Raw genomic sequence first — 46,249 nt, forward strand, 5'->3', positions numbered from 1 at the left:
TTTCATCGCGCCAATAACCTGCGCCAATTCACCTTTTATTATTTCCGTTCCGTGTTTTATTGCTTCACGCATCGAGCAATTGTTTAATTAATGTAAAGAACAAATAATAAAATTGTTAAATATAAAATCACTGATTCCCTACAGCATGATAACAACGACAGGCTAATGCCATACGCGGGCAACTGTGCCCAGGAGATCCCATGTTGAGCAACGTAAAGAAAAAAGACATGCCGCTGATAGCCATCAGCCTGGTGGCTATTCTTTTCATCGCCGCCACGCTTAGTCTCTTCCCTCAGCAGTCAGCACAAGTCGCAAATACCCTTTTTAACGGCGTTACCCGGATGCTGGGTTCCGCCGTGCAGATCCTCGTTCTGATGGCGATGGGTCTGGTCGTCTGGCTAGCCACCAGCAAATACGGCAACATTCGTCTGGGAGAAGGAAAAGCGGAATACAGCACGCTGTCCTGGCTGTTTATGTTTATTTGTGCCGGACTAGGCTCCTCCACGCTCTACTGGGGCGTTGCTGAGTGGGCCTATTATTACCAGACCCCGGGTCTGAATATTGCACCGCACTCGCAAAAAGCGCTGGAATACAGCTTACCCTACTCCTTTTTCCATTGGGGGATCAGCGCATGGGCAACCTACACTCTTGCTTCATTAACCATGGCCTACCACTTTCATGTGCGGAAAAACAAAGGGCTGAGCCTGTCCGGAATTATCGCAGCTATCACCGGTGTGCATCCGCAGGGCGTCTGGGGCCGCCTGGTTGATTTGATGTTCCTAATCGCCACAGTTGGTGCGTTAACCATCTCTCTGGTTGTCACCGCCGCCACTTTTACCCGCGGTTTGTCTGCCCTCACGGGTTTACCAGATAACTTTACCGTTCAGGCGTTTGTGATCCTGTTCTCTGGCGGTATTTTCTGCCTTAGCTCCTGGATTGGCATCAATAACGGTTTGCAGCGCCTGAGTAAAATGGTCGGTTGGGGGGCATTTTTACTGCCGCTGCTGGTGCTTATCGTTGGCCCGACCGAGTTCATCACCAATAACATCATCAATGCCATTGGCCTGACGACACAAAACTTTTTGCAGATGAGTCTATTCACCGACCCACTTGGCAACGGTGAATTCACCCGTAACTGGACGGTGTTCTACTGGTTATGGTGGATCTCCTACACCCCAGGCGTGGCGATGTTTGTCACTCGCGTGTCCCGTGGTCGCAAAATCAAAGAGGTTATCTGGGCGTTAATCCTCGGCAGTACCGTTGGCTGCTGGTTCTTCTTTGGCGTGATGGAAAGCTACTCCATTCACCAGTTTGTGAACGGTGTAATCGACGTACCACAGGTTATGGCGACATTGGGCGGCGAAACGGCCGTACAGCAAGTGTTGATGTCGTTGCCTGCCGGGAAACTGTTCCTGGTGGCGTATCTGGCGATCATGATTATTTTTCTCGCCTCGCATATGGATGCTGTCGCTTACACCATGGCGGCCACCAGTACGCGCAACCTGCAGGAAGGAGAAGATCCGCAGCGTAGCTTACGTCTGTTCTGGTGTGTGGTCATCACCCTAATCCCATTATCGATTTTGTTCACCGGCGCATCCCTTGAAACCATGAAGACCACGGTGGTTCTGACCGCACTTCCCTTCCTCGCCATTCTGTTGGTGAAGGTCGGCGGTTTTCTTCGCTGGGTACGGCAGGACTATGCCCACGTTCCTGCGCATCAGATTGAAAATCATCTTCCCGAAGCGCCAGTTAACGCCCCCGTAGCGCCACCGGCCGGGGCATTACTCAAAGGCGACAATTAATCGTCAGTACAAAAATCCTCTTACTCACAAATTAAAGGTATTCCAATGAGCAATCTGAGCCCTGAGTTTATTCTGCCGCAAAATTTCTGTGCCAACCCGCAGGACGCCTGGACTATCCCGGCCCGATTCTATACCGACCATCAGGCCTTTGAACACGAACAGGAGAAAGTATTCGCTAAAAGCTGGATTTGCGTCGCCCACAGCAGCGAACTGGCGAAACCCAATGATTATGTTACGCGTGAAGTGATTGGCGAGAACATTGTGCTGGTACGTGGTCGAGATAACGTGCTGCGCGCATTCTACAACGTCTGTCCGCATCGCGGTCATCAGCTGTTGAGCGGCGAAGGGAAAGCGAAAAATGTGATTACCTGCCCTTACCACGCATGGGCGTTCAAACTTGACGGCAATCTGGCGCATGCGCGTAACTGCGAAAACGTCGCCAACTTCGACAGCGAAAAAGCGCACCTTACGCCGGTTCGTCTGGAAGAATATGCCGGATTCGTGTTTATCAACATGGATCCGCACGCGGGCAGTGTAGAAGAACAACTCCCTGGCCTTGCGGACAAAGTTATCGAAGCCTGCCCAGACGTGCATGACCTGAAACTGGCTGCACGCTTTACAACTCGTACCCCAGCCAACTGGAAGAATATTGTTGATAACTATCTGGAGTGCTACCACTGCGGCCCGGCTCACCCAGGTTTTTCCGACTCGGTTCAGGTTGACCGTTACTGGCACACCATGCACGGCAACTGGACGCTGCAATACGGTTTAGCCAAACCCTCAGAGCAGTCATTTAAGTTCGAAGAAGGGGTTGATGCCGCCTTTCACGGTTTCTGGCTGTGGCCGTGCACCATGCTCAACGTAACGCCCATCAAAGGCATGATGACCGTTATCTACGAATTCCCGGTGGATGCGGAAACTACCCTGCAAAACTATGACATCTACTTTACGAATGAAGAACTGACCGAAGAACAGAAACAATTGATCGAATGGTATCGCAACGTCTTTCGTCCTGAAGATTTACGTCTGGTTGAAAGCGTACAAAAAGGATTGAAATCACGCGGGTATCGCGGTCAGGGCCGCATTATGGCGGACACCAGCGGTAGCGGTATCTCCGAACATGGCATTGCTCATTTCCATAATCTGGTCGCCCAGGTGTTTCAGGGATAACCAGGGCTGTAACGACAGGTTCCGGCGCGTCGTTGAACTGCGCCGGACAGGTTTTTTAGGGAGTACCGCAATGTCTGATTATCAAATGCAAGAAGTCCGGGTCAGCCAGATTGAAACGATTACCGCGCAGGTAAAACGCTTCACCTTAACGGCGATCTCAGGCCAGCCGTTGCCCGCGTTTCAGGGTGGCAGTCATATTATCGTGCAGATGCGCAATGGTGAGAATTCGTACAGCAATGCATACTCGTTGATGAGCTCACCACTCGATACAAGCACCTGGCAAATCGCCGTAAGACTGGAGGAGGCGTCCAAAGGCGGCTCACGATATCTGCATCAAAACGTGAAACCCGGTGACACGCTCACGATCTCCACACCAAACAATCTGTTCGCCCTCGCCCCTCAGGCACAGAAACATCTTTTGATTGCTGGAGGTATCGGCATCACACCGTTTTTATCGCAGATCCCGGAACTAGAACACTCTCAGGCTGAGTGGCAACTGCATTATTGCTCTCCCAGCCAGGACGACTGCGCGTTTTATGACGAACTCCTGCAGCACCCCAGCGCCGATCGCATTCATCTGCATCTGTCCAGTGCAGGCACCCGCCTTGATTTATCTCGCCTGATGGCTGATGTTGAACCCGGCACACATATTTACACCTGCGGGCCAGCAGTGCTCAACGATGCCGTCAGAGAAGCGGCTTCCCTCCATGGACTGGACAGCAATACGCTACATTTCGAACAATTTGCGCTGGAAGATAAGAGCGGTGATGCCTTTACCCTGGTTCTGGCGCGTTCCGGACGCGAGTTTGTGGTCCCGGAAGAGATGACCATTTTGCAGGTTATCGAAAATAACAAAGCCGCGCGCGTTGAGTGCCTGTGCCGGGAAGGTGTTTGCGGCACCTGTGAAACGACGATTCTTGAAGGAGAAGCGGATCACCGCGATCAGTATTTCAGCGACGACGAGAAAGCCAGCCAGCAAAGCATGCTCATCTGCTGTTCGCGCGCTAAAGGTAAGCGCCTGGTGCTTGATTTGTAACGTTGCGCAGGCCGGGTCAGCAATGGCGCAACCCGGCGAGCCTGGTGACTTACTGGGGGTATTCCTGCAGCAGTGCGTTGAGGCGATCGGACATCAGTTCGCCACGCCAACCGGAAATCAGTTCCGGCAGAGTCTGCTGCGGCTTTAATTTCCAGTGCCAGTTGAGTAGCTGGTTGATCTGACGACGTGAAGCCAACAGTTCGACGCTAAGATTTTGTTCCGCGCTAACTTCAGCAACCAACGCCTTGATGGCTTTGAACGCCTTGCGATACCCTGGCATATCCATCAAATTTAGCAGCGGCTGCGGCAGCGACTCTTCCGGTAAAGCCTGCGCATTTTCTACCAGAGAAATCAGCGTTTTGCCGTGGAAGCGAATTTCGCTCCCCGAAAGGCCGAGGCTGTCCAGCTCCCCCAGACTACCTGGCATATAACGAGCGACCGACCACAGGTGTTCTTCACGCACCACAAAGTTCACCGCCAGATCACGCTCACGTGCTTTACGCAGTCGCCAGTCAGCAAGCAGTTGCAGACAGGCCAACTGACGGGTACGCAGTTGCCAGGCGTTGGTGATGTCGCGCCAGGCATCCTCAGGTGCCAGGATTTCCTGGCGACGCTGCTGCATTAAGCGGCATTCGTCCAGCGCGGCTGGCAGCCAGCCGCTGACTTCAGTTTCGACCATCAGTTTTGTGGTGATCGGTAACAGATACCAGACATCAGCCGCCGCGTACTCACACTGACGCTCGGTCAGCGGTCTGGCCAGCCAGTCGGTGCGGGATTCGCTTTTGTCCAGCACCACCCCCGTAAACTCTTCCACCATCGCGGCAAAACCCCACGACAGCGGACGGCCGCAAAAAGCAGCCAGAATTTGTGTATCAATCAACGGCTGCGGCAGTTCGCCAAAAGCGTTGAGAAACACTTCCAGATCTTCGCTACCTGCATGCAGGAATTTGGTGATGGCAGTATCACGCAGAATATTGCGCAGCGGCGACCAGTCGGTGATCCCCTGCGGATCAATCAGAGCAACGTGTTTGCCATCAAACAGCTGGATCAGCCCCAACTGCGGATAATAGGTACGCGTGCGAACAAATTCTGTATCCAGGGCTATCGCCGGAAATTCACGGACGGCTTCGCACAGCGTGGCCAACGCGTCGTCCGTGGTGATCATTTGATAATTCAAATCGTGCTCTCTTAGGTTTGCGCCAAAAAAAACGCCGGATTACCCGGCGTTTTCTGCTGGCTGACTTAACGCTCAGCCTTTATTGTCCACTTTGGCGCGCGCTTCGTCACGTAATTCTCGTCGCAAAATTTTACCGACGTTAGATTTCGGCAACTCATCGCGAAACTCCACCAGCTTCGGTACTTTATAGCCCGTCAGGTGACGACGACAAAAAGTGACCAGCGCTTCATCGGTTAACGAGGCATCTTTCTTCACCACGAAAATTTTCACCGCTTCACCGCTGCTACCTGACGGAACACCAACTGCAGCCACTTCCTGCACGCCAGGATGTTGCATAACCACGTCTTCAATTTCGTTCGGATAGACGTTAAAGCCGGACACCAGAATCATGTCCTTCTTGCGATCGACAATACGCAGGAAGCCTTCATCATCCATCACCGCAATATCTCCGGTGTGCAGCCAGCCGTCTTTGACTATTTCGTCAGTGGCGTCTGGTCGCTGCCAGTAGCCCAGCATCACCTGCGGGCCCTTCACGCACAGTTCCCCCGGTTCTCCCGGCGGCACTTCGTTGTCGTCGTCGTCCACCAGCTTGACCTCGGTGGAAGGCACCGGTAACCCGATACTGCCACTGTGATAGTCAATATCATGAGGGTTGACGCTTACCAGCGGCGCGCACTCCGTCAGGCCGTAGCCTTCCAGCAGATACTGACCCGTCAGCTTCACCCAACGTTCAGCTACCGCCTGTTGAACCGGCATTCCGCCGCCTGCCGAGAGGTGCAGTGAAGAGAAATCCAGTTGCTGGAACTCTTTGTTATTCAGCAGCGCGTTAAACAGCGTATTGACGCCGGTCATCGCGGTAAACGGATACTTAGCCAGCTCTTTTACCAGCCCCGGAATATCACGCGGGTTAGTAATCAGCAAGTTTTGACCACCCAGCTCAATAAACAGCAGGCAGTTCATTGTTAACGCAAAAATGTGATACAGCGGTAGGGCCGTCACCACCAGTTCTTTACCCGGATGCAGCAATGGGCCATAGGTGGCATTAACCTGTTCCAGGTTAGCCAGCATATTGCGGTGTGTAAGCATCGCGCCTTTCGCCACGCCAGTTGTCCCGCCCGTATATTGCAGAAACGCCAAATCTTCCGACACCACTTCGGGCTTCACATACTGCATGCGATAACCGTTTTGCAGCGCACTGCGAAACGAGATGGCATCTGGCAGGTGATATTTCGGCACCAGGCGCTTGATATACTTGACGACGAAGTTAACCAGCGTACCTTTGGCGGTCGACAGCTGATCGCCCATACGCGTCAGGATCACGTGTTGCACAGACGTTTTGTCGACTACTTTTTCCAGCGTGTGGGCAAAGTTAGATACGATGACAATCGCCGACGCGCCGCTATCGTTGAGCTGATGTTCCAGCTCACGAGGCGTATACAGCGGGTTCACGTTCACGACGATCATGCCGGCACGTAAAATCCCAAACAGTGCGACCGGATATTGCAGCAGATTCGGCATCATCAGCGCGACGCGATCGCCCTTTTTCAGCCCGAGCCCCTGTTGCAAATAAGCTGCAAACGCACGGCTACGCTCTTCAAGCTTACGGAAGGTCATCACCTCCCCCATGTTTACAAACGCGGGCTGATCGGCATACCGTCTTACTGAGTGTTCAAAGAGTTCCACCAGGGATTGATAACGGTCAGGATTGATCTCCGCAGGAACACCAGCGGGATAACGGTTAAGCCAAACCTTTTTCAATACATCACCTCTAAAATGCGTATTCGTCGTCATCACAACCCCAGATAATAAACAAATTGTTAACATAATATTAACTCAGCGTACCAGTTTGTTTATTACACAACGACAAGGTTGCGAAGCACGTCACTATTTATTTTTCTTATATCCACGTTAATGCAGAAACAGCGGACGAGCCGCTGTTTCTTTTACCAATAAAACAAAGAGTTACTCTGTTACTATGGTCTGAACCTGTGCCGGACCGGGATTGTACCAGCCCCATCCGCCGTAGCCACCGTAGGGCCAGCCACGCGCACCGTAGAACCAGGGGTCGATAGGCTGAGGCGGCATGACAATCTGCTGAGTAATATGCCAGCGTTTATAACCGGTTACCTGCATCAGCATGAATTTATACGGCGTATTACCGATTTTTCCGTCCACTGTACCGCTAATCGGACCGACGACGGTGACCAGTTGCCCGCGAAAGTCCACCGGGTCGAGGAAGCCATTCACATCAGCATAAATCCGCCCACGAGAGGCTTCACCCAGCACAGGACGTGCACCACTATCGAGCGGAACGGTGGCAATTTCCAGACGGGATTTTCCCTGCTGGTTCTGAATATCCACCACTTTGCCACCGAAACGCGCTTCCTGCCCGACATACAGCTGCGGCGCATTCATCACCCGCACCAGATCCTGCTGCGGCATCGGGCTCGAACCTTTAATTGCATCCGGGATGGTGACGCAGCCACTAAGCATTAACGCTAAGGCCCCCGCCAACACACCTTTCAATAACTGCTTTTGCACCGCCATATTGCGACTCCCTTTTCTTAGCTTCTGCCCCGGCCTGTTCACAATGCTGTGCACTGACGTCGATGAAAATTAACCGGGGGATGTACTACTAAGATTCATTCTTTACCGGGAAGTTTCTTCCACGCCACGGTGTTACGTAAATAAACCGGTTCAGCGTGTTCGACCGCTACGGTCTTACCCGCTGCCAGCATTTGCGTGGCGACTGGCAGCATATCTTCAGCCGCAGGAAGCAGCACGTCACCATCGCTAAGCGTCAGACCGCTGTCTTTACCAAGCTCAGGCCAGGCCGGCCACCCCGTCCCGACAGTTACCCACTCGCCAGACAGCTGCAGTAAACGCGCATGCACCTGCTCGGGGGTCAACACCGCTTCGGTTTCTTCACCGTGCCAGTTACCGTTGTCATCACGCTGGTATTCGGCCCAGTAGACTTCGCCCATTCGCGCGTCAATCGCCGCCAGTACGCGAGTCGCGCCCGACTTACGCCAGGCGCCCTGCGCCATGGTCGCCAGGGTGGAGACGCCGATCATCGGTAGGTTTGCGCCTAACGCCAGCCCCTGAGCAATGCCAATACCGATACGCACGCCGGTGAAACTACCGGGACCGCGGCCAAACGCCAGGGCGTCGATATCGGTTAACGTGAGATCGCCAGCGGCCAGGATTTCCTGAACCATCGGTAAAATTCGTTGGGTATGTTCTCGTGGGCAAAGCTCAAAGTGAGCCTTGATAGTACCGTCATTCCACAGGGCAACAGAGCACGCCTCTGTGGCGGTATCGATAGCCAGAATTCGCATGGGTGTTTGTGATCAGATCAATAAATTTGGCGCGCATCTTACCACACTCCGTAACAAATTACTCAGTCGTTGGTATGGCAAGAAAGCGAACCGCGCGAGCAATGTCACGCGTCCGCGGCGCAGGTGGAAGACTCGCCAGGAAAGTGGCGCCGTATGGCCGCATAACCAGACGATTGTCGCAAATCACCAGCACGCCGCGATCGTCAGCATCACGTATCAGACGCCCTACCCCCTGCTTCAGGGTGATTACCGCATCCGGCAACTGGACGTCTTCAAACGGATCGCCGCCGCGCAGTCGACAATCCTCCATTCGGGCTTTTAATAGCGGATCGTCCGGCGAGGTAAACGGCAGTTTATCGATTATCACCAGCGACAGCGTATCGCCGCGCACGTCCACGCCTTCCCAGAAGCTGCTGGTGGCAACCAATAGCGCATTACCTGCGTTGACAAACTGCTGTAGCAGTTGTCCTTTGCTGGTTTCGCCCTGCAGCAGTACGGGAAGCGTCATGGTGGCGCGGAATTGTTCTGCCAGATCGCGCATCATCGCGTGCGAAGTACACAGCATAAAGCAGCGACCGTTGTTCGCTTCGATAATAGGTCGCAGCATAGATGCTAACTGGCGCGCAGCCCCCGGCTGGTTGGTTTGCGGAAGATTACGCGGCACGCACAGCAGCGCCTGGCGCGTGTAATCAAAAGGGCTCGGCAGCAGCATAGACTCGGCATCTTCAATACCCAGTCGCGCGGTGAAATGATGAAGATCGTCGTTTACCGACAGCGTCGCGGAAGTAAAAATCCAGCAGCCCGGCTTTTGTTCCATCACTTCTTTGAATTTATCCGCCACCGTAAGCGGCGTCAGCGCGAGGGTGAAATGGCGGGAGGTGCATTCATACCAGTAGCTGAAGCCTGGCTGGTTGATCTCTTTCAGGCGCTTCAGACGCGCACGATAAAGCGTGGCGCGCTCAAACGCGGCATCCAGCAACGCCGAACGACCAAGAGACAGCTTTGCCACGTCATAACACAGCTCCAGCGTGTCATCGAGCAGCAAAAACGCGCGCTGTACGCGCTGGTCGGCCAGCAGTTCCCGCAGATTTCCGCGATAGCCCGGCTCACCAAGCTGTAAGCGGAAGTCCTGAGCACTTTGCGCAAGACGATCGGCGCACTTTTGCAACTGCTGAGTGTCTTTCAGCTCGGTGCGATAGGCAATGGTGATGTCTTTCGCCAGGTCTAACAGCTGGCGACTGGAGAGCGATTGACCAAAGTACTGGCTGGCGATATCCGGTAACTGATGCGCTTCATCGAAGATCATCACATCAGCTTCCGGGATCAGTTCGCCAAACCCGCTCTCTTTTACCACCATATCGGCGAGAAACAGATGATGGTTAACCACGACAACATCCGCATCCATCGCTTTTTTACGCGCTTTAACGACAAAACACTCTTTATACAGCGGGCAGTCGCTGCCCAGACAGTTGTCATTAGTGCTGGTCACCAGCGGCCAGGCCTGAGAGTCTTCCGCCACGCTGACGCAGGTGCTGATGTCGCCATCAAGGGTTTGATTTGACCATGAGCGCAGAAGGATGACGTCGCTTAAGGTTTGGACCGGCAGGTCGCCGCCTGCCAGTGCCTGTTGTTCAAGACGCTCAAGGCACAGATAGTTTGAACGCCCTTTCAGCAGTGCCAGTTTACCGGTGAATTCCAGCGCTTTCGCCACGGTCGGAAGATCGCGGCTGTAAAGCTGATCCTGCAACGCCTTCGAGCCCGTGGAGACAATGACCTTCTTTCCGGCGCGTAGTGCAGGGGCAAGATAAGCGTAGGTTTTACCCGTTCCGGTTCCGGCTTCTACCACAAGCGGTTGTGATTTTTCGATAGCATGACTGACCGCGAAAGCCATCTGCCGCTGTGGTTCACGCGGTTTAAAACCCGGTATCGCTTTAGCTAACTGACCGTCTGCTGCAAAATCGTCCGTCACACTGCCCCCTGTTCATTTGAACAGGGATTATGTCAGGCCAGCGGGTCTTTCGCCAGTTGAAGAGGTGACGTGGGCACAACATTATGGCAGTCTTGGCGCAACCCAAAGCTATTATGAAAAAACGTAAATGAGGAATGATTTATGACGATTGTGCGTATTGATGCCGAAGCGCGTTGGTCCGACGTAGTTATCCACAACAACACGCTGTATTACACCGGCGTGCCGGAAAATCTGGATGCAGACGCTTTTGAGCAAACGGCAAATACGCTGGCGCAAATTGATGCGGTGCTGGAAAAACAAGGCAGCAACAAGTCACGTATTCTTGATGCCACCCTGTTTTTGGCAGACAAAAACGATTTTGCCGCCATGAACAAAGCCTGGGACGCGTGGGTCGTTGCTGGCCACGCGCCGGTACGTTGTACCGTTCAGGCCGGGTTGATGAACCCCAAATACAAAGTTGAGATTAAGATTATCGCTGCAGTTTAAGCGGCGTTATTCGTCTTCATCTTCAAAACGCGCCACGATCCGCTCGCCGGTATGACTGGCGCGTAACTCTTCAGCAACAAGAGCAATAGCTTGTCCGCTGCTCATCCCCTGCGACATCAGTTCCTGAATACGCTCTACCGCTTTTTGCTGCTGCTCATGACTGAGTGAAGGTAAACCTGCAAACATTGTTAACTCCTGCTAAATTGTCTGCGCTAATTATTTCATGCTACCGGGCAGTTAGCCAGTAGAGTAGCAACGAGTCAGGACTGATGAAGACGTTATCTCCCGCAGTAATCACATTACCCTGGCGTCAGGACACCGCTGAACGCTATTTTTCGACCTTAAGCCATCTACCCTGGGCGATGCTGCTGCATTCGGGTCAAGCCGACCATCCGCATAACCGCTTTGATATTCTGGTGGCGGATCCCGTCACCACGCTGGTTACGCGAGCTACAGAGACCGTAGTGCAGGACGGGCACGCAACCACGCGCACGCTTGATGATCCGATGACGGTATTACATTCCGCGCTAGCTGCACACAAAATTCACCCCGAGTATCACCCCGATCTGCCGTTTCAGGGCGGCGCGTTAGGCCTGTTTGGCTACGACCTGGGCCGACGCTTTGAATCTCTGCCCACTATTGCAGAGCACGATATTACGCTACCGGATATGGCCGTTGGTATTTACGACTGGGCGCTGATTGTCGATCACCAGTTGCAGACCGTATCCCTGCTCAGCCATACCGATGTCGAGGCTCGTCTGAAATGGCTCGACGCGCAACAACCGCCAACGCGTGAGCCGTTTACATTAACCTCGGCGTGGCAGTCCAATATGAGCCGCACCCAGTACGGCGAAAAATTCCGCCAGGTGCAGGGTTATCTGCACAGTGGCGACTGTTACCAGGTCAATCTTGCCCAGCGTTTCCAGGCGCATTACCAGGGCGATGAGTGGCAGGCATTTGTCAAACTCAATCACGCTAACCGCGCCCCGTTCAGCGCGTTTATTCGTCTTGAGGAAGGCGTTATCCTCAGCCTTTCGCCGGAACGTTTTATTCTTCTGGAGAACCAGCACATCCAGACGCGTCCTATTAAAGGCACGTTGCCAAGGCTTGAAGATGATGATGCCGATCGTGAGCAGGCCCGGCGGCTGGCGAATTCGCCGAAGGATCGTGCGGAGAACCTGATGATCGTCGATTTGATGCGTAATGATATTGGCCGCGTTGCCGTACCGGGTTCGGTACAGGTACCGGAGCTGTTTGTCGTCGAACCGTTCCCTGCCGTCCATCATTTGGTCAGCACCATTACCGCGCAATTGCCAGCGTCATTGCACGCCACCGATCTGCTGCGCGCCGCCTTCCCTGGCGGCTCTATTACCGGTGCGCCGAAAGTGCGGGCGATGGAAATTATTGACGAACTGGAGCCACAAAGACGTAATGCCTGGTGTGGCAGCATTGGCTATCTGAGTTTTTGCGGCAATATGGATACCAGCATCACCATTCGCACGCTGACGGCCACAAACGGAAAAATTTATTGTTCCGCTGGCGGCGGCATAGTGGCGGACAGTCAGGAAGACGCTGAATATCAGGAAACATTTGATAAAGTGAATCGTATTTTGCACCAACTGGAGAACTGAGACGTGGAATACAGCAGCCTGACGCTTGATGATTTTTTATCGCGCTTTCAACTCCTGCGCCCGCAGGTCAATCATGCCGCGTTAAACCAGCGCCAGGCCGCCGTACTGATCCCCGTCGTGCGTCGTCCACAGCCGGGATTGCTGTTAACCCAGCGTTCCGTTCATCTGCGCAAGCACGCCGGACAGGTCGCCTTCCCCGGTGGGGCGGTGGATAGCAGTGATGCCTCGTTAATTGCCGCCGCCCTTCGCGAAGCGCAGGAGGAGGTGGCGATCCCACCTTCATGCGTCGAAGTGATTGGCGTTCTGCCGCCTGTCGACAGCGTGACCGGTTTTCAGGTCACCCCAGTGGTAGGTATTATCCCGCCTAATCTGCCGTACCGCGCCAGTGAAGATGAAGTTTCAGCAGTGTTCGAAATGCCGCTGGCCCAGGCCCTGCATTTAGGTCGTTACCACCCGTTGGATATCTACCGCCGCGGCGATTCACATCGCGTATGGCTTTCCTGGTATGAGCAATATTTCGTCTGGGGAATGACTGCCGGAATAATTCGTGAGCTGGCGCTGCAAATTGGCGTCAAGCCCTGACTATACTTATCTTTACGCGCACCATAGACAACTTGAAACTCAGGTCACAACATTAGTAAAACCGCGGTTATCTATTAGTTTAATTCATGTGAATAGTTAAGCCGATCGCCGCGTTCCCTCTTACACTATGCGCAGTTATAACATCGTTACTGGAAAGCCCAGTCGCCCTGTAGGAGTATTATCGTGATTAGTCTATTCGACATGTTTAAGGTGGGGATTGGTCCCTCATCTTCCCATACCGTAGGGCCTATGAAGGCGGGTAAACAGTTCGTCGATGACCTGGTCGAAAAAGGATTACTGGACAGCGTTACTCGTGTCGCCGTCGACGTGTATGGTTCACTGTCGCTCACGGGTAAAGGTCACCACACCGATATCGCCATTATTATGGGTCTGGCGGGCAATGAGCCTGCTACCGTGGATATTGATAGCATCCCCGGATTTATCCGCGACGTAGAAACGCGTGGACGCCTGCTGCTTGCGCAGGGTCAGCACGAAGTGGATTTCCCGCAGAATGACGGGATGCGTTTTCACAACGGCAACCTGCCGCTGCATGAGAACGGAATGCAGATCCATGCGTACAATGGCGAAACCGTCATTTATAGCAAAACCTACTACTCAATCGGCGGTGGATTCATCGTTGATGAAGAACATTTTGGTCAGGATGCCGTGGGCGAGGTCAGCGTGCCTTATCCGTTCAAATCCGCCACTGAAATGCTGGAATACTGCAATACCACCGGCCTGTCTCTCTCTGGTATGGCGATGCAGAACGAACTTGCTCTGCACAGTAAAAAAGAGATTGAAGAGTACTTTGGCCACGTCTGGCAAACCATGCAGGCCTGTATCGATCGTGGCATGAACACCGAAGGCGTGCTGCCGGGTCCGCTGCGCGTTCCTCGTCGTGCTTCAGCTCTGCGTCGCATGTTGGTTTCCAGCGATAAGCTGTCCAATGATCCGATGAACGTGATCGACTGGGTGAACATGTTCGCACTGGCCGTTAACGAAGAAAACGCCGCGGGCGGTCGCGTAGTGACAGCGCCAACCAACGGAGCCTGCGGTATCGTGCCTGCGGTACTGGCCTATTACGATCATTTCATTGAGTCCGTCAGCCCGGATATCTATACCCGCTATTTCCTGGCGGCCGGTGCGATTGGCGCGTTGTATAAAATGAACGCCTCAATTTCTGGTGCAGAAGTCGGTTGTCAGGGTGAAGTGGGCGTAGCCTGCTCCATGGCTGCCGCTGGTCTGGCTGAACTGTTAGGCGCGAGCCCAGAGCAGGTGTGTATTGCTGCCGAAATCGGCATGGAACATAACCTCGGCTTAACCTGCGATCCGGTTGCCGGTCAGGTACAGGTTCCGTGCATTGAGCGTAACGCCATTGCTTCAGTAAAGGCGATCAACGCTGCGCGTATGGCAATGCGCCGTACCAGCGCGCCGCGCGTCTCGCTGGATAAAGTCATTGAGACCATGTACGAAACAGGTAAAGACATGAACGCCAAATACCGCGAAACGTCACGCGGTGGCCTGGCAATCAAAGTTCAATGTGACTAATACTTAATTTTCGCCCATCTGCGACGGATGGGCGAATTTGCCCCCTCTCCCTCGTCTACTGTAATTTTCCCCACTACACTTGCTCTGTTGCTGTTGGCTTCTGTGACCAACGGCTTATCGGGCGGCCCGCATGCAAACAGCACAACGGATCATCAAAAATTATCGCCGGAATCGCTTAATCGTCTGCACAGTATGTGCACTACTGACGCTCATCCTCACATTAACTGTCCGATTTATTTCGGAGCGTAATTTAAATCACCGAAATATCGTCACCTTTGCCAACCATGCTGTAGAAGAACTGGATGATGTGCTTTTACCCTTGCAGACCGGACGTGATGTATTGCTGCCGTTAATTGGCCTCCCCTGCTCAGTGGCACGTTTACCATTAAGCAAACATGCCGCCAGGTTGCAAACGGTGCGTTCTATCAGCCTGATACAAAGTGGGATCCTTTATTGCTCCAGCATTTTTGGTTACCGCAATGTGCCTATTCGTCAACTAGAGCCTGAATTACCCAGCCGGGAGCCACTGCTGCTGCTGTCTACCGACCATTCGCTGATAAAAGGCAGCCCGATTCTGACGCAGTGGTACCCGTCCTCTGCCGATGGTGAAGATGGCGTGCTGGAAATCGTCAATATTGATTTATTGTCGTCTATGTTGCTTGAACCCCAGCCACCGCAGATCACCGATGCCAGCTTAACCGTTGGTAATCGGCATCTACTGTATGATCAAGGTGTTGTCGATACTCTGCCTAAGCTAAATGATGAAAAACGCTACCAGTTTTCATCTCAACATTTCCCGTTTACCATTAGCGTCACCGGCCCAGGTCCCAGTGAGTTGGCGGTAAAACACCTGCCAACACAGCTGCCGCTGGCAGTGATCCTGAGTTTACTAGTGGGTTACCTGGCATGGCTGGCGACCGCCAGCAGAATGAGCTTCTCATGGGAGATTAATCTGGCCCTTGCGGCTCGGGAATTCGAGCTGTTTTGCCAGCCGCTGCTTAATGCGCAAACCCAGCAATGCATGGGCGTGGAAATCCTTTTACGCTGGAATAACCCACGCCAGGGTTGGATCTCTCCGGAAGTGTTTATTCCCATCGCTGAGGAGCACAACCTGATTGTGCCGCTTACCCGTCATGTCATCGCAGAAACCATTCAGCAACGACACGTTTTCCCGATGAGCAGCCAGTTTCATATTGGGATTAATGTCGCCGCCAGCCATTTTCGTAACGGCACGCTACTAAAAGATCTTAATCAGTACTGGTTCAGCCAGCACCCAATCCAGCAGTTGGTTATCGAATTGACCGAACGCGATGCGTTACTGGATGTGGATTATCGGGTCGTACGCGAATTAAATCGGCTTGGCGTAAAACTGGCGATTGATGATTTCGGTACCGGCAATAGCTCGCTCTCCTGGCTGGAAAAACTCCGCCCGGATGTGTTGAAGATCGATAAATCATTTACTTCAGCAATAGGAACAGACGCCGTGAACTCAACCGTCACAGACATCATTATCGCTTTGGGGAAAAAATTGAATATAGAGCTGGTGGCGGAAGGCGTTGAAACACAGGCGCAGGCTCAGCATTTGCGCCGACACGGCGTACATTTATTGCAAGGTTTTCTGTATGCCAAACCAATGCCGCTGCGCGATTTTCCAAAATGGCTGGCGGGCAGCACGCCGCCGCCCACCCGACATAACGGGCGACACAGTATGCCCGTCATGCCGTTTCGCTAAACCCGGTTACTCGTGTTCGTCGTGAGCGGGTTGTTCTTTAACAATACGAACTAAATCCACACGATAGTCATTCGCTTCGACAATCGTAATGCTCAGCGGTGCAACCTCGATAACATCACCCACGCGTGGAATATGGCCGTTAGCCGCAATGACTAAACCTGCCACCGTGGCGATGTCTTCGTCTTCATTCACTAACGTATCCACGTCCAGCGCCTGTTGCAACGCATGCAGATCGGTACCGCCTTTAACCAACCAACCGCCTGCATCAGCTATAATTTCAGGCGTTTCATCGGCATCCGGGAATTCACCGGCGATGGCTTCTAATACGTCCAGCGGCGTGACCAGACCCTGTACTACGCCAAACTCGTTAGTGACGATAACGAAGCTACCGCGGGCACGACGCAGAACGCCTAACAGATTGATCGGGTCCAGCGTTTCCGGAACAACAATAGCCGGAGAGGCAGAGGCAATCGCCGCCACATCCACACCGTCTTCCAGCGCCACCAGCAGCTCTTTAGCACGCACAATACCGATGATTTCGTCCAGCTCGCCACGGCATACCGGGAACAGGCTATGAGGTGACGAAAGCAACTGCTCACGAATTTCCGCCACGCTCAGGTCGGCATCAACCCAGCTGATTTCGCCACGAGGCGTCATAATGCCGCGTAATGAACGCGACGCCAGAGAGAGGACGCCGTTAATCATATAGCGTTCTTCTTCTACAAATGCGCCTTCCGGGACGGGAACCGGCACCGGATTGTCAGATTCCATCTGCGTGCTGGCCTGACGTTTACCGCCCATCAGACGCAGGATTGCATCGGCAGTACGCGCACGCAATGGCAGCGTTGACTGGTGACGAATAAAGTTACGACGGGCAATCTGGTTAAACAGCTCGATGATGATCGAGAAACCAATCGCCGCATACAGATAGCCTTTCGGAATATGGAAGCCAAACCCTTCGGCAACCAGGCTCAGACCAATCATCAACAGGAAGCTCAGACACAGCACCACCACCGTCGGGTGTTGGTTCACAAAACGTGTCAGCGGCTTAGAAGCCAACAGCATCACGGCCATGGCAATCACTACTGCCGCCATCATCACTGGCAGATGGTTGACCATACCGACCGCCGTAATCACGGCATCCAGCGAGAACACCGCATCGAGGATGACAATCTGCGTTACGACAACCCAAAAGCTCGCATACCCTTTCGTCTGCCCGGTATCATGTTCACGGTTTTCCAGCCGCTCATGCAGCTCTGTCGTAGCCTTGAACAAGAGGAAGATACCCCCCAGCAGCATAATCAGATCGCGCCCCGAGAACGCATAGTCCATTACTGTGAACAGCGGCTTTGTCAGCGTCACCATCCACGAAATCACAGACAACAAGCCCAGACGCATAATCAGTGCCAGTGACAAACCGATTAAACGCGCTTTATCTCGCTGTTTCGGCGGCAGCTTATCAGCCAGGATCGCAATGAAGACCAGGTTATCAATACCCAGAACAATTTCGAGAACGACAAGCGTGAGCAAACCCACCCAAATCTGCGGGTCCATTAATAATTCCATGACAAGCTCCTGCTTAGGGAATGACCAAACTGCGCGCTGAGGATCTCAGGCGTTAAAGCGATATGCAGAGAAAATTTGTGGCAAAAAGTGCCAATCTGACAGGCTTGATACGGCCTGAAGGTGAAATGACGTCGGTGACGATCCATATGGTGGGCTACTGCCCTATACTCCTGAGTAATTAAACAGATGCTAAACATACCAGAGACAACTGGTTTTTAGCAAAGATTTACCTTCCTTTGCAATAAGTTGTTTCGGAGATATTTTACCCTTCGAAATTTCTTTATATCGGAAGTTAAATTACGGATCTTCATCACATAAAATATTTTTTTCGATATCTAAAATAATTCACGAAAATCATAGGTTTTTCTTTGTAACCCTTATCTGAATCGATTCGATTGCGGACGACGATTCAAATACATCTTCACGTTGATGTGTTAACGATAATAAAGGAGGTAGCAAGTGACCATTGCTATTGTAATAGGCACACATGGTTGGGCTGCAGAGCAGTTACTTAAAACGGCAGAAATGTTGTTAGGCGAGCAGGAAAACGTCGGCTGGATCGATTTCGTTCCAGGCGAAAATGCCGAAACGCTGATCGAAAAGTACAACGCTCAGTTAGCAAAACTAGATACCAGTAAAGGCGTGCTGTTTCTCGTTGACACATGGGGAGGCAGCCCGTTTAACGCTGCGAGCCGCATTGTCGTCGATAAAGAGCATTACGAAGTTATCGCCGGTGTGAACATTCCCATGCTGGTTGAAACCTTCATGGCGCGTGATGACAACCCGAGCTTCGATGAATTAGTGGCACTGGCCGTTGAAACCGGTAGCGAAGGCGTGAAAGCGCTGAAAGCGAAACCGGTGGAAAAAGCCGCTCCTGCCCCCGTCGCAGCACCTAAGGCAGCAGCCCCCGCGAAACCGATGGGTCCGAACGATTATATGCAGATCGGCCTGGCGCGTATTGATGACCGCTTAATCCATGGTCAGGTGGCAACTCGCTGGACCAAAGAAACCAACGTAACACGCATTATCGTCGTCAGTGATGAAGTTGCCGCCGATACCGTGCGTAAAACGCTGCTGACTCAGGTAGCACCTCCGGGTGTGACGGCGCATGTGGTTGATGTCGCGAAAATGATCCGCGTCTACAACAACCCTAAATATGCAGGTGAGCGTGTGATGCTGTTGTTCACCAACCCAACCGACGTAGAACGTATCGTTGAAGGTGGTGTGAAAATTACCTCCGTAAACATTGGCGGTATGGCTTTCCGTCAGGGTAAAACGCAGGTAAACAACGCAATTTCTGTCGATGATAAAGACATCGAAGCCTTCAAGAAGCTCAACGAACGCGGTATTGAGCTCGAGGCCCGTAAGGTTTCTACCGATCAGAAACTGAAAATGATGGATTTGATTGCCAAGGTGAAATAATTCCCTGGCATTTACTTAGTTTTCACACTTAAGTCTGTATAGCAATAGGAGAAGTACAATGGAGATTACCACTCTTCAGATTGTGCTGGTGTTCATCGTCGCATGTATCGCGGGTATGGAGTCGGTACTCGATGAATTTCAGTTCCACCGTCCGTTGGTGGCCTGTACGCTGATTGGCGCCGTTCTCGGGGATATGAAAACCGGTATTATCATCGGTGGTACCCTGGAAATGATCGCCCTGGGCTGGATGAACATCGGTGCTGCGGTTGCACCAGATGCCGCATTGGCCTCAATTATCTCTACCGTTCTGGTTATCGCGGGTCACCAAAGCATTGGTGCCGGTATCGCGCTGGCTATCCCACTGGCAGCAGCAGGCCAGGTACTGACCATTATCGTTCGTACTATCACCGTAGCATTCCAGCACGCAGCGGATAAGGCGGCCGAAAACGGTAACCTGACGGCGCTCTCCTGGCTGCACGTATCCTCTCTGTTCCTGCAGGCTATGCGTATCGCTATCCCGGCGGTAATCGTAGCGATCTCTGTTGGTACCAGTGAAGTTCAGAGCATGCTTAACGCCATTCCGGAAGTCGTGACCGGCGGTCTGAACATCGCAGGTGGTATGATCGTAGTGGTTGGTTATGCGATGGTCATCAACATGATGCGCGCAGGCTATCTGATGCCATTCTTCTACCTCGGCTTCGTCACCGCGGCATTTACTAACTTCAACCTGGTTGCTCTGGGTGTGATTGGCGCAGTCATGGCCATCCTCTACATTCAGCTGAGCCCGAAATATAACCGCGTAGCCGGTGCACCTGCTGCGGCGGCTGGCAATAACGATCTCGATAACGAACTGGACTAGCAGGTGAGCGAAATGGTTGATATGACTAAAACTACCACCGAGAAAAAACTCACTCCGAGTGACATTCGTGGCGTGTTCATTCGTTCTAACCTGTTTCAGGGTTCATGGAACTTCGAACGTATGCAGGCGCTGGGTTTCTGTTTCTCCATGGTACCGGCCATCCGCCGCTTGTACCCGGAAAACAACGACGCACGTAAGCAAGCGATTAAGCGTCACCTGGAATTCTTTAACACCCATCCGTACGTAGCAGCTCCAGTACTGGGCGTTACGCTGGCGATGGAAGAACAACGTGCAAACGGCGCAGAGATTGACGATGGTGCCATTAACGGTATCAAAGTTGGTCTGATGGGTCCGCTGGCAGGCGTCGGCGACCCGATCTTCTGGGGTACCGTTCGTCCGGTATTCGCCGCACTCGGCGCAGGTATCGCCATGAGCGGCAGCCTGCTGGGACCACTGCTGTTCTTCATCCTGTTTAACCTGGTTCGTCTGGCAACCCGTTATTACGGTGTGGCATACGGTTACCGTAAAGGTGTCGATATCGTTAAAGATATGGGCGGCGGCTTCCTGCAGAAACTGACTGAGGGGGCGTCAATCCTCGGCCTGTTTGTCATGGGGGCATTGGTTAACAAGTGGACGCACGTAAACATCCCACTGGTGGTTTCTACTATCACCGGTCAGGATGGTCAGACGCGTGTGACCACCGTGCAGACTATCCTTGACCAGCTGATGCCGGGTCTGGTTCCTCTGCTGCTGACATTCGCCTGCATGTGGCTGCTGCGTAAGAAAGTGAACCCGCTGTGGATCATCGTTGGCTTCTTCGTCATCGGTATCGCGGGCTACGCTGTCGGTCTGCTCGGCCTGTAAGACTGTTGTACATCACCGGGGGCTTGCCCCCGGTTTTTCTATTTAGAGGGTTGAGGATTCATGACTATCACGGACCTGGTGCTGGTTCTATTTATCTTTTCGCTGCTGGCGTATGCCATTTACGATCAGTTCATCATGCCCCGCCGTAATGGCCCTACTCTGCTTACTGTCGCCCTGCTTCCCCGCAGCAGAGTCGACAGCGTTATCTTCCTTGGCCTGGTGGCTATTCTTATCTACAACAACATCACCAGCCACGGCGCACAATTTACCACATGGTTATTATGTGCACTGGTATTGATGGGGTTGTATCTGTTCTGGATCCGTACGCCAAAAATCATCTTCAAGCAGAAAGGCTTTTTCTTCGCCAACGTCTGGATTGAATATAACCGCATTAAAGAGATGAATTTATCTGAAGACGGTGTATTGGTGATGCAATTAGAACATCGAAGATTGTTGATTCGCGTACGAAATATAGACGATCTTGAGAGAATATATAAACTTTTAATTTCAAATCAATAAGTTACAAATATAGCCTGAACTATGTTTTTATATATCCGCATAAAAACAAACATAGCCAAGGCTATATTTCACTGTCCACAATGTTATTTATTTTAACGTTTTATTTATAAATAAATCTAAATGAAAATCGTTTTCAATTAGAAGTCAAATATTATTTCTGCGTTTCTTGTTTTATATTCTCAAAATATGTTAAGGTTGCGCCCGTCGTTGGGGAGTAGCCGATTTCCAGACTCCGGAAATGTACGTGTCAACATACTCGTTGAAAAACGTGGCGCGTACGGACTGAATTTACAGATTCAGTCAGGCGAGACCATAGGCACATCAACTGCAATGCATATTTGAATGGCGCTGTATTTACAGTGATTCCGGCTTGTATGCATGGTTACTGGGGGCAGTGATGTGTTTTATGGATACCCCGGTCAGGACGCTGTTATGAATCTCACCGCTACCGTTCTTCTCGCTTTCGGCATGTCAATGGATGCTTTCGCTGCATCAATTGGCAAAGGTGCCACCCTGCATAAACCCAAGTTTTCTGAAGCATTGCGCACCGGTCTGATATTCGGCGCAGTTGAAACGCTTACGCCGCTGATTGGCTGGGGCATGGGGATGCTGGCCAGCAAATTCGTGCTGGAGTGGAATCATTGGATCGCCTTCATTCTGCTGATCTTTTTAGGCGGGCGAATGATAATCGAAGGTTTTCGCGACAACGGTGATGAAGAGGAAGAGCCGCAGCGCCGTCACGGTTTCTGGCTGCTGGTCACCACCGCCATTGCCACCAGTCTCGACGCAATGGCCGTCGGGGTGGGCCTGGCTTTCCTGCAGGTCAACATTATTGCCACCGCGCTGGCTATCGGCTGCGCCACATTGATTATGTCCACGCTCGGCATGATGATCGGTCGTTTCATTGGCCCAATGCTGGGCAAACGAGCTGAAATTTTGGGTGGGGTGGTGCTGATTGGTATCGGTGCCCAGATCCTCTGGGCACACTTCCACGGCTAATTCAGACGCTGCCAGACATGAATACTAAAGTCGGTCTGGCAGTCAAACGTCGTTTTCCCCGCTAACGTTTCCCACACCTCCGGCTTTGCCCGCCAGGCGAACGGCGTCATTTGCAGTAACGCAACGGCCTCGCTGCCCTGAAGCTGCATCTGATACCCCAGCGCAATACTCTGTTGCAGAACAAAACCGTCCAGTTGCTCAGTATGGGGCGCATGCAAACGCACCTCATCATAAATCAGCCCTTTCAGTTCCATTAAATGACGCGGTCCCGGCGTGGCGGTGATAACCCATCCACCCGGTTTAACCACGCGAGCCAGCTCTTGCGCTTTACAGGGCGCATAGATCCTGATGATGGCATCCATTGACTCGTCTGCGAATGGCAGGCGATGGCTGGAGGCAACGCAAAAGGTCACCTGCGGATAGCGTCTGGCTGCGGCTTTAATTGCCACTTTGGAGACGTCAAGACCAAAGGTTGTACAGCCCGCCAGCGCGTCGGCAAATGCATGGGTGTAATACCCTTCCCCACAGCCAATATCCAGGATCGCCGCATCTTCTGAATTCGACTTCTCTTTCAGCACATTCACAATCGCATCACGCAACGGTTGATAGTGCCCAGCATCAAGAAATGCCCGTCGCGCCTGCATCATTTCAGCGCTATCACCCGGATCGCGCGACCGCTTATGCTGAACCGGCAGTAAGTTGACATACCCTTCTTTCGCCACGTCAAACTGGTGCCGCCCGGGGCAGACAAAACTGTTATTCGCTTGAGTAAGAGGCTGGTGGCAAAGAGGACAGGAAAACGACATGACAACTCCGGCAGGTGACTTAAGGGCGCAAGTGTAACGCGAATTGCGCCCAGGGAAAATAACTTACAGCGACGGCGAGGATACGTTGCTGCCGTGCATCACCAGCAGATGATCGGAGTCGGCAGGCATGCCATCCGGTTTAACGTTCTCCAGACGCAGGACATCACCCATTATCTGGCTGAAGACAGGCGCAGAGACCGCCCCACCATAATAAGCACCGTTTTGCGGATTATTGATGACGACCACCAGCGCAAATTTCGGGTCGCTCGCTGGCGCAACGCCTGCCGTATAAGCCACGTATTTATCGACATACTTACCGTCATCACCAATTTTCTTTGCCGTTCCGGTCTTAACCGCCACGCGATAATCTCTGACCGCGGCTTTAGTTCCCCCACCACCGGGTAGCGCGACGCTTTCCATCATATGTTCAACCTGGTGAACCAGCGCTTCCGGCATCACTCTGGTACCGATTACCGGCGGGTCAATACGGGTAATCGAAAGGGGCCGATAGATACCAAAACTACCAATGGTTGCGTATACGTGCGCCAACTGCAGCGGCGTCACCATTAATCCATAACCAAATGCAAAGGTCGCGCGATCCAAATCACTCCAGTAGCGGCGTTGAGGCATTAAACCGCTACTTTCACCGGTTAATCCCAGTCCGGTTGGATCGCCAAAACCAAAGCTCTTGTAGGTATCCAGCAATTTTTGAACAGGCATAGCCAGTGAAAGGTGCGACACACCGGTATCGCTCGATTTCTGCAAAATTCCGGTCAACGACAGTTCCGGATAAAATCCGACGTCACGAATACGATGTCCATCAAGATAAAAAGGATGGGTATCAATCACGCTGTCGGGTTGTACTATCCCCTGCTGGAGTGCAGTCATGATCACCAGCGGTTTAACGGTTGAACCGGGTTCAAACGTATCGCTAATTGCACGGTTACGAAAATCATCCAGTACCGCGCCGTCACGATTATTGGGGTTGAAGTCAGGGAAGCTCGCCATGGACAGTATTTCACCGGTAGCAATGTTGACCAGCACTGCGGCTCCTGATTCTGCTTTATTCCACGTAACGGCATTGTCCAACGCATCTTCGGTGACCGTCTGCAGACGTTCATCGATGCTGAGCTGTAATTCGTGCGCAGGAACAGGCGTAACTTCGGTGATATTCTCGATGACATGTCCAAATTTGTCTTTACGTACCAGACGGGAGCCAGGTTTACCCATCAACTGGTTATTAAAGCTCTTTTCCAGTCCTTCAATGCCTTGTCCATCAATGTTGGTAAAACCAATGAGATTTGCCGCTACGTGGCCTGCGGGATAGAACCGGCGGGATTCCTCGCGCAGGTTGATGCCCGGGAGATTAAGATCATCGACCCACTCAGCCTGCTGAGGGGAAATTTGTCGTGCCAGATAAATAAAACGTCCGCCAGGATTACTGTTAACGCGTTCCGCCAGCGTACTCAGTGACAGATGCAGAGTCCTTGCCAGCGCCTGCCAGCGTTCGTTATAACCCACGCCTCCCTTGCTGATGATGGTCTTAGGATCGGCCCATACGGCGTTAACCGGAACACTTACCGCCAGCGGTCGCCCTTCTCTGTCGGTAATCATCCCGCGCGGTGAGGCAATAGTTACCTCACGTAACGAACGCATGTCTTCCTGTTTCACCAGACTCGTCGGCGTGACAATTTGCAGCCACGCAACCCGACCCAGCAGCAATCCCAGACTCAATAATATTGCCACACAAAGTAGGGCAAAACGTACGGGAGTAAAATTGCGCGCGTCGCCGTCGTTTTTCTTTTTCACCTGGTCTCCAGCAAGATAGTTTTTCAGGTGTCTGATTTAACGGGAAATGTCGTAAGAAAGCGGGGAAAACTATGCTACGAACATCACGCCTTTGCAACAAAGCGCTAATGGAAGGGCATTTAGAAATATTTAGACGTATTCTGAATTAAAAAGCCCCGCATAGGCGAGGCTTTATATCTGAGATGGTTGCGCATATGCGCTTCAAATCAGTGGTGTCGATCAGATAGCTGTTACGTTAACAGCAGCCGGACCTTTCTGGCCGTCCTGAATTTCGAACTCAACGTTCTGGCCTTCAGCCAGAGTTTTGAAGCCGTTACCCTGGATAGCGGAGAAGTGTACGAACACGTCTTTGCTGCCATCAGCCGGAGTAATGAAACCAAAACCTTTAGACTCGTTGAACCACTTAACTTGACCTTTAATCTTTGCCATTTGCAAAATTCCTTAGAGTATTTTCTTCGCCCGCAGGCATAACATAGATAAAACTGAGACATTACTGCTTGAGGCACTAATATAAGGTTCGGCAGAGAAGCGGTATTCAACGTCAACGTGTTTACTCAGGACTTCTTTACTGAAAATGCCACACATAAACAGAACTGTACCTCGTTTAACCCAAAACGTGTTATCACATACAACGTTAATAATGGCAAGCCATTTTTAAACGTGTCTCGATCGGTCGCACAAATCCCGTCACTCATCAAACAGCAACTGCACAGTTATGCGCCACACCGCGTAGTGTTATATTCCCGCCGCTCGCCCTATCCCCCGCCAGGCTTGCACCATAGCCGGGACATTTCTACCATAGCTCAATAGCTTCGGTTGTTCCAGATTAGCTGTTACCAGGTGTGCCGGATATCATTTTTTATGCTTAGTAATGCATAAAATGTCACAAGCGTAAAAATGAGATCCGCCTTCTGCTTTTGCACCAAAATAATGAAAGAATGATGACAATGCACAAAAAAAGTTAGAGAAACGTTTCGCTGTTAATAAAACGATCGTTATCACAAAAATGACATAATCATATTTTTATCGTATGGGAAATTATATTTATATCAGACCGGGGATAAGATATTAATTGGTTGGAGCATCTGAAGATACTGAGTTTACGCGCGTATCAGATTGCTAATTACACAACATGTGCAGAAGAAAATAATCTGGCACGCTGGCGACAGGATGAAACATCTGAGAACAAAAGCAATAGATCCTCACCCTGTCATACCGTTTTTACCGCTCAGCTACCAGGCGGATGATGTCATCATCTTCATCCTTCGCTGTGACCGCAGCAGGCTCTGCCGCTTTTTCAGGTTCGTTAGCTTCGCAAAGGCGACGGAGCAACGCGTTCTGTCTTTTTTGCTGGTCTAACAATGCTTCAAGCAGCTCAATCTGCTCATTAGTACGCGAACTTGCCCGATTGACGAAAAACCACAGTACAAGCCCGACAACCAGAATCACCACCGATACTGCCAAAGACGCCAAACCCAACGCGCCAGAATTCAAAACTTCGTTCATTTCACCACCTCAATGTAGACAGCGTAGTTTACCACTGCCGCACAAGAAGGTAATCAACTGTGGCAAAAATGCGCTTACCAGGGAATAAATTTATTAATGGCACAAATACCGCTGAAAAATTGTACATCCTGATCGCACATGATGTTGAACACTTGCGCCCACATCAGTATGCATACCAGCACGACAACAATCAGCACTACCCAGCGAATTTTTTTCACTCCAGCTCCACTCTTCGAATCTACATCTTATGTCTATAAATTATCATGCGTTACCTAAACCCAGCGTTAACTGTATCGGCATTCAATCTTTTTAGGAATGATTGACTTGTTTCATCCCGTGTACAGGCTAATCTAAGAATAACGAGAAAAGATAAGAGGTTGTAATGCGTCTGATAATCCGCGCTATTGTGTTGTTAGCTCTGGTTTGGATCGGTTTATTACTGAGCGGCTACGGAATTTTGATTGGAAGTAAGGAGAATGCAGCGGGTCTGGGCTTGCAATGCCAATATCTGACCGCCCGCGGAACCAGCACCGCACAATACGTCCACACAAACAGCGGTATCATTGGCCTGTCGGATTGTCCTTTGTTAAGAAAAAGTACGGTCATTATTGATAACGGTTAATGTAGCAACAATTCATTCGCTACGTTATTTGCACAACTAACTTTATGACTGTTCATAAAAAACCCCAGATACAATAATACCTGGGGTTTTTACGTTGACGCTATTACGTCAGATTAGAACGGATAGTCGTTATAGCCCATTTGTTCTGAAATCTTGCGCGCCGCCGTATGCAGCATCGCCACATACTCGTGTAAACGCTCTTCTGAGAAACGCAGAGTTGGGAATGAAATACTCAGACCCGCAATCACCACGCCGAAACGGTCAAACACCGGTACACCGATGCAGCGCAGACCTTCTTCCTGTTCTTCGTTATCTTCACCGTAGCCCTGCTCGCGTACTTTATCCAGCAGTACCAGCAGCTCATCAGTATTGGTAATAGTACGGTCGGTGCTGCGTTTGTACTCAATACCGTCCAGAATCTGCTTCACTTCATCGCGGTCACGCCATGCCAGCAGAACTTTACCGATAGCCGTGCTGTACAGCGGATTACGGCGACCTACGCGAGAATACATGCGCAAATTGTACATGGAGTCGATTTTATGGATGTAGACGATGCTGTCTTCATCCAGTGCGCCAAGGTGTACTGTCTCTTTGGTCAGGCGAGAAAGTTCGCGCATCTGAATATCAGCGCTACGGATAAGATCGACGTTTTGTAACGCGCGAGCACCCAGCTCGAATAATTTCAGGGTCAGTGAGTATTTCTCAGACTCCCCTTCTTGTGCCACATAACCCAGCGTTTTCATGGTCTGCAAAAAGCGATAAACGGTGCTTTTTGACATCATGACGCGTTGCGACAACTCGGTAATACCAATTTCGCGCTCTTCACCCAGCGCCTGCAGAATGCCAAAAACCTTTAGCACGGAAGATACAGAATCGGGTTGTTTATCCAGATCTGCGATTGCCATTTATCACCCCTTTCGAGTGTTTTATAAAAATCAGAACCGGTTTTTATTATAATTTCACGTATCAGCCCTCGCAATCGCTCTTTGCTTACTTAGTTACAAATCTGCGACCTAACGCCTGAATATCAATGCTAAAATTATTATTCTCATCATAATTTCCGACAATATTGACTTCCTATGGAAAAAACTCAGACCGATGGTCTGCCATTGCCCCAGCGATATGGCGCAATTTTAACCATTGTTATTGGCATCTCTATGGCAGTACTCGACGGCGCAATAGCGAACGTTGCCCTCCCCACTATCGCCACCGATCTTCAGGCCTCACCCGCCAGCTCAATCTGGATTGTGAACGCCTACCAAATTGCGATCGTTGTTTCGCTGTTATCGCTCTCTTTTTTAGGTGATATGTTTGGCTACCGACGCATTTATAAGTGTGGTCTGGTTGTGTTTCTGTTGGCGTCGCTGTTTTGTGCCTTGTCAGACTCGCTGCATATGCTGACGTTAGCACGCGTGGCTCAGGGGTTTGGCGGCGCGGCGCTGATGAGCGTTAATACGGCATTGATCCGACTCATTTATCCTCAGCGCCAGCTTGGCCGCGGAATGGGTATTAACTCCTTTATTGTGGCAGTCTCCTCGGCAGCGGGTCCGACTATTGCGGCAGCTATTCTTTCTATAGCCTCGTGGAAATGGCTATTTCTGATTAACGTCCCGCTGGGGATCATCGCCCTGCTTCTGGCCATGCGTTTTCTGCCGCCCAATTCTTCACGTAGCAATAAACCGCGCTTTGATCTGCCCAGCGCAGTGATGAACGCCTTAACATTCGGTTTGTTAATCACGGCACTCAGCGGGTTTGCACAGGGACAGTCGCTAAAATTGATTGGTGCTGAACTTGCGGGGCTTCTCGTGGTAGGTTTTTTCTTTATCCGCCGCCAACTCGCATTGCCAGTACCGTTATTGCCGGTTGATCTGCTACGCATTCCGCTGTTTTCACTCTCTATTTGTACCTCAATCTGTTCATTCAGCGCACAAATGCTGGCAATGGTTTCCCTGCCCTTTTTCATGCAAACGGTTCTCGGGCGCAGCGAGGTTGAAACAGGCCTGCTGCTGACACCATGGCCGCTGGCAACTATGGTGATGGCCCCACTGGCGGGATATTTGATTGAACGTGTTCATGCGGGTCTGCTGGGCGCGTTGGGCATGGCAGTGATGGCGTGTGGGCTATTTTCACTGGTGCTGCTACCCGCATCACCTTCCGATTTTAATATCATCTGGCCGATGATTCTGTGCGGTGCGGGTTTTGGCTTGTTCCAGTCACCGAATAATCACACCATCATCACCTCCGCGCCGCGTGATCGTAGCGGAGGCGCGAGCGGTATGCTCGGGACGGCGCGCCTGCTAGGCCAGAGCACCGGGGCCGCAATGGTTGCGCTGATGCTAAATCAGTTTGGCGACAGCGGAACACATATCTCGCTGATAACAGCGGGTATTCTGGCTTCGCTGGCCGCAATCGTGAGTGGCTTACGAATCACACAACCGCGAGTTCAGGCATAAAAAAAGCGCGTCTGTCGACGCGCTTTTTATTTTTAGTCTGCCACCAATTATTTCAGGTATTCACCGCTGCGCAGCGCTTCAATACGTTTGTCCAACGGCGGGTGAGTCATAAACAGTTCACTCAACGATTTGGATTTACCGTTGATGCAGAACGCCATCATGCTGGTCGCTTCCTGCGGCTCATAGCTGGTTTTCAGGCGCTGTAGCGCGGCGATCATTTTTTCACGGCCCACCAGTTTCGCTGAGCCGGCATCCGCATGGAATTCACGATGGCGTGAGAACCACATCGTAATAATGCTCGCCAGAATACCAAATACCAGCTCCAGTACAGTCGCTACCGCAAAGTAGATTAACGGGTTACCGTTGCTACCTTCTCCCTCATCGCGGTTGCCGCCCATAAACCCAGCGGCAATCTGCGCCAGAATACGCGAGATAAAGATAACGAAGGTGTTCACCACACCCTGAATTAACGTCATGGTAACCATATCGCCATTAGCAATGTGGCTGATCTCATGCGCGATAACCGCTTCGGCTTCATCCGGACTCATGTTTTGCAACAGGCCAGTACTTACAGCCACCAGCGAGGCATCCCGGCGGGCGCCGGTAGCAAACGCGTTAATATCTGGCGCATGGTAGATTGCAACCTGCGGCATAGCGATCCCGGCCTGGCGGGCCTGATTCGCGACTGTATTCATCAGCCAGCGTTCTCTTTCATTGCGAGGCTGTTCGATCACTTCCCCGCCAACGGACTTTAACGCCATCCATTTGGACATCAGCAACGAAATGAAGGAACCACCAAAACCAAACAGCAGTGCCATGATCAACAAGCCTTGAACGCTGCTTGACTGGATCCCTGTCAGGCTCAATACCAGCCCGAAAACGACCATCACAGCCAGGTTCGTCAGCAGGAAGAGCGCGATTCGCATCATAATTTTCTTTTAACCTCAATTTAACAAAACGCACTATGCGATAACCCATATCGTATGGGTCTTATAGCTATTTTCAAGCATCCATAGGTGCTAAGTCACCAGAAAGACACAACTTTACATTTTATCGTATCAGACTGACGTCTTCATGCACTTGTTAAAAAAACAGGCACAATTTCTTGTGCCTGTTTGAGGTTATTGACTGGTCGCGGGCTGTTCCGCTGGCTTTTCTTTTTCAAGATGCGCCAGATCGAGCGCGATTTTTACCGTTTCATCCAGGTATGGATCTGGCTCCTGGTAATCCTTCGGTAGATCGTCCAGTTTCTTCAGCGGCGGTTTGCCTTCACGCTTAAATCGATCGTTAATGCGCGCCAGACGCATTGCGTCATCTTCGTTATTCTCTTTTTCACGCTGAGCGTAATTCAGAGAAGCGATGTTGCGCTTATCTTTCATCGCATTGAAACGCGCAATGTCCTTCATGATGTACTGGAACTCGGGATCGTTCGCAATACGTGCACTGTGCTCTTTCAGCAATTCAGGTCCAAACGGCGTCAGATTATCTGACTTGGTGTAGGTCGCAGCATCAATGCTGTCCCACGGCAGCGCGTTATCTTCAAACTTCTCGCCGGTTTCAGTTTCTTCATTACCTGTCGGCATGATGATATCTGGCGTAACGCCCTTACGCTGCGTGCTGCCACCGTTTACGCGGTAGAATTTCTGGATCGTATACTGAACAGAACCCAGCGCTGGCCATTCCGGACGCAGCATCTGATCGTAAATACGGTTCAGGGAGCGATACTGCTGGACGGTGCCTTTGCCGAAGGTTGGTTCACCAACGATCAGCGCACGGCCATAATCCTGCATTGCCGCAGCGAAAATCTCTGATGCTGAGGCGCTGAAGCGATCGACCAATACCACCAGTGGGCCTTTGTAGTACACAACGCCGTCGGTATCGCTGTCTTCACGCACTTTACCGTTATTGTCACGAACCTGAACCACCGGGCCGGAAGGAATGAACAGACCGGAAAGCGAAACCGCTTCAGTCAGTGCTCCACCACCGTTGGTACGCAGATCGATGATAATACTGCTGACATTTTGTTTTTCCAGTTTCTGCAACTGGACTTTGACATCATCAGTCAGGCCTACATAGAAGCCAGGAATATCCAGTACGCCAACTTTTTCTTTGCCAACGGTTTTCACGGACATTTTCACGGCGCGGTCTTCAAGACGAATACGTTCACGCGTTAGCGTCACGGTGCGCGTCTTGGTACCTTTACCGGCTGGCAGAATTTCAAGGCGTACCTTGCTGCCTTTTGGTCCTTTGATCAGCGCCACAACATCATCCAGACGCCAGCCAATCACATCGACCATGCCCTTGCCCGTCTGCCCGACGCCGACAATACGATCGCCAACGCTGATCGCCTTGCTCTTGGCTGCCGGACCACCTGCCACCATGGAGTTAATGACGGTGTAGTCATCATCCATTTGCAGAACCGCGCCAATACCTTCCAGAGACAAGCTCATTTCAGTATTGAACTGCTCGGTATTGCGAGGAGAGAGATAGTTAGTATGCGGGTCGATTTCACGGGCGAACGCGGTCATCGCCAGTGAGAACACATCTTCGCTGTTGGTCTGCGCCAGACGGCGAATCGCAAATTTGTAGCGGCGCGTCAGCGTTTCACGAATTTCCGCATCGGTTTTACCGGTCAGCTTCAGACTGAGTTCGTCAAATTTAACCTTGCCATCCCACAGCGCGTTAAGCTCTGCTTCGGTTTTCGGCCACGGCGCTTTGCTTCGGTCGAGGTTAAAGGTGTCGGTACCGGTGAAATCCATTGGACGTGCCAGTACGCTTAATGCGTACTGATAACGTTCAAATCGGCGTTTTTGCGCCAGATTATAGAGATCGTAAAAGACATCCAGCTTGCCGGTGCGCAGTTCATCGCCGAGGACCGTTTTCTTTTTTGCATACTGTTCGATATCGCTCGCCAACAGCACGTTGTGGCTGTAGTCGAGCAAATTCAAATAGCGGTCAAAAATTTTTGCCGAAAACGCCTGATCCAGATCGAACTGGCGATAGTGTGATCGCGTAAAACGCGACGTCACACGTTCGCTTACCGTCGCATGCTGGGTTTCTTCCTTTAAAACGGGGATTTGATCGGCACGCGTGATGTCTTCCACAGCAAGTGCCTGGCCTGCTAATGCAAGCAGACCAGCTAACGCAGTAAGCCTAAAAAAAGTGTTCATGCCAGGCCTGGCCTCCGTTTCAGAACACCAGGTGTTCTGCGCGTACAATCAAAGACATACCCGAATTCAGCTGTACACGGACGCCATCTTTGGTGATTTCTAATACGGTGGCATCCATCGCATTATTTCCTGCTTTCACCTTCAGAGACTGCCCTACCGTCAGTACTGAAATATCAGATACCGGGGTATGCTGTTCTTCGCGAGGAGCACGCGGTGCTTTTGCTGCTGGTTTTTCAGCGCGAGGTTTACGCTCAGCACCTTCTTTCCGACGCGGTGCAGGACGCGGCTTACGCTCGCGACGCGGTGCGTCTTCTTTTTCACCGGCAGCAGCGGCCGCTTCGCGTTTTTTCGCCTGTTGCTCTGCGCGTTGCGCCTGAACACGGGCTTTAGCTTCTTCCAGCTGTTTGCGAGCATGTTCAACATGTTGTTCATCCAGCTCACCACAAGGATTGCCGTCGAGATCAACACGCGTTGCGCCCAATTTAACGCCATACAGATAGCGCCAGCTTGAAGTATAGAGACGTAAGGCAGAACGGAGCTGAGTCTTGCTGAGGTTCATTTCGCCCTCAACACGCTCTACCAGATCCTGAAAAATGCCAATTTTCAGTGGGCGCGCTTCGCCTTCCGCACTAAAACACTGCGGGAAGCGTTCGGCCAGAAACGCGATGACTTCTTTACTGCTATTCAACTTAGGTTGATTTTCCATGAAATTTCCTGATTACAACGGACGTAGCCAACAAGCGCAGGCATGAACAGGCGACATTATAATGACGTCATCAGTAATTGCTACGTTATCCGTTGATTATCCTGCGACGTGCGCAAAGAATTTTTTGTAATCCGTCGTTGCAAGCACGGTTTCAAGCTGTGCCACCAGCGTACGCAGACCTTGTTCGTCCTCTTCAGTGAAGCGGCCAAACGCCGTGCTATCGATATCCAGCACGCCGATTATCTGATTTTCGACGGTGATTGGCAGAACGATTTCAGCGTTGCTGGCGGCGTCACAAGCGATGTGTCCATCAAAAGCATGTACGTCCTCAATACGCTGAACCTGGTTCTGCGCCACTGCAGTACCGCACACACCGCGCCCTACCGGGATCCGCACACAGGCAATTTTGCCCTGGAAGGGACCAAGCACCAGCGTATCGTCCTCAAGCAGGTAAAAACCGGCCCAGTTCACTTCTGCAAGACGCTCGTACAACAATGCGCTGGTATTCGCCAGCGTTGCCAGAAAACTGGTTTCACCTGCCATCAATGCCTGAAAATCACGGTTCAGATCCGTGTATAGCTCTATTTTGTTCATTATATAATCACTTAGTTGTCTTACTTAAAACTGCAGCCTACTAAAATAAACATTAAATGCGTTAATGCTCAAGATCATTCCCGTCATGAGTTAAGATAACATTACTTCAACAATTTGATTCGCGATACATGGCCTTAACGACACCACGCATCACGCCAACTAAAAAAATAGCCATCAGGTCCATCGGTGAGGCACTACCTCGTGCGCATTATCATCGCTGCCCTGAATGTGACCTGATATTTAGCTTGCCTAAAATGCGTTCGCACCAAAGTGCCTTTTGCCCACGCTGCCAGGCAAAAATTCGTGACGGACGCGACTGGTCGTTAACGCGACTGGCGGCAATGGCTTTCACCATGTTGCTGCTGATGCCCTTTGCCTGGGGAGAACCACTCCTGCACATCTATTTATTAGGCGTGCGCATTGATGCCAATGTGATGCAAGGCATCTGGCAAATGACCCGACAAGGTGACCCACTCACCGCCTCCTTCGTGCTTTTTTGCGTCGCCGGCGCGCCGCTAATTCTGGTGACCTCAATTGCTTATCTGTGGTTTGGCAATATTCTCGGGATGAACCTGCGTCCGGTGCTGCTGATGCTGGAAAGGCTCAAAGAGTGGGTGATGCTCGATATTTACCTTGTGGGTATCGGCGTCGCATCAATCAAGGTTCAGGACTATGCTTTTTTGCAGCCAGGCGTGGGGCTGTTTGCTTTTATTGCGCTAGTGATCCTCAGTATTTTGACACTGTCTCATCTTAACGTTGAGCAACTTTGGGACCGTTTCTACCCACAAAGACCGGCTCGTCGGCCCGATGAAAAGCTCCGTGCCTGCCTTGGCTGCCATTTTACAGGTTATCCGGACGCCCGGGGTCGCTGTCCGCGTTGCCATATCCCGTTGCGCTGGCGCAGAAATCAAAGTATCCAAAAGTGTTGGGCGGCTCTGCTGGCCTCGATTGTCCTGCTTTTGCCTGCTAACCTGCTGCCCATCTCGATAATTTATGTCAACGGTGGTCGGCAGGAAGACACAATCCTGTCAGGCATAATGTCTTTGGCAAACAGTAATGTCGGCGTAGCGGCGATCGTTTTTATCGCCAGTATACTGGTGCCATTTACCAAAGTGATTGTGATGTTTACGTTGCTAATCAGTATCCACTTTAAATGTGAACAAGGGTTGCGCACCCGTATAAAACTACTGCGTATGGTGACCTGGATTGGCCGCTGGTCGATGCTGGATCTCTTTGTTATCGCGTTAACCATGTCGCTGATAAATCGCGATCAGATACTTGCTTTTACTATGGGACCGGCTGCGTTTTATTTCGGCGCAGCGGTAATATTGACTATTCTTGCTGTGGAATGGCTGGACAGCCGCTTACTTTGGGATGCACATGAGTCAGGAAACGCCCGCTTCGCAGACTGAAGCGCAGATTAAAACAAAACGCCGTATCTCCCCGTTCTGGCTACTGCCGTTCATCGCGCTGATGATCGCAGGATGGCTTATCTGGGGAAGCTATGAAGATCGCGGCAATACCGTGACCATTGACTTTATGTCTGCGGACGGCATTGTGCCAGGCCGGACTCCCATTCGCTATCAGGGCGTTGAAGTGGGCACGGTGCAGGATATCAACCTCAGCAAAGATCTACGCAAAATTGAAGTTCGCGTCAGCATCAAATCGAGCATGAAAGATGCTCTGCGCAAAGATACCCAGTTCTGGCTGGTGACGCCAAAGGCGTCGCTGGCTGGAGTTTCTGGTCTGGATGCGTTGGTTGGTGGCAACTATATCGGCATGATGCCCGGTACTGGCGAGGCCGAGGATCATTTCGTCGCCCTCGACACTCAGCCCAAGTATCGCCTGGATAATGGCGATTTAATGCTGCATCTACGGGCCCCAGATCTCGGATCGCTTAATAGCGGTTCGCTGGTTTATTTCCGTAAGATTCCGGTGGGCCGGGTCTATGACTACACCATTAACCCAAATAACCAGGGTGTAACCATCGACGTGCTGATCGAACGCCGTTTTACCAATCTGGTGAAAAAAGGCAGCCGCTTCTGGAACGTCTCCGGTGTGGATGCGGATGTCAGCCTTAGCGGCGCGAAGGTAAAACTGGAGAGTCTGGCGGCGCTGGTCAACGGCGCCATTGCTTTTGATTCACCCGAAGACTCAAAACCCGCTGCGGCAGACGACACGTTTGGTCTATATCAGGATCTCGCGCACAGCCAACGTGGAGTGATCGTCAAGCTTGATTTACCCAGCGGAGATGGACTCAAAGCAGGCTCAACATCGCTGATGTATCAAGGATTAGAAGTCGGTCAGCTCACAAAACTGGATTTAAACCCAGGCGGTAAAGTCACCGGCGAAATGACGGTCGATCCCAGCGTTGTAACGCTGCTGCGTGATAACACACGAATTGAATTACACAGCCCTAAATTATCGTTAAGCAATGCGAATCTCAGTTCGCTGCTGACAGGTAAAACTTTCGAGCTGGTACCTGGCGAAGGCGAGCCGCGTAACCAGTTTGTCGTTATTCCCGCTGAGAAGTCGTTGTTACACGATCCAGGCGTCATGACGTTTACGCTGACCGCGCCGGAGAGTTACGGTATTGATGCTGGCCAGCCGCTGATTCTCCACGGCGTACAGGTCGGTCAGGTGATTGAGCGTACGCTTTCCAGCAAAGGCGTCTCATTTATCGTTGCTGTCGAACCACAGCATCGTGACCTGGTGCAAGGTGACAGTAAGTTCGTGGTTAACAGCCGCGTGGATGTCAAAGTCGGACTTGATGGCGTGGAGTTCCTTGGCGCCAGCGCCAGTGAGTGGCTCAGCGGCGGCATTCGTATTTTGCCCGGTACCAAGGGTGAAATGAAAAAAAGCTACCCGCTTTACGCTAACCTGGAAAAAGCAATTGAAAACAGTCTGAGCGATCTGCCAACCACCACGGTCAGCCTGAGCGCCGAAACGCTGCCTGATGTGCAGGCCGGCTCGGTAGTTCTATACCGCAAATTCGAGGTCGGTGAAGTGATTAGCGTTCGTCCTCGCGCCGATGCGTTTGATATCGATCTGCATATCAAACCGGAATATCGCAACCTGTTGACCAGCAACAGCGTGTTCTGGGCCGAAGGCGGAGCAAAAGTTCAGCTTAACGGCAGCGGATTAACCGTACAGGCATCTCCCCTTTCACGTGCGCTCAAAGGGGCGATCAGCTTCGATAATTTAAGCGGCGCCAGCGCCAGCCAACGTAAAGGCGACAAGCGTATTCTTTATGCTTCGGAAACCGCCGCGCGTGCGGTAGGCGGCCAGATAACTCTGCATGCGTTCGATGCCGGTAAACTCGCTGCCGGTATGCCGATTCGCTACCTGGGAATAGATATCGGCCAGATCCAGACGCTTGAGCTCATCACCGCCCGTAACGAAGTTCAGGCAAAAGCGGTTCTGTACCCGGAATACGTGCAGACCTTTGCCCGAAGCGGTACGCGCTTCTCCGTGATCACCCCGCAAATTTCGGCAGCGGGCGTGGAGCATCTGGATACAATCCTGCAGCCGTATATCAACGTTGAACCAGGACGCGGCAATCCGCGCCGTGATTTTGAGCTACAGGAAGCCACCATTACCGACTCTCGTTACCTCGATGGTCTGAGTATTGTGGTAGAAGCACCGGAAGCAGGTTCGCTGAATATCGGTACGCCGATCCTGTTCAGAGGCATTGAAGTGGGGACCGTCACCGGGCTGACGCTGGGCTCACTTTCCGATCGCGTGATGGTTGCCATGCGCATTAGCCAGCGCTATCAGCATCTGGTGCGCAACAACTCCGTGTTCTGGCTGGCATCCGGCTACAATCTCGACTTCGGTTTGACCGGCGGTGTCGTGAAGACTGGTACCTTCAACCAGTTCATTCGCGGCGGCATCGCCTTCGCGACTCCACCGGGTACGCCGCTGGCTCCTAAAGCACAGGCAGGTAAACACTTCCTGTTGCTGGAAAGCGAACCGAAAGAGTGGCGTGAATGGGGCACCGCCCTGCCACGTTAATGTATCCACTGCTCCGGCGCGAGTACGTACGCCGGAGCAGTTATGCTACACTGCGCACCTGTTTTTTTGCCGGTGGTACCAAGTGGCTTATTTTCCCGACGCCTTTCTGACCCAAATGCGTGAAGCAATGCCTTCCACGCTCTCATTCGATGAATTTCTCGCTGCCTGTCAGCGCCCGTTGCGCCGCAGCATTCGCGTCAATACGCTGAAAATCTCCGTTGCCGATTTCCTCGCGCTGACTGCACCTTACAACTGGTCTCTCACTCCAGTTCCCTGGTGCGCTGAAGGTTTCTGGATCGAACGCGATGATGAAGAGTCAGTGCCGCTCGGCAGCACAGCAGAACATTTAAGCGGCCTGTTTTATATTCAGGAAGCCAGCTCAATGCTGCCTGTCGCCGCGCTGTTCGCCGAAGGCAATACCCCGGAACGCGTAATGGATGTCGCGGCAGCCCCCGGATCCAAAACCACGCAAATTGCCGCAAAAATGAATAATCGAGGCGCGATTCTGGCGAATGAGTTTTCTGCCAGTCGCGTCAAAGTCCTGCATGCCAATATCAGCCGTTGCGGGATAGCTAACGTCGCCCTGACCCATTTTGACGGACGAGTATTTGGTGCCGCGTTACCGGAATCATTTGATGCCATATTGCTCGATGCACCGTGTTCCGGTGAAGGCGTGGTGCGTAAAGACCCCGATGCGCTAAAAAACTGGTCCGTAGAAAGTAATCTGGAAATTGCCGCGACCCAGCGCGAACTGCTCGACAGCGCCTTCCACGCCCTGCGTCCCGGTGGCACATTGGTTTACTCGACCTGTACGCTTAATCGTGACGAAAATGAAAATATCATGCAGTGGTTGATTGAAACCTACCCGGACGCCGTCGAGTTTTTACCTTTGGGCGATTTATTCCCAGAGGCCGAGCGCGCCCTGACGCAGGAAGGATTCCTGCATGTGTTCCCGCAGATCTACGATTGCGAAGGTTTCTTCGTTGCACGTTTGCGCAAAACAGCTGCAATCCCTGCACTACCCACGCCGACATATAAAGTCGGTAACTTCCCGTTTAGCCCGCTTAAAGGACGTGAATCCGCGCTTGTCACGCAAGCCGCGAGAGCTTGTGGACTGCAGTGGGAAGATAATTTACGCCTGTGGCAGCGCGATAAAGAGATCTGGCTGTTCCCGACTGAAATTGAACCTCTGATTGGCAAGGTTCGCTTTTCCCGACTCGGGGTCAAACTGGCTGAAACCCACAATAAAGGGTATCGCTGGCAGCATGAGGCCATTATCGCCCTCGCCGCTCCGAACCACAGCCATGCATTCGAACTGACCCTTGCCGAAGCAGAAGAATGGTATCGCGGTAGAGATGTTTATCCGCAAACCGTACCGACGAGTGACGACGTACTGGTTACATTCCAGCATCAGCCGATCGGCCTGGCAAAACGTATTGGATCGCGACTGAAGAATAGCTACCCACGCGATCTTGTCCGGGATGGCAAACTCTTTACGGGATAACGCACGTTTTTACTGGCGCTTTTGCTAACGTTGACTACGCTGAAAAATGGACGACTTAACTGGTCGTACCACAACCAGCAGATAAACGGAGAGCACGATGATGAAAACCAGTGTGCGCATTGGCGCTTTTGAAATCGACGACGCCGAGTTACATGGCGAATCGCCGGGGGACCGAACGTTAACCATTCCGTGTAAATCCGACCCGGATTTATGTATGCAACTGGATGCCTGGGATGCCGATACCAGTGTCCCGGCCCTGTTGAACGGAGAACATTCAGTACTATTTCGCGAACACTACGATCGTAAGTCAGATGCCTGGATCATGCGCCTTGCATGATTCAAAAAGAACCCGTCGCCAGACGGGTTATTTCTTGGTTAATTTCCCTCATCTATCAACATCTTCTACACTACAGGTATGGCTTTACCATTTGAGGATGGAATGTTCACGCTGGTTCTTTTTGTGTGCTATCTGGATGGCGGTTGTGAAGATATCGTGGTTGATGTCTACAAAACTGAGCAGCAGTGCCTGATATCGATGGACGATCAACGTATTCGTAACGGTGGATGTTTACCTGCGGATGACTACCTTGACAGTTTCTGGCATCCGGCCCAAGAATACAGCGATTTTTGATTATTGCAGTTGTGCCAGCGTTAACTCGCCGCCAAATACAGCACCGGTATCAATATAGTGCAGATTCTCGCGATCCAGCCGATGGCGCAACGGCGTGTGGCCAAACCAGAAGTGATCCGCGCCGCGAATCCTACAACCGTTGTTGATTAGCCTCGAGCGGTCCCACAGCACCCGCTGTAAATCGATCTCTTTTAGCCACTGATAATCATCATCCGGATAATCGGCATGAGCAATAACGTGTATGCCGTTCTGACAATGCAGCTCCAGAATCCAGGGTAATTGCCAACACTCTTCAAGAGCAAACTTCGCTGCCGGTTGCTCCGCCTGCTCGAACCACGAGCCACCATTCATATACCACATGAATTGATCCCCCGTCACCAGCGCGTCCAGCGCCATCTGTTCATGATTCCCCCTGACCGCGACAATCCATCGTTTACGCAATAATTTCAGGCAACGCAAACTGTCTGGTCCTCGGTCGATAACATCCCCCACTGAAACCAGCAGATCCTGCCAGGGATCAAAACGGTACTGGCGCAGTTTAGCCATCAGCATCGAGAAGCAACCGTGGATATCCCCAACCACCCAAACGTGGCGCCACTGCGTACCGTTGATTCGTTGATAGATATTTCCAGGTCGTCCCATGTCGCCTCCAGAGTACAAGGGTACCTGGTTATAATTTTAGCAATGATGGTAAAAAAGCCTGGACGATTGTGGGCAGGAGTATGGTATGGTTTACGGAGAATGCAGCATGCGATACGCCGTGTTTTGCCCTGGATGGCATCGCATTCGCCACATAAAAAGAGACCGAATACGATCCCTGTTTACAATGTAAAACGTAATCCTCCATTAAACTCAAACAGTTACAACCAAAACCCACTAAAAAACACCTCCCAATACTTACTATTGCACCTGTTCAAGATCAATTAGTTACCATTGAATTCGTGATGTCGTCGGGAAATTTTCGGGATCGAAACAGCGGCATAGAAAATTATACGGCACACCGTGTGCGCGTACCGTTGGGATCGTGAAAAGTAGAGACCTGGACTAATCAGGCCAATATGATTACATCACGGGGCAGTCATCGAACTCCGCGTTTCTGGCATCATTAATGATGTATGTGATCACCCCAAATATAGCGGGTGCAGAACAGTAACCGTAATCATCTACTGGCAGTGCTTCCCTTCTCCCGTTCTCCAGATTTATCAGGTAGGGTTGAGGGTAAATTTGATATCGCTTGATACTGAACTGCCCGTCTATTGCACATATCAGCAGCGAGCCATCACAGGCTGAAATCGACGCATCCACAACAAGCAGCGCCCCCTGGGGTATTCCCTCCCTGAAATGTGAACGCGATGCCCGCATGAAATAAGTCACGGTGGGCTGGCTGATTAGTTGCTGATCGAGGGAGATTCGTGTTTCAACATACTCTGCCGCAGGTGAAGGAAAACCCATGTTTACGCCCTCTCTTGAATACCGGATAAAAACACAGCATAAATACTGTGCATTCACCCAGTAAAGAGTCGATGAGCAATGTTTGTAGAACTCTTTTATGACAAATGGAATTTGATGCTCTGCCTAGTGAAAAAGATAGCATTCCGGGCGAATTGAGTAAGAGAGTTCACCGGATTTTCTCCGACTCCAATGCTCGGGTTAAACCGATGATGACACTGCCAGCCATCAACATTGACGCCAGTAAGCATGAGAAAGAACAGATTAACCCGTACTGTTCAGGAAATGTTTGAAGAGTATGACATGTGGTTGGTTTCAGATTAAGCGCTTTGAACTACCATAATGCTTAAGTACCATGAGGCGTTGCTAGCAATAATTAAATGCTCGTTAGGTATGACTATCACCAGCGGTACATCTCTATGCTGTTGCAAAGCTTTGTGTACTGCGTTTTTATCTCAATGCGATTCTCCATTCACGATTGGATGTCTTTCCCTTCATATAAAATGGTGATACGATGCCAGCCGAAAATTCCTTACATTAAGAATAGTTAATCAAACGGATAAACGATGAGAAATGTTTCGGCGGACTTGCTGCGGATCATATGCTGCATGCTTGTTATTGGAATACACTCCACTCCTAACTACGCTTTGATGGTTGAAACTAACCAATCATCAATGATTATTTATCAATCAATGGTTCTAAAGGCTATCGTTGCTATTGGATTACCTATATTTTTTATGATGAGTGGGTATTTCCTTCTTAATAAACCATCTAATAGTTTACTTGTTGACTATCGCAAAAGGTTTGTAACACTTTTGGTCCCATTTTTTATCTATGCATTCATTAATTATTATTTCTTGCATAAAGAAACGTTTTACAGTGAAGGGGTTTCAGGATTTTTCAGGCTGCTGTGTGAGTCTCAAATAGCAATTGCAACACATCTATGGTTTGTGTATGTACTTCTTGGAATTTATATAGTATCACCAGCATTGAAAGTAATAACAAATGCAATACCAAAAGAAAAATCCATTTACGCAATAATTATAATTGCATTGATTTGTTCATGGCCTCAGTATGAGTACCAACTTCCAAAAATATTTACTTGGTATAAATCAGTAATACCTCTACCTAGAATTGACCTTTGGGTTGGATATTTCGTTATTGGTGGGTTATTAGCAAAGGCAGAGATAAGAAGGCCTCTAGCGTTAAAATTGTTCTATTGTTCCGTTGCTATTCAAATACTTTTCACTTGGTTAAGTGTAAATAAATATGGGTTTGACACAAAACCATTTGATTTCAGTTTAAGTATGTTCTTTGTTGCATGCATGCTGACTATAGTCGTGACTGGAATAAAAATACAAAGCGAATCCTTGCTGGGTAGGTTGATACTTTGGATAGCTCCATATACCTATGGCATATACCTCATTCATATGTTGGTTTTAATATGGATTACGGCTTACTTTTCAGTTCCAACGGTCACCGAGTGGGTAACAATAAAGGCACTTGTCTACATACCGGTAGTTTTTATACTCTCTCTTGCTTTAGCGTTCATTTTAGATAATATTATTGTTAATAGAATTGTTAACGCGCTAAAGTAATATAGATTAACATGCGCCTCCAGATGATTGGTAGCGCATGTCGATGGCATTATCACAACCGCTCGACGGGCTATTATGGCATAGATAGGTCTTTAACTTTGCAACCTCTGGTGGTACCTTGCTTCACTCTGATACAGACAGTCAAGATGGTTATTTATAATGATTAATAAATTTAAGGCAAAAGAAAAGAAAGAGATGTTATTAGATTTATCAATCATTAAAAACAAAGCTATTGCATTTCAAGAATCGCAGAAGAAAAAAATATTGTGTAACTGAGTCTAGAGAATTTATTAAGACGTTGCCTGAACTCTTTTGTGAATACGCGGAACTTGGCAAAAACATTGATTTAGGTTACGGAATGGAGTCATCTTCTTATAAAACCGTGTGGATTTCAGATTTATTAGATGATGGTTCTTTTAATTTCAATTATCTTTTAGAGAGCGAAGAAGTTATAACATTTTCTTGTGAAATGATGTGTACTAAAGATAAAGATGATTTTTTAGTTAAGATTGTTAACTGCGATTATCATCACATTGACAATGAAAGTGATCTTGTAATTATTTTTCAGGATATTATAAACCTCTCAGAATTGAAATAAGGCCCTCTCGGGCCTTACCTTTTACCTACCTACGAATACTTCGCTGCTTCCGAACAAATCACTAGATTCAACATCAATGTTCCAGTAAGAGGTTGGCGCAGTCCCAGGCCATGTAATTGTAAAAAGAACATACAACCCGCCAGCAGCTGATGTTGCTGCATTTGGATCTGCGTAAGCCCCATCTGAATCATATATTGATTCAATAGGCTGGTTTGTACCATTCGCCCCCGCAGCCTTATACACCTTTGTCGCCCTCTTTTTTAGAGCTGCTGTTATCGTTGGCCTTGCCGCACTGTCAAGAGTTGACGCGATGATCTTGCACTGAAAGTTATAGTTACCCGATGCAGTTTTAATGATTAACGCTTCAATATAATCCCCAGAAGAGTTAGATATTTTCAAACAAGCATGTCCGGAATTAAAACTGTATGGCGCTATGTCGTTCAGCGAGGCTACTGAAGTATTTGTTGGCATCAGCGCCTGCGGTGCCTTCATGTAAAAAGAACTCAGTGCAACAGCAGGAGGAACGGTCGACTGTCCGTATGGGGATGGCATTTTCAGTGACTGAACTGACAAGATTCTCTTTTCTTCTTTCCAGTTGTACTTCTGAATAGAGTAACCGATCGGGATTGGTTGAATAGTAACGCCATTCACGTATCCATCCGTTGCGGTACCTGCATCCTGTGTATTAAAAGTGGTGATCGTATGCCACCCCTTTCCCATGATCCTGCCAATGAATTTACGTTCTGCTTTCTAAGAAGGGAATTCTCCAGGCAGATCATTGTAGCCGGTAGTTCCTTGCGCTTGAGTCTGCATACCAAACTGGCCCCTTAAAGAGTTTCCTGATCAGTTTATGTGTATATCGCGGTCGCAGGCTGTTGCACTCATAAAAGAGCTTCAAAAGCTATCGACTATATGAATGCGGGGACAGAACGCCGATCAGGAGATTTAATCCAGTAACCAATGAAAAATTGCTCTATACCATCTTTGCTGCAAAATAGACAAATGACAGTAATGTTTCATCCTATTGGACCAAATATACTTGTGAAATTATACTTACACTGCTTCTGATTACTGGTAGTAATGATTTCTGTGAAAGCACTTTTAGTAATAAACAAATAGACATTATATATATTTTTTAGTATATTACCGATTAATTTTATATGAAAAAAAACATGAACAATAAGCAGTCAAGCAGTCAAGCAGTCAAGCAGTCAAGCAGTCAAGCAGTCAAGCAGTCAAGCATCAAGGAGTCAGGGTGTCAAGTCAGAATAAAATCTATTGACTACTTAAGAGGCATAATGGCTTTAGCTGTAGTCATATACCATTTTACCTTATGGACAACAAACTCAATGGATTCCGGGACTATACTTGGTAAGCTCGGTATTTATGCTGTGTCTATATTTTTTATCATAAGTGGAATGTCTATGTATTTGGCATATAGAGATTTCACATGGAACAAAAAAGGAATTTTAATATTCATTGCGAAAAGATATCTCCGTCTGTTTCCTGCTTTTTTTGTGGCTTGTATGACGGTAGTTATAGGAGCGAAGATTTTAGGAGCAGAGCACTCCTTTTCTTTTAAAACAATATTATTAAATATAACATTACTTTTTGGTGTTTTTTCACCATCTGAATATATAACTGTTGGCGGCTGGTCTATCGGATGTGAAGTTGTTTTTTATTTATTACTTCCATTTATATTAGCGTTTAAAAGAAAAGGAATCTTGATAGCATTGCTAGGATCTGCAATAGTGTTTTTATATTTCTCTTTTATAAAAATGACCCCAAATTCAAACTTAGAAAGCCAATGGAAAACATACATCTCACCACTTGATCAATTTCTATTTTTCACTATGGGTATAGCAATTGCCTTTTACAGAACAAAATTAAATTTAACTTTAAAGAAATCACTACTTACATTATTTGTTTCATGCTTCGCGTTTTACATATATCCTTCCACAGGAGATCTAATTGAGATTATAACTGGATATAATCGCTTGATACTGACAATTATTTGTGGAATACTTTGCTTTGCAGTAATAAACATCAATATATCTTTCAAATATGAAAATATTCTTAAGTTCTTTGG

At 50.3% G+C, this 46,249-nt stretch carries 44 protein-coding genes and 1 pseudogene; 24 read left to right on the plus strand and 21 right to left on the minus strand.

Annotated features, from left to right (window positions below):
* Positions 1 to 200 precede the first annotated feature (200 nt).
* From BZK41_RS05745 to BZK41_RS05755, 3 genes are all read left to right on the plus strand, one after another.
* Positions 201 to 1,802: a BCCT family transporter gene (locus BZK41_RS05745; RefSeq protein WP_079937496.1), complete on the plus strand. Its 1,602-nt coding sequence runs from the start codon at positions 201 to 203 to the stop codon at positions 1,800 to 1,802.
* Positions 1,803 to 1,847: 45 nt separating this feature from the next.
* Positions 1,848 to 2,972, plus strand: a complete 1,125-nt coding sequence (gene yeaW / locus BZK41_RS05750) for a carnitine monooxygenase, oxygenase subunit YeaW (protein WP_079937497.1) — start codon at positions 1,848 to 1,850, stop codon at positions 2,970 to 2,972.
* Positions 2,973 to 3,042: 70 nt separating this feature from the next.
* Positions 3,043 to 4,008 carry a PDR/VanB family oxidoreductase gene (locus BZK41_RS05755; protein WP_079937498.1) on the plus strand — a complete coding sequence of 322 codons (966 nt, stop codon included), beginning with the start codon at positions 3,043 to 3,045 and terminating at the stop codon, positions 4,006 to 4,008.
* A 49-nt stretch (positions 4,009 to 4,057) separates the two neighbouring features.
* Here BZK41_RS05755 and rnd read toward each other — a convergent pair whose 3' ends face one another.
* The 5 genes from rnd to BZK41_RS05780 all read right to left on the minus strand — a co-directional run bounded on the left by rnd (position 4,058) and on the right by BZK41_RS05780 (position 10,492).
* Positions 4,058 to 5,173, minus strand: a complete 1,116-nt coding sequence (gene rnd / locus BZK41_RS05760) for a ribonuclease D (protein WP_079937499.1) — start codon at positions 5,171 to 5,173, stop codon at positions 4,058 to 4,060.
* A gap of 84 nt (positions 5,174 to 5,257) precedes the next feature.
* The gene (gene fadD / locus BZK41_RS05765; protein ID WP_003020970.1) at positions 5,258 to 6,943 is read right to left on the minus strand and encodes a long-chain-fatty-acid--CoA ligase FadD; all 1,686 of its coding nucleotides are present in this window, start codon (positions 6,941 to 6,943) and stop codon (positions 5,258 to 5,260) included.
* Positions 6,944 to 7,147: 204 nt separating this feature from the next.
* Positions 7,148 to 7,732 (minus strand): Slp family lipoprotein, encoded by a 585-nt coding sequence (locus BZK41_RS05770; RefSeq protein WP_003020975.1) that lies wholly within the window; start codon positions 7,730 to 7,732, stop codon positions 7,148 to 7,150.
* 95 nt (positions 7,733 to 7,827) lie between these two features.
* Positions 7,828 to 8,523, minus strand: a complete 696-nt coding sequence (gene tsaB, locus BZK41_RS05775; protein WP_079937500.1) for a tRNA (adenosine(37)-N6)-threonylcarbamoyltransferase complex dimerization subunit type 1 TsaB — start codon at positions 8,521 to 8,523, stop codon at positions 7,828 to 7,830.
* A 58-nt stretch (positions 8,524 to 8,581) separates the two neighbouring features.
* Positions 8,582 to 10,492 carry an ATP-dependent DNA helicase gene (locus BZK41_RS05780; protein ID WP_079937501.1) on the minus strand — a complete coding sequence of 637 codons (1,911 nt, stop codon included), beginning with the start codon at positions 10,490 to 10,492 and terminating at the stop codon, positions 8,582 to 8,584.
* A 141-nt stretch (positions 10,493 to 10,633) separates the two neighbouring features.
* Between BZK41_RS05780 and BZK41_RS05785 the strand changes: the two genes are divergently transcribed.
* Positions 10,634 to 10,978 (plus strand): RidA family protein, encoded by a 345-nt coding sequence (locus BZK41_RS05785; RefSeq protein WP_003020984.1) that lies wholly within the window; start codon positions 10,634 to 10,636, stop codon positions 10,976 to 10,978.
* Positions 10,979 to 10,984: 6 nt separating this feature from the next.
* On the opposite strand, the gene BZK41_RS05790 is transcribed toward BZK41_RS05785, so the two are convergent.
* Positions 10,985 to 11,164, minus strand: a complete 180-nt coding sequence (locus BZK41_RS05790) for a YoaH family protein (RefSeq protein ID WP_003020986.1) — start codon at positions 11,162 to 11,164, stop codon at positions 10,985 to 10,987.
* Positions 11,165 to 11,244: 80 nt separating this feature from the next.
* Between BZK41_RS05790 and pabB the strand changes: the two genes are divergently transcribed.
* From pabB to BZK41_RS05810, 4 genes are all read left to right on the plus strand, one after another.
* Positions 11,245 to 12,609: an aminodeoxychorismate synthase component 1 gene (gene pabB / locus BZK41_RS05795; protein ID WP_139762574.1), complete on the plus strand. Its 1,365-nt coding sequence runs from the start codon at positions 11,245 to 11,247 to the stop codon at positions 12,607 to 12,609.
* Between the two features lie 3 nt (positions 12,610 to 12,612).
* Positions 12,613 to 13,191: a CoA pyrophosphatase gene (locus tag BZK41_RS05800; RefSeq protein ID WP_003020991.1), complete on the plus strand. Its 579-nt coding sequence runs from the start codon at positions 12,613 to 12,615 to the stop codon at positions 13,189 to 13,191.
* Positions 13,192 to 13,374: 183 nt separating this feature from the next.
* Positions 13,375 to 14,739, plus strand: a complete 1,365-nt coding sequence (gene sdaA / locus BZK41_RS05805; RefSeq protein WP_079937503.1) for an L-serine ammonia-lyase — start codon at positions 13,375 to 13,377, stop codon at positions 14,737 to 14,739.
* A 130-nt stretch (positions 14,740 to 14,869) separates the two neighbouring features.
* Complete coding sequence (locus tag BZK41_RS05810) at positions 14,870 to 16,471, plus strand: EAL domain-containing protein (RefSeq protein ID WP_079937504.1); 1,602 nt, start codon at positions 14,870 to 14,872, stop codon at positions 16,469 to 16,471.
* Positions 16,472 to 16,477: 6 nt separating this feature from the next.
* Here BZK41_RS05810 and yoaE read toward each other — a convergent pair whose 3' ends face one another.
* Positions 16,478 to 18,037 (minus strand): CNNM family cation transport protein YoaE, encoded by a 1,560-nt coding sequence (yoaE, locus tag BZK41_RS05815; protein ID WP_079937505.1) that lies wholly within the window; start codon positions 18,035 to 18,037, stop codon positions 16,478 to 16,480.
* Between the two features lie 459 nt (positions 18,038 to 18,496).
* Between yoaE and manX the strand changes: the two genes are divergently transcribed.
* The 5 genes from manX to mntP all read left to right on the plus strand — a co-directional run bounded on the left by manX (position 18,497) and on the right by mntP (position 22,700).
* Positions 18,497 to 19,459, plus strand: a complete 963-nt coding sequence (gene manX, locus BZK41_RS05825; RefSeq protein ID WP_003841624.1) for a PTS mannose transporter subunit IIAB — start codon at positions 18,497 to 18,499, stop codon at positions 19,457 to 19,459.
* Positions 19,460 to 19,517: 58 nt separating this feature from the next.
* On the plus strand, positions 19,518 to 20,318 hold the full coding sequence (locus tag BZK41_RS05830) for a PTS mannose/fructose/sorbose transporter subunit IIC (protein ID WP_003021004.1): 801 nt from the start codon (positions 19,518 to 19,520) through the stop codon (positions 20,316 to 20,318).
* A gap of 12 nt (positions 20,319 to 20,330) precedes the next feature.
* The gene (locus BZK41_RS05835; RefSeq protein WP_003833769.1) at positions 20,331 to 21,182 is read left to right on the plus strand and encodes a PTS mannose transporter subunit IID; all 852 of its coding nucleotides are present in this window, start codon (positions 20,331 to 20,333) and stop codon (positions 21,180 to 21,182) included.
* A gap of 60 nt (positions 21,183 to 21,242) precedes the next feature.
* The gene (locus BZK41_RS05840) at positions 21,243 to 21,701 is read left to right on the plus strand and encodes a DUF986 family protein (RefSeq protein WP_003021010.1); all 459 of its coding nucleotides are present in this window, start codon (positions 21,243 to 21,245) and stop codon (positions 21,699 to 21,701) included.
* A 432-nt stretch (positions 21,702 to 22,133) separates the two neighbouring features.
* Positions 22,134 to 22,700, plus strand: coding sequence for a manganese efflux pump MntP (mntP, locus tag BZK41_RS05850; protein WP_003021013.1), 567 nt, complete (start codon positions 22,134 to 22,136; stop codon positions 22,698 to 22,700).
* On the opposite strand, the gene rlmA is transcribed toward mntP, so the two are convergent.
* The 6 genes from rlmA to mgrB all read right to left on the minus strand — a co-directional run bounded on the left by rlmA (position 22,697) and on the right by mgrB (position 27,039).
* Positions 22,697 to 23,506, minus strand: a complete 810-nt coding sequence (gene rlmA / locus BZK41_RS05855) for a 23S rRNA (guanine(745)-N(1))-methyltransferase (protein WP_054528455.1) — start codon at positions 23,504 to 23,506, stop codon at positions 22,697 to 22,699. The genes mntP and rlmA overlap by 4 nt on opposite strands.
* A 63-nt stretch (positions 23,507 to 23,569) precedes the next feature.
* Positions 23,570 to 25,315, minus strand: a complete 1,746-nt coding sequence (gene ftsI / locus BZK41_RS05860) for a peptidoglycan glycosyltransferase FtsI (RefSeq protein WP_003833773.1) — start codon at positions 25,313 to 25,315, stop codon at positions 23,570 to 23,572.
* Positions 25,316 to 25,534: 219 nt separating this feature from the next.
* Positions 25,535 to 25,744, minus strand: a complete 210-nt coding sequence (cspE, locus tag BZK41_RS05865) for a transcription antiterminator/RNA stability regulator CspE (protein ID WP_001062678.1) — start codon at positions 25,742 to 25,744, stop codon at positions 25,535 to 25,537.
* Between the two features lie 12 nt (positions 25,745 to 25,756).
* Positions 25,757 to 25,900, minus strand: coding sequence for a DUF2627 domain-containing protein (locus tag BZK41_RS05870; protein ID WP_003034983.1), 144 nt, complete (start codon positions 25,898 to 25,900; stop codon positions 25,757 to 25,759).
* A 636-nt stretch (positions 25,901 to 26,536) separates the two neighbouring features.
* A complete protein-coding gene (locus BZK41_RS05880; protein WP_048216188.1) occupies positions 26,537 to 26,821 on the minus strand; it encodes a YebO family protein in 285 nt (94 codons plus the stop codon).
* A 74-nt stretch (positions 26,822 to 26,895) separates the two neighbouring features.
* Positions 26,896 to 27,039: a PhoP/PhoQ regulator MgrB gene (gene mgrB, locus BZK41_RS05885; RefSeq protein ID WP_003034977.1), complete on the minus strand. Its 144-nt coding sequence runs from the start codon at positions 27,037 to 27,039 to the stop codon at positions 26,896 to 26,898.
* A 164-nt stretch (positions 27,040 to 27,203) separates the two neighbouring features.
* On the opposite strand from mgrB, the gene BZK41_RS05890 reads away from it, so the two are divergent.
* Entirely contained in the window at positions 27,204 to 27,443 is a 240-nt protein-coding gene (locus BZK41_RS05890; RefSeq protein ID WP_003034975.1) for a YobH family protein, read from the plus strand.
* 113 nt (positions 27,444 to 27,556) lie between these two features.
* Here the strand turns inward: BZK41_RS05890 and kdgR are convergent, their stop codons facing one another.
* Positions 27,557 to 28,348 (minus strand): DNA-binding transcriptional regulator KdgR, encoded by a 792-nt coding sequence (kdgR, locus tag BZK41_RS05895; protein ID WP_003833778.1) that lies wholly within the window; start codon positions 28,346 to 28,348, stop codon positions 27,557 to 27,559.
* A 174-nt stretch (positions 28,349 to 28,522) separates the two neighbouring features.
* On the opposite strand from kdgR, the gene BZK41_RS05900 reads away from it, so the two are divergent.
* On the plus strand, positions 28,523 to 29,896 hold the full coding sequence (locus BZK41_RS05900; protein WP_079937507.1) for an MFS transporter: 1,374 nt from the start codon (positions 28,523 to 28,525) through the stop codon (positions 29,894 to 29,896).
* A gap of 47 nt (positions 29,897 to 29,943) precedes the next feature.
* Here BZK41_RS05900 and htpX read toward each other — a convergent pair whose 3' ends face one another.
* The 4 genes from htpX to BZK41_RS05920 form a co-directional block, all read right to left on the minus strand.
* Positions 29,944 to 30,825: a protease HtpX gene (gene htpX / locus BZK41_RS05905; protein WP_003034964.1), complete on the minus strand. Its 882-nt coding sequence runs from the start codon at positions 30,823 to 30,825 to the stop codon at positions 29,944 to 29,946.
* A 192-nt stretch (positions 30,826 to 31,017) separates the two neighbouring features.
* Entirely contained in the window at positions 31,018 to 33,066 is a 2,049-nt protein-coding gene (gene prc / locus BZK41_RS05910; RefSeq protein WP_079937508.1) for a carboxy terminal-processing peptidase, read from the minus strand.
* 19 nt (positions 33,067 to 33,085) lie between these two features.
* Positions 33,086 to 33,772: an RNA chaperone ProQ gene (gene proQ, locus BZK41_RS05915; RefSeq protein ID WP_003833781.1), complete on the minus strand. Its 687-nt coding sequence runs from the start codon at positions 33,770 to 33,772 to the stop codon at positions 33,086 to 33,088.
* Positions 33,773 to 33,868: 96 nt separating this feature from the next.
* Positions 33,869 to 34,366, minus strand: a complete 498-nt coding sequence (locus BZK41_RS05920) for a GAF domain-containing protein (RefSeq protein ID WP_003034953.1) — start codon at positions 34,364 to 34,366, stop codon at positions 33,869 to 33,871.
* A 128-nt stretch (positions 34,367 to 34,494) separates the two neighbouring features.
* Between BZK41_RS05920 and yebS the strand changes: the two genes are divergently transcribed.
* The 5 genes from yebS to BZK41_RS05945 all read left to right on the plus strand — a co-directional run bounded on the left by yebS (position 34,495) and on the right by BZK41_RS05945 (position 40,515).
* Positions 34,495 to 35,778 carry a membrane integrity lipid transport subunit YebS gene (gene yebS, locus BZK41_RS05925; RefSeq protein WP_079937509.1) on the plus strand — a complete coding sequence of 428 codons (1,284 nt, stop codon included), beginning with the start codon at positions 34,495 to 34,497 and terminating at the stop codon, positions 35,776 to 35,778.
* Positions 35,747 to 38,380 (plus strand): PqiB family protein, encoded by a 2,634-nt coding sequence (locus BZK41_RS05930; RefSeq protein WP_079937510.1) that lies wholly within the window; start codon positions 35,747 to 35,749, stop codon positions 38,378 to 38,380. The genes yebS and BZK41_RS05930 overlap by 32 nt, the downstream gene beginning before the upstream one ends.
* Before the next feature lie 82 nt (positions 38,381 to 38,462).
* Complete coding sequence (rsmF, locus tag BZK41_RS05935) at positions 38,463 to 39,884, plus strand: 16S rRNA (cytosine(1407)-C(5))-methyltransferase RsmF (protein WP_079937511.1); 1,422 nt, start codon at positions 38,463 to 38,465, stop codon at positions 39,882 to 39,884.
* Between the two features lie 100 nt (positions 39,885 to 39,984).
* A complete protein-coding gene (locus tag BZK41_RS05940; RefSeq protein ID WP_029139506.1) occupies positions 39,985 to 40,221 on the plus strand; it encodes a YebV family protein in 237 nt (78 codons plus the stop codon).
* Positions 40,222 to 40,323: 102 nt separating this feature from the next.
* A complete protein-coding gene (locus tag BZK41_RS05945; RefSeq protein WP_079937512.1) occupies positions 40,324 to 40,515 on the plus strand; it encodes a YebW family protein in 192 nt (63 codons plus the stop codon).
* Here the strand turns inward: BZK41_RS05945 and pphA are convergent, their stop codons facing one another.
* Both pphA and BZK41_RS05955 read right to left on the minus strand, forming a co-directional pair.
* On the minus strand, positions 40,516 to 41,157 hold the full coding sequence (pphA, locus tag BZK41_RS05950) for a protein-serine/threonine phosphatase (RefSeq protein ID WP_079937513.1): 642 nt from the start codon (positions 41,155 to 41,157) through the stop codon (positions 40,516 to 40,518).
* A gap of 420 nt (positions 41,158 to 41,577) precedes the next feature.
* A complete protein-coding gene (locus BZK41_RS05955; RefSeq protein ID WP_079937514.1) occupies positions 41,578 to 41,967 on the minus strand; it encodes a S24 family peptidase in 390 nt (129 codons plus the stop codon).
* A 78-nt stretch (positions 41,968 to 42,045) separates the two neighbouring features.
* Here BZK41_RS05955 and BZK41_RS05960 point away from each other — a divergent pair.
* The 3 genes and pseudogenes from BZK41_RS05960 (at position 42,046) to BZK41_RS05970 (ending at position 44,160) form a co-directional block, all read left to right on the plus strand.
* Positions 42,046 to 42,288, plus strand: a pseudogene (locus BZK41_RS05960) (DinI-like family protein).
* A 242-nt stretch (positions 42,289 to 42,530) separates the two neighbouring features.
* A complete protein-coding gene (locus BZK41_RS05965) occupies positions 42,531 to 43,562 on the plus strand; it encodes an acyltransferase (RefSeq protein WP_079937515.1) in 1,032 nt (343 codons plus the stop codon).
* Positions 43,563 to 43,860: 298 nt separating this feature from the next.
* Complete coding sequence (locus tag BZK41_RS05970; protein ID WP_139762576.1) at positions 43,861 to 44,160, plus strand: hypothetical protein; 300 nt, start codon at positions 43,861 to 43,863, stop codon at positions 44,158 to 44,160.
* Between the two features lie 21 nt (positions 44,161 to 44,181).
* On the opposite strand, the gene BZK41_RS05975 is transcribed toward BZK41_RS05970, so the two are convergent.
* The gene (locus BZK41_RS05975) at positions 44,182 to 44,811 is read right to left on the minus strand and encodes a hypothetical protein (RefSeq protein ID WP_172313098.1); all 630 of its coding nucleotides are present in this window, start codon (positions 44,809 to 44,811) and stop codon (positions 44,182 to 44,184) included.
* Positions 44,812 to 45,332: 521 nt separating this feature from the next.
* On the opposite strand from BZK41_RS05975, the gene BZK41_RS05980 reads away from it, so the two are divergent.
* Positions 45,333 to 46,249 (plus strand): acyltransferase (locus tag BZK41_RS05980; protein WP_079937518.1); only part of this gene is annotated, 917 nt, incomplete at its 3' end.

This window comes from Citrobacter sp. A316 (assembly GCF_002042945.1).
In the GTDB taxonomy this organism is placed as follows: Bacteria; Pseudomonadota; Gammaproteobacteria; order Enterobacterales; family Enterobacteriaceae; genus Citrobacter; species Citrobacter portucalensis.

What these genes read in the sequence shown, in the direction of transcription:
- BZK41_RS05745 (WP_079937496.1), top strand. Translation starts at nt 201, where the DNA reads ATGTTGAGCAACGTAAAGAAAAAAGACATGCCGCTGATAGCCATCAGC.
- yeaW (WP_079937497.1), top strand. Translation starts at nt 1,848, where the DNA reads ATGAGCAATCTGAGCCCTGAGTTTATTCTGCCGCAAAATTTCTGTGCC.
- BZK41_RS05755 (WP_079937498.1), top strand. Translation starts at nt 3,043, where the DNA reads ATGTCTGATTATCAAATGCAAGAAGTCCGGGTCAGCCAGATTGAAACG.
- rnd (WP_079937499.1), bottom strand. Translation starts at nt 5,173, where the DNA reads ATGATCACCACGGACGACGCGTTGGCCACGCTGTGCGAAGCCGTCCGT.
- BZK41_RS05770 (WP_003020975.1), bottom strand. Translation starts at nt 7,732, where the DNA reads ATGGCGGTGCAAAAGCAGTTATTGAAAGGTGTGTTGGCGGGGGCCTTA.
- tsaB (WP_079937500.1), bottom strand. Translation starts at nt 8,523, where the DNA reads ATGCGAATTCTGGCTATCGATACCGCCACAGAGGCGTGCTCTGTTGCC.
- BZK41_RS05785 (WP_003020984.1), top strand. Translation starts at nt 10,634, where the DNA reads ATGACGATTGTGCGTATTGATGCCGAAGCGCGTTGGTCCGACGTAGTT.
- BZK41_RS05790 (WP_003020986.1), bottom strand. Translation starts at nt 11,164, where the DNA reads ATGTTTGCAGGTTTACCTTCACTCAGTCATGAGCAGCAGCAAAAAGCG.
- BZK41_RS05810 (WP_079937504.1), top strand. Translation starts at nt 14,870, where the DNA reads ATGCAAACAGCACAACGGATCATCAAAAATTATCGCCGGAATCGCTTA.
- yoaE (WP_079937505.1), bottom strand. Translation starts at nt 18,037, where the DNA reads ATGGAATTATTAATGGACCCGCAGATTTGGGTGGGTTTGCTCACGCTT.
- BZK41_RS05830 (WP_003021004.1), top strand. Translation starts at nt 19,518, where the DNA reads ATGGAGATTACCACTCTTCAGATTGTGCTGGTGTTCATCGTCGCATGT.
- BZK41_RS05835 (WP_003833769.1), top strand. Translation starts at nt 20,331, where the DNA reads ATGGTTGATATGACTAAAACTACCACCGAGAAAAAACTCACTCCGAGT.
- BZK41_RS05840 (WP_003021010.1), top strand. Translation starts at nt 21,243, where the DNA reads ATGACTATCACGGACCTGGTGCTGGTTCTATTTATCTTTTCGCTGCTG.
- mntP (WP_003021013.1), top strand. Translation starts at nt 22,134, where the DNA reads ATGAATCTCACCGCTACCGTTCTTCTCGCTTTCGGCATGTCAATGGAT.
- rlmA (WP_054528455.1), bottom strand. Translation starts at nt 23,506, where the DNA reads ATGTCGTTTTCCTGTCCTCTTTGCCACCAGCCTCTTACTCAAGCGAAT.
- cspE (WP_001062678.1), bottom strand. Translation starts at nt 25,744, where the DNA reads ATGGCAAAGATTAAAGGTCAAGTTAAGTGGTTCAACGAGTCTAAAGGT.
- BZK41_RS05870 (WP_003034983.1), bottom strand. Translation starts at nt 25,900, where the DNA reads ATGTGTGGCATTTTCAGTAAAGAAGTCCTGAGTAAACACGTTGACGTT.
- BZK41_RS05880 (WP_048216188.1), bottom strand. Translation starts at nt 26,821, where the DNA reads ATGAACGAAGTTTTGAATTCTGGCGCGTTGGGTTTGGCGTCTTTGGCA.
- BZK41_RS05890 (WP_003034975.1), top strand. Translation starts at nt 27,204, where the DNA reads ATGCGTCTGATAATCCGCGCTATTGTGTTGTTAGCTCTGGTTTGGATC.
- kdgR (WP_003833778.1), bottom strand. Translation starts at nt 28,348, where the DNA reads ATGGCAATCGCAGATCTGGATAAACAACCCGATTCTGTATCTTCCGTG.
- BZK41_RS05900 (WP_079937507.1), top strand. Translation starts at nt 28,523, where the DNA reads ATGGAAAAAACTCAGACCGATGGTCTGCCATTGCCCCAGCGATATGGC.
- htpX (WP_003034964.1), bottom strand. Translation starts at nt 30,825, where the DNA reads ATGATGCGAATCGCGCTCTTCCTGCTGACGAACCTGGCTGTGATGGTC.
- prc (WP_079937508.1), bottom strand. Translation starts at nt 33,066, where the DNA reads ATGAACACTTTTTTTAGGCTTACTGCGTTAGCTGGTCTGCTTGCATTA.
- proQ (WP_003833781.1), bottom strand. Translation starts at nt 33,772, where the DNA reads ATGGAAAATCAACCTAAGTTGAATAGCAGTAAAGAAGTCATCGCGTTT.
- BZK41_RS05920 (WP_003034953.1), bottom strand. Translation starts at nt 34,366, where the DNA reads ATGAACAAAATAGAGCTATACACGGATCTGAACCGTGATTTTCAGGCA.
- yebS (WP_079937509.1), top strand. Translation starts at nt 34,495, where the DNA reads ATGGCCTTAACGACACCACGCATCACGCCAACTAAAAAAATAGCCATC.
- BZK41_RS05930 (WP_079937510.1), top strand. Translation starts at nt 35,747, where the DNA reads ATGAGTCAGGAAACGCCCGCTTCGCAGACTGAAGCGCAGATTAAAACA.
- BZK41_RS05940 (WP_029139506.1), top strand. Translation starts at nt 39,985, where the DNA reads ATGAAAACCAGTGTGCGCATTGGCGCTTTTGAAATCGACGACGCCGAG.
- BZK41_RS05945 (WP_079937512.1), top strand. Translation starts at nt 40,324, where the DNA reads ATGTTCACGCTGGTTCTTTTTGTGTGCTATCTGGATGGCGGTTGTGAA.
- pphA (WP_079937513.1), bottom strand. Translation starts at nt 41,157, where the DNA reads ATGGGACGACCTGGAAATATCTATCAACGAATCAACGGTACGCAGTGG.
- BZK41_RS05955 (WP_079937514.1), bottom strand. Translation starts at nt 41,967, where the DNA reads ATGGGTTTTCCTTCACCTGCGGCAGAGTATGTTGAAACACGAATCTCC.
- BZK41_RS05965 (WP_079937515.1), top strand. Translation starts at nt 42,531, where the DNA reads ATGAGAAATGTTTCGGCGGACTTGCTGCGGATCATATGCTGCATGCTT.